The organism is Hyphomicrobiaceae bacterium (assembly GCA_041397645.1).
Classification (GTDB): Bacteria; Pseudomonadota; Alphaproteobacteria; order Rhizobiales; family Hyphomicrobiaceae; genus Hyphomicrobium_B.
On sequence record JAWKWE010000005.1, the window covers coordinates 345,663 to 400,895 of the forward strand.

General features: G+C 59.3%; 61 protein-coding genes and 1 pseudogene (2 of these 62 running past the window's edge). 20 read left to right on the forward strand and 42 right to left on the reverse strand.

Annotated features, from left to right (window positions below; translation table 11 throughout):
• The 3 genes from rsmA to R3D51_15405 form a co-directional block, all read left to right on the forward strand.
• Positions 1-774, forward strand: the 3' portion of a protein-coding gene (gene rsmA, locus R3D51_15395; GenBank protein MEZ5900867.1) for a 16S rRNA (adenine(1518)-N(6)/adenine(1519)-N(6))-dimethyltransferase RsmA. Its footprint begins 129 nt before the window's first position; only the last 774 of its 903 coding nucleotides appear in the window; the start codon falls outside the window, past its left edge; its stop codon occupies positions 772-774.
• Positions 775-971: 197 nt separating this feature from the next.
• Positions 972-1,691, forward strand: coding sequence for a hypothetical protein (locus R3D51_15400; GenBank protein MEZ5900868.1), 720 nt, complete (start codon positions 972-974; stop codon positions 1,689-1,691).
• Positions 1,639-2,223 (forward strand): hypothetical protein, encoded by a 585-nt coding sequence (locus R3D51_15405; protein ID MEZ5900869.1) that lies wholly within the window; start codon positions 1,639-1,641, stop codon positions 2,221-2,223. The genes R3D51_15400 and R3D51_15405 overlap by 53 nt, the downstream gene beginning before the upstream one ends.
• A gap of 116 nt (positions 2,224-2,339) precedes the next feature.
• Here R3D51_15405 and R3D51_15410 read toward each other — a convergent pair whose 3' ends face one another.
• Positions 2,340-4,718, reverse strand: coding sequence for a TonB-dependent receptor (locus R3D51_15410; GenBank protein MEZ5900870.1), 2,379 nt, complete (start codon positions 4,716-4,718; stop codon positions 2,340-2,342).
• A gap of 271 nt (positions 4,719-4,989) precedes the next feature.
• Here R3D51_15410 and R3D51_15415 point away from each other — a divergent pair, with 271 nt between their 5' ends.
• A complete protein-coding gene (locus R3D51_15415; protein ID MEZ5900871.1) occupies positions 4,990-6,264 on the forward strand; it encodes a molybdopterin molybdotransferase MoeA in 1,275 nt (424 codons plus the stop codon).
• Here the strand turns inward: R3D51_15415 and R3D51_15420 are convergent.
• The 6 genes from R3D51_15420 to R3D51_15445 form a co-directional block, all read right to left on the reverse strand.
• A complete protein-coding gene (locus tag R3D51_15420; GenBank protein MEZ5900872.1) occupies positions 6,238-6,621 on the reverse strand; it encodes a hypothetical protein in 384 nt (127 codons plus the stop codon). The genes R3D51_15415 and R3D51_15420 overlap by 27 nt on opposite strands.
• A 169-nt stretch (positions 6,622-6,790) precedes the next feature.
• Positions 6,791-7,087, reverse strand: coding sequence for a hypothetical protein (locus R3D51_15425; protein MEZ5900873.1), 297 nt, complete (start codon positions 7,085-7,087; stop codon positions 6,791-6,793).
• Positions 7,087-7,338, reverse strand: coding sequence for a MoaD/ThiS family protein (locus R3D51_15430; GenBank protein ID MEZ5900874.1), 252 nt, complete (start codon positions 7,336-7,338; stop codon positions 7,087-7,089). Before R3D51_15430 ends, R3D51_15425 begins: the two co-directional genes overlap by 1 nt.
• A gap of 51 nt (positions 7,339-7,389) precedes the next feature.
• Positions 7,390-8,721: an FAD-dependent oxidoreductase gene (locus tag R3D51_15435; protein MEZ5900875.1), complete on the reverse strand. Its 1,332-nt coding sequence runs from the start codon at positions 8,719-8,721 to the stop codon at positions 7,390-7,392.
• Positions 8,722-8,878: 157 nt separating this feature from the next.
• The gene (locus tag R3D51_15440; protein MEZ5900876.1) at positions 8,879-10,726 is read right to left on the reverse strand and encodes an aldehyde ferredoxin oxidoreductase family protein; all 1,848 of its coding nucleotides are present in this window, start codon (positions 10,724-10,726) and stop codon (positions 8,879-8,881) included.
• A 128-nt stretch (positions 10,727-10,854) separates the two neighbouring features.
• Complete coding sequence (locus R3D51_15445) at positions 10,855-11,358, reverse strand: 4Fe-4S dicluster domain-containing protein (GenBank protein MEZ5900877.1); 504 nt, start codon at positions 11,356-11,358, stop codon at positions 10,855-10,857.
• A 258-nt stretch (positions 11,359-11,616) separates the two neighbouring features.
• Here R3D51_15445 and R3D51_15450 point away from each other — a divergent pair, with 258 nt between their 5' ends.
• On the forward strand, positions 11,617-12,336 hold the full coding sequence (locus tag R3D51_15450; GenBank protein ID MEZ5900878.1) for an ABC transporter permease: 720 nt from the start codon (positions 11,617-11,619) through the stop codon (positions 12,334-12,336).
• A gap of 50 nt (positions 12,337-12,386) precedes the next feature.
• Positions 12,387-13,103, forward strand: a complete 717-nt coding sequence (locus tag R3D51_15455) for an ATP-binding cassette domain-containing protein (GenBank protein ID MEZ5900879.1) — start codon at positions 12,387-12,389, stop codon at positions 13,101-13,103.
• A gap of 15 nt (positions 13,104-13,118) precedes the next feature.
• Here the strand turns inward: R3D51_15455 and R3D51_15460 are convergent, their stop codons facing one another.
• Positions 13,119-13,508, reverse strand: coding sequence for a winged helix-turn-helix domain-containing protein (locus tag R3D51_15460; GenBank protein MEZ5900880.1), 390 nt, complete (start codon positions 13,506-13,508; stop codon positions 13,119-13,121).
• Positions 13,509-13,680: 172 nt separating this feature from the next.
• Here R3D51_15460 and R3D51_15465 point away from each other — a divergent pair, with 172 nt between their 5' ends.
• A complete protein-coding gene (locus tag R3D51_15465) occupies positions 13,681-14,532 on the forward strand; it encodes a substrate-binding domain-containing protein (GenBank protein ID MEZ5900881.1) in 852 nt (283 codons plus the stop codon).
• Between the two features lie 11 nt (positions 14,533-14,543).
• Here R3D51_15465 and gmk read toward each other — a convergent pair whose 3' ends face one another.
• From gmk to R3D51_15530, 13 genes are all read right to left on the reverse strand, one after another.
• Entirely contained in the window at positions 14,544-15,200 is a 657-nt protein-coding gene (gene gmk, locus R3D51_15470) for a guanylate kinase (GenBank protein ID MEZ5900882.1), read from the reverse strand.
• A gap of 28 nt (positions 15,201-15,228) precedes the next feature.
• Positions 15,229-16,167, reverse strand: a complete 939-nt coding sequence (locus tag R3D51_15475; GenBank protein ID MEZ5900883.1) for a YicC/YloC family endoribonuclease — start codon at positions 16,165-16,167, stop codon at positions 15,229-15,231.
• A 49-nt stretch (positions 16,168-16,216) separates the two neighbouring features.
• The gene (mltG, locus tag R3D51_15480) at positions 16,217-17,521 is read right to left on the reverse strand and encodes an endolytic transglycosylase MltG (protein ID MEZ5900884.1); all 1,305 of its coding nucleotides are present in this window, start codon (positions 17,519-17,521) and stop codon (positions 16,217-16,219) included.
• A gap of 154 nt (positions 17,522-17,675) precedes the next feature.
• Positions 17,676-18,935, reverse strand: a complete 1,260-nt coding sequence (gene fabF, locus R3D51_15485; protein ID MEZ5900885.1) for a beta-ketoacyl-ACP synthase II — start codon at positions 18,933-18,935, stop codon at positions 17,676-17,678.
• 142 nt (positions 18,936-19,077) lie between these two features.
• On the reverse strand, positions 19,078-19,320 hold the full coding sequence (locus R3D51_15490; GenBank protein MEZ5900886.1) for an acyl carrier protein: 243 nt from the start codon (positions 19,318-19,320) through the stop codon (positions 19,078-19,080).
• A gap of 381 nt (positions 19,321-19,701) precedes the next feature.
• Entirely contained in the window at positions 19,702-20,448 is a 747-nt protein-coding gene (gene fabG, locus R3D51_15495) for a 3-oxoacyl-[acyl-carrier-protein] reductase (GenBank protein MEZ5900887.1), read from the reverse strand.
• Positions 20,449-20,699: 251 nt separating this feature from the next.
• Positions 20,700-21,647, reverse strand: coding sequence for an ACP S-malonyltransferase (fabD, locus tag R3D51_15500; protein MEZ5900888.1), 948 nt, complete (start codon positions 21,645-21,647; stop codon positions 20,700-20,702).
• Between the two features lie 179 nt (positions 21,648-21,826).
• Positions 21,827-22,795 (reverse strand): DUF808 domain-containing protein, encoded by a 969-nt coding sequence (locus R3D51_15505; protein ID MEZ5900889.1) that lies wholly within the window; start codon positions 22,793-22,795, stop codon positions 21,827-21,829.
• Between the two features lie 207 nt (positions 22,796-23,002).
• Positions 23,003-23,329 (reverse strand): hypothetical protein, encoded by a 327-nt coding sequence (locus R3D51_15510; GenBank protein MEZ5900890.1) that lies wholly within the window; start codon positions 23,327-23,329, stop codon positions 23,003-23,005.
• 225 nt (positions 23,330-23,554) lie between these two features.
• Positions 23,555-24,010, reverse strand: a complete 456-nt coding sequence (locus R3D51_15515) for a hypothetical protein (protein MEZ5900891.1) — start codon at positions 24,008-24,010, stop codon at positions 23,555-23,557.
• A gap of 211 nt (positions 24,011-24,221) precedes the next feature.
• Complete coding sequence (locus tag R3D51_15520; protein ID MEZ5900892.1) at positions 24,222-24,632, reverse strand: rhodanese-like domain-containing protein; 411 nt, start codon at positions 24,630-24,632, stop codon at positions 24,222-24,224.
• Entirely contained in the window at positions 24,625-25,353 is a 729-nt protein-coding gene (locus tag R3D51_15525; GenBank protein ID MEZ5900893.1) for a hypothetical protein, read from the reverse strand. The genes R3D51_15520 and R3D51_15525 overlap by 8 nt, the downstream gene beginning before the upstream one ends.
• A gap of 156 nt (positions 25,354-25,509) precedes the next feature.
• Complete coding sequence (locus tag R3D51_15530; GenBank protein ID MEZ5900894.1) at positions 25,510-26,112, reverse strand: hypothetical protein; 603 nt, start codon at positions 26,110-26,112, stop codon at positions 25,510-25,512.
• A 16-nt stretch (positions 26,113-26,128) separates the two neighbouring features.
• On the opposite strand from R3D51_15530, the gene R3D51_15535 reads away from it, so the two are divergent.
• Together R3D51_15535 and mazG are read left to right on the forward strand one after the other, a co-directional pair.
• Positions 26,129-26,710 (forward strand): DUF2306 domain-containing protein, encoded by a 582-nt coding sequence (locus R3D51_15535; protein MEZ5900895.1) that lies wholly within the window; start codon positions 26,129-26,131, stop codon positions 26,708-26,710.
• Positions 26,711-26,753: 43 nt separating this feature from the next.
• The gene (mazG, locus tag R3D51_15540; GenBank protein MEZ5900896.1) at positions 26,754-27,641 is read left to right on the forward strand and encodes a nucleoside triphosphate pyrophosphohydrolase; all 888 of its coding nucleotides are present in this window, start codon (positions 26,754-26,756) and stop codon (positions 27,639-27,641) included.
• Here mazG and R3D51_15545 read toward each other — a convergent pair.
• The 10 genes from R3D51_15545 to dusB form a co-directional block, all read right to left on the reverse strand.
• Positions 27,638-28,801: a PcfJ domain-containing protein gene (locus R3D51_15545; protein ID MEZ5900897.1), complete on the reverse strand. Its 1,164-nt coding sequence runs from the start codon at positions 28,799-28,801 to the stop codon at positions 27,638-27,640. The two genes, mazG and R3D51_15545, sit on opposite strands and share 4 nt — an antisense overlap.
• A 282-nt stretch (positions 28,802-29,083) precedes the next feature.
• Positions 29,084-30,319: an FAD-dependent oxidoreductase gene (locus R3D51_15550; protein MEZ5900898.1), complete on the reverse strand. Its 1,236-nt coding sequence runs from the start codon at positions 30,317-30,319 to the stop codon at positions 29,084-29,086.
• A gap of 24 nt (positions 30,320-30,343) precedes the next feature.
• Entirely contained in the window at positions 30,344-31,684 is a 1,341-nt protein-coding gene (gene hflX, locus R3D51_15555) for a GTPase HflX (GenBank protein ID MEZ5900899.1), read from the reverse strand.
• A 50-nt stretch (positions 31,685-31,734) separates the two neighbouring features.
• Positions 31,735-31,983, reverse strand: a complete 249-nt coding sequence (hfq, locus tag R3D51_15560) for an RNA chaperone Hfq (GenBank protein MEZ5900900.1) — start codon at positions 31,981-31,983, stop codon at positions 31,735-31,737.
• A gap of 149 nt (positions 31,984-32,132) precedes the next feature.
• A complete protein-coding gene (locus R3D51_15565) occupies positions 32,133-32,996 on the reverse strand; it encodes a D-amino-acid transaminase (GenBank protein ID MEZ5900901.1) in 864 nt (287 codons plus the stop codon).
• A 48-nt stretch (positions 32,997-33,044) separates the two neighbouring features.
• Positions 33,045-34,436 (reverse strand): sigma-54 dependent transcriptional regulator, encoded by a 1,392-nt coding sequence (locus tag R3D51_15570; GenBank protein MEZ5900902.1) that lies wholly within the window; start codon positions 34,434-34,436, stop codon positions 33,045-33,047.
• A 57-nt stretch (positions 34,437-34,493) separates the two neighbouring features.
• On the reverse strand, positions 34,494-36,836 hold the full coding sequence (locus R3D51_15575) for a PAS domain-containing sensor histidine kinase (GenBank protein MEZ5900903.1): 2,343 nt from the start codon (positions 36,834-36,836) through the stop codon (positions 34,494-34,496).
• Between the two features lie 292 nt (positions 36,837-37,128).
• Positions 37,129-38,574, reverse strand: coding sequence for a nitrogen regulation protein NR(I) (gene ntrC, locus R3D51_15580; GenBank protein MEZ5900904.1), 1,446 nt, complete (start codon positions 38,572-38,574; stop codon positions 37,129-37,131).
• 13 nt (positions 38,575-38,587) lie between these two features.
• Positions 38,588-39,763: an ATP-binding protein gene (locus tag R3D51_15585; GenBank protein MEZ5900905.1), complete on the reverse strand. Its 1,176-nt coding sequence runs from the start codon at positions 39,761-39,763 to the stop codon at positions 38,588-38,590.
• The gene (dusB, locus tag R3D51_15590; GenBank protein MEZ5900906.1) at positions 39,760-40,770 is read right to left on the reverse strand and encodes a tRNA dihydrouridine synthase DusB; all 1,011 of its coding nucleotides are present in this window, start codon (positions 40,768-40,770) and stop codon (positions 39,760-39,762) included. Before dusB ends, R3D51_15585 begins: the two co-directional genes overlap by 4 nt.
• Before the next feature lie 232 nt (positions 40,771-41,002).
• Here dusB and R3D51_15595 point away from each other — a divergent pair, with 232 nt between their 5' ends.
• The 4 genes from R3D51_15595 (at position 41,003) to R3D51_15610 (ending at position 44,299) form a co-directional block, all read left to right on the forward strand.
• Positions 41,003-42,238, forward strand: coding sequence for a bifunctional 2-C-methyl-D-erythritol 4-phosphate cytidylyltransferase/2-C-methyl-D-erythritol 2,4-cyclodiphosphate synthase (locus R3D51_15595; GenBank protein ID MEZ5900907.1), 1,236 nt, complete (start codon positions 41,003-41,005; stop codon positions 42,236-42,238).
• Between the two features lie 140 nt (positions 42,239-42,378).
• Complete coding sequence (locus R3D51_15600; GenBank protein ID MEZ5900908.1) at positions 42,379-42,864, forward strand: MarR family winged helix-turn-helix transcriptional regulator; 486 nt, start codon at positions 42,379-42,381, stop codon at positions 42,862-42,864.
• A gap of 119 nt (positions 42,865-42,983) precedes the next feature.
• Complete coding sequence (locus tag R3D51_15605; protein MEZ5900909.1) at positions 42,984-43,475, forward strand: CinA family protein; 492 nt, start codon at positions 42,984-42,986, stop codon at positions 43,473-43,475.
• Positions 43,472-44,299 (forward strand): pentapeptide repeat-containing protein, encoded by an 828-nt coding sequence (locus R3D51_15610; GenBank protein ID MEZ5900910.1) that lies wholly within the window; start codon positions 43,472-43,474, stop codon positions 44,297-44,299. The genes R3D51_15605 and R3D51_15610 overlap by 4 nt, the downstream gene beginning before the upstream one ends.
• A gap of 29 nt (positions 44,300-44,328) precedes the next feature.
• Here the strand turns inward: R3D51_15610 and R3D51_15615 are convergent, their stop codons facing one another.
• The 7 genes from R3D51_15615 to eno form a co-directional block, all read right to left on the reverse strand.
• Entirely contained in the window at positions 44,329-44,811 is a 483-nt protein-coding gene (locus R3D51_15615; protein ID MEZ5900911.1) for a type II toxin-antitoxin system RatA family toxin, read from the reverse strand.
• Positions 44,812-44,858: 47 nt separating this feature from the next.
• Positions 44,859-45,113 (reverse strand): GlsB/YeaQ/YmgE family stress response membrane protein, encoded by a 255-nt coding sequence (locus tag R3D51_15620; GenBank protein ID MEZ5900912.1) that lies wholly within the window; start codon positions 45,111-45,113, stop codon positions 44,859-44,861.
• Between the two features lie 115 nt (positions 45,114-45,228).
• Positions 45,229-45,561, reverse strand: coding sequence for a hypothetical protein (locus R3D51_15625; protein ID MEZ5900913.1), 333 nt, complete (start codon positions 45,559-45,561; stop codon positions 45,229-45,231).
• Positions 45,562-45,763: 202 nt separating this feature from the next.
• Positions 45,764-46,138 (reverse strand): hypothetical protein, encoded by a 375-nt coding sequence (locus R3D51_15630; GenBank protein ID MEZ5900914.1) that lies wholly within the window; start codon positions 46,136-46,138, stop codon positions 45,764-45,766.
• Positions 46,139-46,397: 259 nt separating this feature from the next.
• Complete coding sequence (locus tag R3D51_15635; protein ID MEZ5900915.1) at positions 46,398-46,745, reverse strand: DUF5076 domain-containing protein; 348 nt, start codon at positions 46,743-46,745, stop codon at positions 46,398-46,400.
• 98 nt (positions 46,746-46,843) lie between these two features.
• Positions 46,844-47,113, reverse strand: coding sequence for a septum formation initiator family protein (locus R3D51_15640; protein MEZ5900916.1), 270 nt, complete (start codon positions 47,111-47,113; stop codon positions 46,844-46,846).
• Between the two features lie 282 nt (positions 47,114-47,395).
• Positions 47,396-48,679 (reverse strand): phosphopyruvate hydratase, encoded by a 1,284-nt coding sequence (eno, locus tag R3D51_15645; GenBank protein ID MEZ5900917.1) that lies wholly within the window; start codon positions 48,677-48,679, stop codon positions 47,396-47,398.
• A 152-nt stretch (positions 48,680-48,831) separates the two neighbouring features.
• Here eno and R3D51_15650 point away from each other — a divergent pair, with 152 nt between their 5' ends.
• The 7 genes from R3D51_15650 to queF all read left to right on the forward strand — a co-directional run bounded on the left by R3D51_15650 (position 48,832) and on the right by queF (position 52,353).
• Entirely contained in the window at positions 48,832-49,191 is a 360-nt protein-coding gene (locus tag R3D51_15650; protein ID MEZ5900918.1) for a GFA family protein, read from the forward strand.
• 16 nt (positions 49,192-49,207) lie between these two features.
• A complete protein-coding gene (queC, locus tag R3D51_15655; protein ID MEZ5900919.1) occupies positions 49,208-49,924 on the forward strand; it encodes a 7-cyano-7-deazaguanine synthase QueC in 717 nt (238 codons plus the stop codon).
• On the forward strand, positions 49,891-50,157 hold the full coding sequence (locus tag R3D51_15660) for a hypothetical protein (GenBank protein MEZ5900920.1): 267 nt from the start codon (positions 49,891-49,893) through the stop codon (positions 50,155-50,157). Before queC ends, R3D51_15660 begins: the two co-directional genes overlap by 34 nt.
• A 221-nt stretch (positions 50,158-50,378) precedes the next feature.
• A complete protein-coding gene (locus tag R3D51_15665) occupies positions 50,379-50,570 on the forward strand; it encodes a hypothetical protein (protein MEZ5900921.1) in 192 nt (63 codons plus the stop codon).
• Positions 50,571-50,715: 145 nt separating this feature from the next.
• Positions 50,716-51,345, forward strand: a complete 630-nt coding sequence (gene queE, locus R3D51_15670; GenBank protein ID MEZ5900922.1) for a 7-carboxy-7-deazaguanine synthase — start codon at positions 50,716-50,718, stop codon at positions 51,343-51,345.
• Between the two features lie 138 nt (positions 51,346-51,483).
• A complete protein-coding gene (locus R3D51_15675) occupies positions 51,484-51,870 on the forward strand; it encodes a 6-carboxytetrahydropterin synthase (protein MEZ5900923.1) in 387 nt (128 codons plus the stop codon).
• A 21-nt stretch (positions 51,871-51,891) separates the two neighbouring features.
• The gene (gene queF / locus R3D51_15680) at positions 51,892-52,353 is read left to right on the forward strand and encodes a preQ(1) synthase (protein ID MEZ5900924.1); all 462 of its coding nucleotides are present in this window, start codon (positions 51,892-51,894) and stop codon (positions 52,351-52,353) included.
• Positions 52,354-52,369: 16 nt separating this feature from the next.
• On the opposite strand, the gene R3D51_15685 is transcribed toward queF, so the two are convergent.
• From R3D51_15685 to metG, 4 genes and pseudogenes are all read right to left on the reverse strand, one after another.
• Positions 52,370-53,314, reverse strand: a complete 945-nt coding sequence (locus R3D51_15685; GenBank protein MEZ5900925.1) for a pirin family protein — start codon at positions 53,312-53,314, stop codon at positions 52,370-52,372.
• A gap of 97 nt (positions 53,315-53,411) precedes the next feature.
• Positions 53,412-54,209 (reverse strand): MBL fold metallo-hydrolase, encoded by a 798-nt coding sequence (locus tag R3D51_15690; protein ID MEZ5900926.1) that lies wholly within the window; start codon positions 54,207-54,209, stop codon positions 53,412-53,414.
• Complete coding sequence (locus tag R3D51_15695) at positions 54,206-55,009, reverse strand: TatD family hydrolase (protein MEZ5900927.1); 804 nt, start codon at positions 55,007-55,009, stop codon at positions 54,206-54,208. The genes R3D51_15690 and R3D51_15695 overlap by 4 nt, the downstream gene beginning before the upstream one ends.
• A gap of 65 nt (positions 55,010-55,074) precedes the next feature.
• Positions 55,075-55,233: pseudogene (metG, locus tag R3D51_15700) on the reverse strand (methionine--tRNA ligase); it runs 1,452 nt beyond the window's last position.

Sequence of the window (55,233 nt, forward strand, 5' to 3'; positions counted from 1 at the left end):
GACCTCAATATCACTCGTAAAATCGCCCGGGCGCTGGGAAGTCTCGAAGGACGCACCGTCGTCGAGGTGGGGCCTGGACCTGGCGGTTTGACCCGTGCGCTGTTTATGGAAGGAGCCGCGCGGGTCTTCGCCGTTGAACGCGATGAAAGGTGCAAAGGCGCGCTTGAAGAAATCGCAGCTCGTTATCCCGGTCGCCTTGATGTTCACTTTGGAGATGCGCTTGATGCCGACTGGAAGGCGCTGATAGCAGCTGCGGATGGGCCGGTTTCGATTGCGGCGAACCTGCCTTATGGCGTCGCCACACAGTTGCTGGTCGGTTGGCTCGAAACCGCGCCATGGCCGCCGTGGTACGATCGTATGGTGCTGATGTTCCAGCGCGAAGTGGCCGAGCGCATCGTGGCGGCCGAAGGTTCCAAAGCCTACGGGCGCCTCTCCGTGCTGGCGCAGTGGAGAACGCGCGCGCGCATCATCTTGCACCTACCTGCAGAGGCCTTTACACCGCCGCCGAAGGTTGCATCGGCGGTGGTCGAGTTTCTACCAATCCCTGCTCCACAACCCGATTGCAGGGTGGAAACGTTGGGCCGCGTAACAGCGGCCGCGTTCGGGCAACGACGCAAAATGTTGCGCCAATCGCTAAAGTCGCTTGTGGCGATGCCAGAGCTCCTTCTGCAAGAAGCCGGCATCGCACCCACTGAACGCGCGGAACGCTTGAAGGTGGAAGACTTTGCGCGTCTGGCGACTATCCTTGAGCGCGACAAGACGCGATCGTCCTAAGCGGAAGATCCCACGGGTTTGAACGCGACCGCTAAGCCAGGTGCGCGTTATGTAAAATCACGCATATCGCAATTTGCGGCTCCCCTTTGATTTAGGCTTGAATGCGTTGCTCCTTATGTCAATTGAAACGCACCGCCTGTTCGCGTTATATGCGTTATATGCGCTCAACAATAACGGCACGCCGGCTTTTGGTCGGTATGGACGACACCGATAATCTTGAAAGCCGCGGCACCGGCTTCCGCGCGCGTGAGTTCGGCCGTCAGTTGATGGAAGAGAACTTGGCCCAAGTGCGAGGTATCAGCCGCCATCAGCTCTACGTTCACCCAGACATTCCCTATACCTCCCACAACAGCGCGCTCTGTCTCGACATCGACTGGCACGGCGGGGAGCTTGATGTTCTGATCGACATGGCGCGGGGCTTTCTTGAAGTCTACGCAGCCGAGGGATCGGACGCCGCCTTTTCTGTTGTGGCCTTTGATGACGTCCTGGAAGAAGTGATCGCATTTGGATTGCGCGCAAAAGAGGAAGTGCTCACCAAGGCGCAAGCACAAGAGCTGGCACAACGCAGCAATATTCACCTGGAGGGCGTGACTGGTGACCACGGCGGGATCATCGGTGCGCTCGCCTGCGCAGGTCTTCGCAAGAGCGGCCATGACGGGCGCTTCGTATGGGTGAGGGGCGTGCGAGATCTCGACGGTGTCACGACCGTCGGGCACTTGATGGCCAATACGGGCATCGACCTGCTGCAAGCAAAGACCAACGAACCAATCAACGAAACGGATCGGATCGACGTTGCGCCCTGGCCCAGGCCCGTGCTGCTCGATCACAAAGCCGTTCTTCTCATCGAAAGGGTGGAGGGAAACAATGCTCAGTGCGAATGGAAAATTGTCCCCCGCGAAGGGACTAGGCACTATTGAATTCGTCGGCCCGCTGACGCTGGGCCGATTGGCGTTTCTGATCAGTTTGGGCGTGCTGACATACGTGCTGCACAAGACTTTCCACTATCCGCTCAAGATGCCGGGACATCACGGTCTAGAGGCCATGGCTTTGCTGGTTCTGGGGCGGTTGTCTTGTACAAACCCCTTCTCCGCGACGATCGTTTGCCTTTCAGCACTTACGAGCGCGAGCTTTGCAACGGGCATGGGACACGACGCGAGCTCCGCGCTTCTCGGATTAGCGCCGGGATTGCTGGTCGATGCAGGCGTTCTGCTGTTTAAGAACTGGCGTGCGCAATTCTTCGTTCTTCCATTACTTGCCGCGCTGGGACATGCGACCAAGCCGCTGATCCGCTCTGGGATTTTCGAAACCACAGGTATTAATTTCGGCTCGCTTCGCCACGGCCTCGCCTACCCGCTGACAACGCACTTTTGTTACGGGCTGGCAGGCGGCTTGTTGGCCGCGCTGCTTTGGCGGATTACCGTGCGGCGTTGGAATCGCGAAAACGTATGACGCAACCGAACCCCGCTAGTGCCGATCTCAAACAAGAGGCGCGAGGAACACCTTCCTCGCGCCTGTTTTTTTACAAATCTGCTTTTAGAACACCATGGGTGCGAGCCGCCCAGCGCCTAGAACTTCGCTCTTAATCCCGCAAAGAACGTGCGGCCGGGCTGCTCAAAGCCGAGTGTTTCCGCGTAGTCCTCATCGAACAGATTGTCGATGCGCCCGAACAACTGAGCGTTAGTGCCGTAGATGTCTTGTGAAGCACCGATGTTGACCACGTTGTAGCTGTCTAGTTCGAGTGCCGTAACGGGGCCGGAGCCGGTAGAAAGCGCGTAGCTGCCGGCGATGTAGATGTAGTCGGCCGAAAGCGTCAGTCCGGTATCAAATCGGTAGCTTGCTGAAGCTGAGATCTTGTGAGCGGGTCTGTTTTGCAGCTTGGACGTGTTATCAATCCCGGGATCTTCATTGGTTGCCTCAAGATAGCTATAGCTGGCCCACAGATCGAGATTTTGAATTCCGCGATAACGCGCCGTCGCTTCCACGCCCTGGAACGTAAGCTGTCCGATGTTGGTGAAGATCTGATTTTCGCGTTCGATGAAGTTTGTAGCATCGATACGGAACAAGGCGACGCTAAAGAACGCTTTGAGTTCAGGCAGTGTCTGCTCGACAGCGACTTCGTAGTTTTGCGTTACCTCCGTCTTCAGGTCCGGATTGCCGCCGGTAATGTCATACAGGTCGCGCAACGTGGGGAAGCGGATCTTGCGCGCAACCGATCCGCGCAAGGCGGTTGTATCGGTGACCTGCAACCGCAGGCCCGCGATATATGTGTAGCCGTCATTTGTCTCGCTCTCACGATGTTGCGAGGCGTACCCGGAACCGAGGACGGCGGTAAGGCCAGGAGCAAGCGTCATCTCCTGCTCGGCCGCAGCTGAGAACACCTGAATGTCGTGATCGGTGTCGAAGTCGTAGCGTTTCTTGCCGGGGCAGTTGCCACCACCACCACCACCACCACCACCACCACCTCCTCCTCCTCCTCCTCCTCCGCCACCACCACCTCCGCTGGAGGGAATGCAGAAGCCGGTCGAGGCCCAGGACTCGTTGCGGCCATCGAGCGCAATCGTCAGCTGATTGCCTTCGTAACCATAGAGGGCTTGAAGACCACCGCCGCCAATAGACGTCGTAGCGTCCTCGTGGCTGGAGTTGGTCTTCGTCTGCGTGGTGAAAGTGGCGTCGTCGTAGCTGTCGGTTACTTCATTCAACCGATTGTAGTAGGCCGTGGGACGGATCGAGAAAAGCTTGCTCAACCGGAACCAGCTTGAGGTCTGGATCGAAAAATTCTCGTAGTCGTGGACGCGCTCAAAGCGTGTGCGCGGAACATATGCGGACTCTGGCAACGCATTTTTGTCGCCGCTGGCAATCGTGGCCGGAGGCTTTCCGTATTCACCTGTCCTGTAATCGAGGCTGACGCCGATCTTGGCATACTGCGATGGCGTCCAGGTCATGTTGCTGTAAAACGCGCGATCCTGCCGGTCGCTATTGACGCGCTCGTCGGTCGGCTGCTGCTTTGTCGGCGTGAAATCGTGCGACAGGTCGTAGTGATCCTGGTCCAGACCCGATGCCGACATGAAAGTCTGGAACGCACCTGATCCGTAGCTTGCGGTTGCGCGTTCTTGAGTGCCGCGTTCTGGACTCCATTCGGCTTGAACGCTGCCGTGCAGGCCTTCGGCGGCACTTTTCGTGATGATGTCGATGACGGCCGCGTTTCCTCCAGGGCCGTAGAGCACGGAGCTGGCGCCGCGTGTGACCTTGATCTTGGCGATGTTCTCAACGGGAATTGTGCGCGGGTCGAACTGACCATCTGCCGTCGAGTTCAGCGGTACGCCGTCCATCAGCAGCATGATGTTACGCGTGCGCATGCCGCGAATGTCTATGCGGGGCACGCCATCTGCCGCGTTGCGAACAAACAGCCCCGGAACAAGGTCGATGGCTTCGTCCAGGGTCCGCGCGCCGGACAGTTCGATGTCTTTGGCTGTGACGACACTGACGGAGGCGACCTTCTCGACGATGCGCTGATCGCTGCGACCGGAAAGATCGCCGTCTCCTTGTCCAGTTCCCTGACTTTGACCGGCAGCTGAACCTGCACCTTGGCCAGTTGTATCGGCGGCCACTCCGCCGCCCTCGTCTCCGCCCTGCGATCCACCGCCGCCGCCCGAAGCCTTTTTCTTTTTCGGAGCAGGCCCTGATGTTTGGGCAGCAACGGTCGCTTTCTTTGCTTTGGGTTTAGAGGCCGGATTGGCGGCCAGATCCTTCGTGGTGACGACCACGGAGGGCAACTCGTAGGCGGGCTCTCCTGTGTCACCAACATCGGCCGCGTCAGATGAGCCGGTCGCGGTTTGGGCCCAAGCGCCAGACAGTGAAGCTATGGAAAAGGCGACGATCAATGCGCAATGTGCGCAATAGCTCCCACGCAGCCGCGCTGGGCGGCGGGCCATCAAACCACGCATTACTAAACCCCCATACTCTTACGCAGCGTCTTCCAGCTGCAGCGAAATAAGGGGCCGCGGTCACTTCTTTATGCTTTGACCCGTTAGCGCACCCGCTATGTCGCTGCGTCCATAACGGCACAACAAGGGTGCTCAGCTCAAGTTGCTCTTTCACTCTCGTGACATGTTCAGCAATATTCGATGTAATAGCGCCACACAGACGTTCTGCGATTAACCATATCGGCCCTCACCGTTATGGCGATGACATCGCTGGGATTTTCGAGGGAGCCTCATGGCCCAACTGACGGACGATTGTTTTGCTTTTGGCGGGCCGTTGTTGTCGGTCGACGACGTTGGGCGGTTGATCCGCGAGCGTGTCATGCCGGTCCCTCAGACTGAGGCAATAGCCGTCAGCGCCGCGCGAGGCCGTGTTCTCGCACAAGACACCACCGCTTCGGTCGCCTTGCCTCCCTTCGATAATTCCGCCGTCGATGGCTATGCCGTGCGCCATCAGGACCTTCAGACCAACGCCGAGACGCGGTTGAAGGTGACGTCTCGTTTGCTTGCAGGCCACGGCGCCACCGATCCCATCGAGCCAGGTACGGCGACGCGCATCTTTACCGGCGCACCTATGCCGACGGGCGCGGACACTGTTTTCATGCAGGAGGATTGCAAAGTCGATGGCGATTATGTGCTGCTGCCCGCCGGATTGAAGCCGGGGGCCAATCGTCGCCTCAAAGGTGAGGACGTGCGCGAAGGTGCCGTGGTTCTGCGTGCTGGCGTGCGTCTTGCGCCCCAACATCTCGCGATGGCCTCCGCCGTGGGCACGACAATGCTTAAGGTGCGGCGACGCATAAGGGTTGCGTTATTTTCGACCGGCGATGAGATCGTTGAAGCCGGTAGTCCGCTTCCGCCTGCGGCGGTCTACGATGCCAATCGCACGTTGCTGCGCGGCCAAGCTGAAGCTCTGGGGGCAGATGTCAGCGATCTCGGGATCCTAGCCGACGAACCCGAGGCGCTTGCGCGTGCGCTCGGCGAAGCCGCTGCTTCCCATGATCTCGTTTTGACGTCTGGTGGTGTTTCGACGGGCGAAGCCGACTATGTGCGCACAGCCGTGGAGGCGATGGGCGCGCTGACCTTTTGGCGCACGGCCATCAAGCCCGGTCGTCCCGTCGCCATGGGGGTCTTGCGTGCGCCCAATGGTGAAGCGTGCGCCTTCTGCGGATTGCCCGGCAATCCAGTAGCCGCTTTCGTCACCTTCGTTCGTATTGTGCGCCCGTTACTGCTCCAGCTTTCTGGCGCGCACTTTGAAGACTTTATTGCGCTGCCGGTTAGGTCCGCCTTCTTTTACAAGAAGAAAGAAGGACGCCGTGAGTACGTCCGCGTCTCGTTGAGCCGTGCAGAAGACGGCATCATTGAAGCCACGAAATACGCGCAGGACGGCGCGGGCGTCATTAGCTCACTAACCTCGACAGATGGATTGGTGGAGTTGCCCGAAGACAGCAAAGGCGTAAAGCCCGGTGACAGCATCAACTTCATCTCATACGCCGCTCTGATTGGCGGGTAATCTTTCCGCTAGTTCCAAATCCGCACCTAATAGTCCCACTCTCGCGCAGGCGGGAAACTTCGCGATTGCGGCCTGGTCGAAATAATTGCGAGTTGGATTATGTAATTCGCGTTTGCCGGACACACCTTCGAGCGAGGCGGCTTCAAACGGCAGGCTCATGATTTCGTCGATCAGGCCTTCTTGGAGGCAACGTGTCAGCGTCCAATACCGATAGGGTTGCTCGAACTGTTTTGCTTGATTGAAACTTTTGATAAGCCCTGCTTCGTCATCGATAAGCATCGGAAAGGCTGCGTGCATTGACGTCGAAGACACGCCTGCCGGATTCGCAAAATGCCTATTTAGATCCATCGCAGTCACCCACCGTTGTTCGCATGTCGGAGTGGACTGCTACGCTTGGACGCTGACCGCTCCCTTACGGGTCAGAGATAGGTTGTGTATGGAGGTCCGGCATCGATTTTGCCGTGTGGAAATGCTCGCGATGACAGTTTCCGGGCTCGCCAATCCGTTGCGTCATGCGCGATGGGAATTAGCCGCCTCCGCGTTGGAAGCAGATGTCGAAACGATGCAAGAACTGCGCTTCCGATTCGGGGCTGGTGGCATCGAATACAAGTGTGACGATCGCTTGTGGCAAGGCCAGCAACCCGCCAAAAGTCTTGCTGGGTGCAGGAGCGTATCTGATTTCTACCGATCCAGGTTGGAGCGCGAAGAGCGGATTGCCATCAGCGCTGTTCGTGTGCGGTCCGAGTTTCGCAATCGAAGCGGCAAACTCTTCACGCGACAGCGACATCGTGCGTTGGTTGGCGAAAGGCATTCGCGCAGTCATCAGCCGCCTGCAACTGGAGGCCAGACGGCGACCGCGTCGCCCGGACTTAACTTCACGGAGCCGCGCACGGCGGGGGCTTGGAAATGACCGTTGAGCAGAACGAGGTGGCAGGCTTGCGGAGGCACGTTGTAGCGGTCGAGCAACTCGCGAATTGTGGTGCCTTCCGCGACGTCGATCTGGGCAACGTTCTTCTCGGCGTTATCGGGTAGATAAGCGCCGAGCGAAGCGTACAGTTTCAGCGAAACCTGCATGTCGCGCGCACCCCACGTCCTTTCTGCTCCACGGTCTGTGTCCGCACGACATTACCGAGCAATAGCATCGACCAACTCAGGGCTATGTACCGGAGCCTTGGTGACCGGACCACCCGGAATCTGGCGCGGCCAACCTTGAGCGATCGCGACGTAGGCCTCGCGGAAACGCTCAGGCTCTTCCATCAGTCGCTGCTTCCATTTCCCAAGCTTAAACTCCGACTGAATGAGTCCACGCAGAACGCCGATGTTATCAGTTGTATCCACGCACTGTGCGCCCACAAGCTTATCGCCAAGGAAGTTGAGCTTCAGGTACTTGAAGTTCTTCTCGTCGGTTACGCTTGCAGTTTCACCGCCCGGTGCACCCTGCCACAGACCGAAAGACGACGAAATAAGCCCCATAGTGTCGAGGACGTTCATGTTGAGCGATCCGCGATGGGCGGTTTTCTGCCCGGCCATGTTTTGTCCTGCCAAGCGTCCATGTTCGACCGCGACAGGCTGAATAGCCAGCATATCCGGCTTGCCTGTAGACAGATCGATGCCTTCGCAGCAATCGCCAGCGGCATAGATGTCGGGAACAGTGGTTTGCAGATACTCGTTGACGACGATGCCATGGTTCACCTTGGCGCCCGTTCCAACGAGAAGGCCCGTGTTGGAACGCACGCCTGCTGCGAGCACGACGAGACCGGCGGGAATGAATTCACCGTTCGATAAGCCAACCGAAAGCTTGGACCCGCCCACGCCGCTTGCTGGCCAGATGCGCTCGACTTTGGTGTTCGTCAGCACGCGCACTCCAAGATTAGTGCACCAGCGTCCCAGCATGCCGCCAGCCGTCTCGTCCATCATGCGCGCCACCATCCGCGGCGCAATCTCAACTACGGTCAACTGGCACCCGGTTTGATGCAGAGCTTCCAGAACGATACATCCGATGAAGCCGGCGCCGACGAGAACGACCGGCTGGCCCGGTCCGACGATCTTGGCGATCTCGCGGGCATCCGAAAGCGTCCAGCAGGTGTGCACGCCCGGCAGGTCGTGTCCCTCGATACGCGGGATGATCGGTGATGCGCCCGTCGCGAGCAGAAGCCGATCGTACTTGATGGGCTCGGTGGCCGTCGTCCATAGGGTCTTTTCGGTGGGATCGATGCCTGAAATGCGCGCGTTGCGGTACTTGATACCGAGGCGATCGTAGTGACCATTCTGTTGGCGCAGATGAGTCCCCTTCTCCTCGATGTCGCCGTGCAGAAGGTAAGGAATCGCCATGCGCGAATAGGGTACTTCACCCTCCCCGCCGATAAGCGTGATCTCAGCGGACTTGTCGAGGCTGCGAATGGTCTCTGCAGCGGTAACGCCCGCGGGCCCCGATCCAACGATCACGTGATGCATCATGCTCCTCCGTATTTTTTCGTTGCGCCGGGACCGGTTTCGCGTCCCTGACGAAAAAGGCCCGTCTGAATTGTGGTTCAGACGGGCCTCGCGTTCAACTGGTCAAGCCTGGGCAGGCAAGTCCGACGACACGCGGGCGCGCGCCGGCGCCTGCGATCTCTCAGAGTGAAAGACGTGACAGCGTCTCGTTCGTCGGCACGCCTTCCTTCGTCCAGCCGCGCAGCTCGTAGTATTCGGGCAGCATCTTATCGAGGCCGTTGACGAGGCCCTTGGCGGGTCCCGTCTCTGCAGCTTCTTTTAGCAGTCGCGGCGGAAGCGTGTCATCCTTCGCCGTAAGCCCAGCGCGGTTGTTGAAGATGCGCTCCATGTTCCAAATGCGTTCACCGGTTTCCAGAAGACGCTCTGGCGACCATTCGCCTTCGCAGGCCGCGTCGACCTGCGGGGCAATGTCGTTCAGCGTCCACCCGAAGGTCGTGAATACGCAAAGGCCCGAGCTATCGACGGCGGCCGTGGCATCCTGGAAGGCTTTGACGAGCGCAGCCTTGCCGTCGGTGACCAGCGGATCGGTTTTAACCGGAATGCCGAGAATTTCCGACGAGACCGTGTAGGAGCGCAGGTGGCAGGCGCCACGGTTGGAAGTTGCATAGGTCAGACCCATGCCCTGAATGCCGCGCGAGTCATAGGCCGGGAACTCTTGTCCCTTGACCGACATCGACAGATCCGGACGTCCGTACTTGGAGCACAGGCGCAGAGACCCTAAACCCAACTCCTTGCCAAATCCCTCGCCTTTGCCGGTCAACTCAACGCACTGGACCAAAGCTTCAGCCGATCCGAACTTCAAATCGATACCGCCGGTGGTCTCTTTCGTGATGAGACCGAGATCGTAAAGTTCCATCGCTGCCGACACGGTCGCGCCGAACGAGATCGGATCCATGCCCTGTTCATTGCAGATGAAATTCACAAAGGTCAGCGCTTCAAGATCGTTAACTCCGGTATTGCAGCCCAGCGCCCATGCCGCTTCGTACTCAAGACCGCCAGAAGCATGCCAGTACTCAGGACGGTTCTTGATGGTGAAGTGACCCTCGTCGATTTTGGAAATACGCCCGCAGGCGATCGTGCAGCCAAAACACGCCTGGTTGGTCAGCAGGTTTTTCTTACCGTCCGTTTTGCGCGGCGTGACCATCGCTTCAGCCGAGATGTCGTGTGCGCCCTCGAACTGAACTTGGCGGTGGTTGCGGGTCGGCATGGCGCCGGCCTCGTTGATGACGTTCATCAGCACCTGGGTGCCGTAGGCTGGAAGGCCCTGGCCGGTCACCGCATTGGCTTGAAGTACCTTCTTGCCGTCGGAGGTGGCTTTGAGGAACGCTTTGCCGTCCTTCACCTTGACACCGCCGGTGCCCCGTACCGCGATCGCCTTCACATTCTTGGAGCCCATCACGGCGCCGACGCCTGAGCGGCCCGCAGCGCGATGCAGATCATTGACGACCGCTGAATAGAGGCAGCCCTTCTCACCTGCGAGCCCAATGCAGGCGATGTGCATCATGGGGTCTTGATGTTCTTTTTTGATCCACTCGTCCGTGTTCCAGACGCTGGTGCCCCAGATGGCGGAGGCGTCGCGGATTTCGCACACGTCGTCCATCACGCTGATGTAGACGGGCTTTGGCGACTTGCCTTCGAGGATGATCATATCCCATCCCGCGAACTTGAGTTCCGCGCCGAAGTAGCCGCCGGAGTTCGAACAAGCAATGGCGTTTGTCAAAGGGCCTTTGGTGATGACCGAATAGCGCCCTCCGGTAGAAGCCGCCGTGCCCGTCAGCGGACCGGTTGCAAATATAAGCTTGTTGGCAGGGCTCATGGGATCGACGCGCGGGTCGATCTCTTCCAACAGGTACTTCGTGGCCAGACCGCGCTGGCCAAGATACTTCTGTGCCCACTCCATATTGAGGGGTTCGGTCTTTACCGTGCCGGCCGTCAGATCAATCCTGAGAATTTTACGTGCCCAACCCATCGGTATCTCCTTTGGTCACTTTGGCGCTTGCTGTTGGGGCCTGTTGTGGCCGCCCTAACCGCTAGCGATGTTTGATACGAGATCGGCGACGCGATGCGCTAAGCGCCGCCTACCCGTGAGGCTTGTCATCAGTGCTTGGCGACCGGCGCGTTGGTCTGCGTGCGGTCGGCGGATGCGCCAGCCTTGGCCGCCCACACCTTCATCTTGTCGAAGCCGGTCTGCTCGACGTCTTGATACGTGATGGCGCCGGTCGGACATGCGTCGGCGCAGGCCGGACTGCCTTCGCACAGATCGCACTTCATAACCTTGCCGGTCGATGCGTTATAATTGATGGTGCCGAACGGGCAGGCAATCGTGCAAACCTTGCAACCGACACACAGATTGTCGTGGACAATCTTAACGCCCGAATCCGCGTCGGTAGTGATGGCGTTAACGGGGCAGGCTTGTTGACACCAAGCCTCTGCGCACTGGGTGCAAGTATAGGGGACCATCTGGCCCAATTCGTGAAAATCGAAGACGCGGATGCGCGACTTGGAAACGTTGAATTCACCTTCATTATCGAGGGAACACGCCATTTCGCACTGCTTGCAGCCGGTGCATTTTCCTGGGTCGATGACGAGCGCTTTGAGCATCGTGCTATTCCCTCCGAGATGTTATTGCGGTGTGCGTTTGCACCATTCTTTTGTCGTAAGAGAGTAGTCAGCAAAGGCCTATGACGCAAACATGTTCCTTGGTGCAATGCCGTCTTAGAATCAGCTCCCCTAAATCGAGCTAGCAAAGCATCCGTTATTCTTGTTAAAGCATATCGCCTGCTTGGAGCCGGTCTAGTTGGAGGCTGATTTTGACGCCCATTTTTAGCCAGCACGGACGGGCGTTGAGGTAGTTGAACGATGAGCGATGCCACCTCCGCCCTTTCAGCCGCTGCTCACCTTATCGTCAGCGCGGACGCAGACTTAATCGAGATTATCTTGCTCTCCCTTGAGGTGAGCTTATCCGCTGTCGCCATTGCAGCGGTCATTGGTCTGCCCTTGGGAGCCCTACTTGCTGTCTCCCGTTTTCCTGGACGACGCGCTCTCATTCTAATCATCAATACGCTGATGGGTTTGCCGCCTGTCGTGGCTGGACTGCTGGTTTACCTTGCCCTGTCGCGCCAGGGGCCGCTCGGAGTGCTAGAACTCCTCTACACGCCCACAGCGATGATCATCGCCCAGGCGGTGCTGGTGACCCCGATCGTGACATCTCTTACCCGCCAGACCATCAAGGACCTGCTCATCCAATACGATGATTTTCTGCGCGCTTATGGATTGTCAGGCTGGGAGCGCGCCGGGACGTTGCTTTATGAGGGACGTATGCGCCTCGCAACGGCGATGCTGGCAGGCTTCGGACGCGCGATCGCCGAGGTTGGCGCAGTCATCATTGTGGGAGGCAACATTAATCACGTCACCAGAACCATGACGACTACAATTGCGCTTGAGACATCGCGCGGCAATCTTTCGTTGGCCTTAGCGCTGGGGATCATTCTGCTGGCGCTCGCGCTGGCTATCAACGCGCTTGTGTTGACCCTTAGACCGCACGGTGTGCCGCAACTCGTGCGACGGGTCCACCCATGACGGTCCACCGGCCATCTCGGCATGAGGCCCAAACGACTGGGCACACGCACGTGTTGCCGCTTAGCGCGAACGAGATCGTTCTTTCGCGGGATGGACGAACACTGCTCGACAATGTGAGTTTCTCGCTAAACGGGACGAGTGGCGTTACCGTCCTGCTGGGACCTAACGGAGCTGGAAAAAGCCTCCTTGTGCGCACGCTGTGCGGTTTGCTGAAGCCTGATCACGGTGACGTGCGCTGGGCCGATCAACAGCCGAGCCGTCTTGGCGCCAAGCGCATTGGAATCGTATTTCAGAGTCCCGTCCTGCTGAGCCGATCCGTACGCGAAAACATCTTCTATGCGCTGCGTGCGACCGGAGTTTCCGCCGATCAATGGCCGGATCGCACCAATGAGGCCCTGAAACGAGCTGGACTGGAGTTCCTTTCCGAACAGGATGCGGGTTCTCTATCTGGCGGAGAAAAGCAGCGACTTGCCTTGGCACGGGCATTGGCATGCGATCCGGAAGTTCTGGTTCTCGATGAACCGTGCGCAAACCTCGACCCCGCATCCACAGCGGCAATCGAAAATACGCTGCGCCATGTGCGCGATACAGGGACACCAATCTTGTTCATCACGCACGACATCAATCAGGCGCGGAGGGTCGCCGATCAGATCGTGTTTATGAGCAAGGGACGGATCGTGGAGCGCAGAGATGATGCGGCGGGCTTTTTTCATGAGCCGCAAACACGAGAGGCTCGCGCTTATCTGCGCGGCGAGTTGCTCGTTTGAACTCGCCAGGCGCAACTACTCCTGCAGGGGATCATCATCCGCATCCGTTTTCTGCTGGCCGGAGGGATCGCGCAGCAGCACGGCGTCGAGAAACTCAAGGTGCGGTTGTGCCGTCTTCTTCGCCATGCCGATCATGGCGTTGCAGTGAGTAAGCAACAGACGTCCGAAATCGGTCAAGTGCGCGCCGCCCCCTGACTTGCCGCCTGTCTGGGACACAACAACGGGCTCTTTGAATGCATGGTTGAGTTGATCAATCAGCGCCCACGCTTGCCTGTAGGACATCTTCATGGAACGTCCGGCTGCCGAGATCGACCCCAACTCATCTATCTTCTGCAACAGCTGGAGCTTGCCGGGGCCAAGTCGCCCGTGCGTTCCCAGGTCGATACGGACTATAAGGTTCGTCATTCCGTCGACTCCCTCGTGCTCGTAACGTGCATTTTGCGCGCTCCCGCGAAAAGCACAACGCCCACCTCCCTGCGGTCATGCGAAAGGCGTGTTTTGTCAACCAGCTAGCAAGTCAGCGGGCGAGGCGCTAGGTTTGGATCGACATAGCGCCCACATTGAAAGGCTGGCTCTCATGATGCGGATCCGAGTGGAATTTCAGGCATTCACGGCTTTGACGCTGTTTGTCGGACTTTCGATGCTGTTTGCATTGGCGGCATCTGGGCCGGTGCAGGCGGAGACGTCTTTCATCACGGTGCAATCAACGACGTCGACGGAAAATTCCGGTCTGTTTGCCTATCTCCTCCCGCTCTTCACCAAAAAGACCGGCATCGAGGTTCGCGTTGTTGCGGTTGGGACGGGCCAAGCAATCAAGAACGCACGCAACGGAGACGCGGATGTTTTGCTGGTTCACGCGCGTGCAGACGAAGAAAAGTTCGTCGCCGACGGCGAAGGCGTGAAGCGCTACCCCCTCATGTATAATGACTTTGTGCTTGTCGGTCCGCAGGCCGACCCTGCAGCGGCCGCCGGAAGCGACGTTGCGAAAGCGTTCAAAGCCGTTGCCGATAAGAAAGCTCCGTTCATCTCACGCGGCGACGACTCCGGCACGCACAAGGCTGAGCTTGCCATCTGGAAGTCGATCGGCGTCGATGTGAAGCAAGCGTCCGGCTCGTGGTATCGAGAAGCCGGACAAGGCATGGGCGCAACGCTCAACATGGCCTCGGCCATGAATGGATATGTATTGAGCGACCGGGCAACCTGGTCGGCCTTCAACAACCGTGGCGAGTTGACGATCCTCTGCCAAGGCGACAAGCGGCTACACAATCCCTACGGAGTCATATTGGTCAATCCCGCAAAGCATCCGCATGTAAAAGCCAAGGAGGGACAGGCGTTCGTCGACTGGCTTATATCGGCCGAAGGCCAGGCCGCTATTGCAAATTTCAAGATTAACGGCGAGCAGCAATTCTTTCCTGCGACCAGCGATTAGAGACGCGCCGCTTACAGGCTCTTTTGCATGTCGCGCACGAACGACGAAAGTCCGAGCAGGCGGCCGCGCTTGAGACGCTCAGCTGCGAGAATGGCATGGACGGCGCGCACGCTCTCTTCAACATCTACGTTGACGATCACATAGTCATACTCAGGCCAATGCGAAATCTCGGCGGAGGCCTCTGCCATCCTTCGCGCAACAACCTCGTCAGGATCCTGCGCTCGCGTGCGCAGTCGTTGTTCGAGCACGCGGCCAGACGGCGGCATTACGAAAACGCGCACAACATCGCCCGGCATCTTTTCGCTCAACTGCTGCGCGCCTTGCCAATCGATATCGAACAGCACGTCTTTTCCAGCCTCGATGGCTGCCGCTACGGGAGCCGACGGTGTGCCGTAGTAATTGTCGAACACGCGTGCCCATTCGAGCAAAGAACCAGAATCCCGCATAGCCTCGAAGCGGGCATGGTCGAGAAAAATATAGTCCTGGCCGTCAATCTCCCCAGGTCGGGGCCGGCGGGTCGTGACCGAAACCGACATCGCAATGTGGGGATCCTCCGCCAATAGCCGACGGGCGAGCGTCGTCTTTCCCGCCCCGGAGGGTGAAGACAGGATATACAGCAGGCCCCGGCGGGCGATGGCGGGACGTGCGTCGGGCTTCGTGTCAGTCATGGTCCTAAACCGGTGGGGTGGATTTCAGTTATTCGACGTTCTGAACCTGCTCGCGCAATTGGTCGATGACGCTTTTAAGCGAAAGCCCCAACCGGGTGACATCGACGGCGTTGGCCTTGGAGCACAGCGTATTGGCTTCGCGATTGAACTCCTGAGCAAGGAAGTCGAGTTTCCGGCCAACCGCACCCTGCTCTGACATGATCTCCCGGGCGGCGGCCACGTGGGCGTTGAGCCGGGCCAACTCTTCCTCGACATCGGCGCGCGTTGCGGCCAGCACTGCCTCTTGATGCAACCGCTCGCTATCGAAATTGCTCGAGCTATCGACCAGTCGCGAGATCACCTCTCTGAGGCGAGCCCGAATGGCCTCAGGGGTCCGAGATGGAGAGGCGCGAACATCTGCGGCCAGCGTTTCGATTTGGCTCACCTGCTCGCTTAGGACGTTCTGGATGCGTGCGCCCTCTGAGCGTCGCGCTTCCAACAGCTTGCTCGCGGCTTCTTCGAAACTTGAAACTAGTGCGCGTTCGCGCACGGCGCGTTGTTGAACATCGTCCAAACCGCCTTCAACGGTTTCCAGAACGCCCTTCATAGCTAAAAGCTCAGCAGGACTTGGTCGAGCGCCGCCGGTCAGTTCCGCAACCCGCTCCGCCGCCTTGAGGATATCGTTGAGTAGCCCCTCGTTGAGACGAACTGATCCGTTGGCGCAACGTCGCTCAACGGTGAGGTTGACCGACACGTTGCCGCGAACAAGCCTTTTCGCGATGGCTTCACGCACGGGGGCATCCAGGTTGTCGTAACCTGGCGGCAAGCGCATGCGGACGTCGAGGCCGCGGCCGTTGACGCTGCGGATTTCCCAGGTCCACGCCAGTCCCTCCGCCGCGCCGTCCGCGCGCCCATATCCTGTCATGCTAGAAAGTGCCATCAGTCCTTCGCTCTCTATTGCGCTCGCCGCAAGCGAAGAACTTCTCATCCCCGGGCGCTCACGCGGGGCGCAAAATAGCCCTTATGCTCTTCAGCGCCTACTGTTTCTTGGGCTTCCGGACCGGAAGGGGAATGTCGGCGCTGGCACTGGCCGCCTTCTGACGGCTGTCAGTCTTACTTGTCTTTGCGTCGCCGGTCGTATCCTCGGGAACGGGCGTAACGTCCGGATTTGGCGATTGCGAAGCAGAATTTGCCGAGCGAGTCTTAGCGGTCTGACGTTCGACCTCACGCCATTTTTGCACTGCACTATTGTGCTCTTTCAGCGTCTCGGAGAACACGTGCCCGCCGGTGCCGTCAGCTACAAAATACAGATCGTTCGTCGCTTCTGGATTGAGCGCAGCCATGATCGCGTCTCGCCCCGGGTTACAGATCGGACCTGGCGGCAATCCGTTCATTTGATATGTGTTGTAGGGCGTCTTCGTGTCGATGTCGGGTTTGGTGATTGCACGGCCAAGAGATCCTTGCCCGCCGACGATGCCATAGATGATGGTGGGATCCGACTGGAGCCTCATGCCCTTCTTGAGGCGGTTATGGAAGACAGCGGCTACCTTTGAACGTTCGTCCGCGCGCCCCGTCTCCTTTTCGACGATCGAGGCAAAAACCACGGCCTCCTCGACAGTGCGAAGCGGAAGTTCGCTTTGGCGCTTCGTCCAAGCAGTCTCAAGGAACTCGCTCATGTGGGCTTGCATACGATCAAGCAATTCCTGGCGGCCCATACCCTTCGAGATCAGGTAGGTGTCGGGCATCAAGGAGCCCTCGGGCGGAACCTTTGTTATCTCGCCACTCAGATTGCTCTCGGCCCGCAATCGCTCCACGATTTGCTGACTGGTAAGCCCCTCGGGGATCGCGACCTTGTATTGGATGGACTTACCCTGAGCCAGGGTGTCCAGAACCTCGCGCATTGAAGCGTGCGCTTCAACTTGGTACTCGCCAGCCTTGAGATCGAGGTTGCGTTTGCCGCCAAACAGCGTCTGGAAAAGATGTCCAGCGACGAAGGTCCAGCGATTGGCAATGACGCCCTGCTCTTCCAGGGTTTCGGCGATCTGGATACGGCCCTTGCCTTTGGCGACCACAATCGTGCGGGCTTCCCCCAGCGGACCTGGGCGTTCAAACTGATTGTAGAGAACGACACCCATGCCTCCGAGCGTCAACATCGCTACGAGAGCTAGCGTGAAGAGCCCGCTCGCCACCCGCACCATGCCGCCGATGAACCGCGATGGCTCATTCTCCTGCAGTCCGCGTGGACGCGCAGGCGCACGCGCGGGTTCTAGACGCTCATTTGGGCTACGTGCGCCAGCGGTTCGCGTTCGGGTAACGTCCGATCGCTTCTTGCGGTTCTGCATGGTGCCTCGAAACTACCCCTGAAACGTCCCTTGGCGCGCGCCCCGTGCGGTGTCGCATTCTTTTTCAGGCGCCGAAAAACGGTTCCGCCACGCAAAGTGGCGGCCCGCCTGTAAGTAATGACGCTTGCCGCAAAATGTGGCGAAAGCTTGGGCTTCAGGCCACGCGGCGGAGGACGATCGACGCATTCGTTCCGCCAAAGCCAAACGAGTTGGAGAGCGCCGTGTTGATTTCGCGCGGCTTGGCTGTGTTGGGCACAAGATCGATCGCGGTGTCGACAGACGGATTATCGAGATTAAGCGTCGGCGGTGCAATGTTGTCTCGGATGGCGAGCACCGAGAAGACAGCTTCGACCGCGCCAGCCGCTCCGAGCAGATGGCCAATGGCCGATTTGGTGGACGACATAGCGAGTTTGCCCGCACTGTTGCCGAAAAGGCGCTCCACCGCGCCAAGTTCGATCTCGTCGCCCATGGGCGTCGAGGTGCCATGAGCGTTCACATAGTCGATCTCGCTCGGCGTGATGCCAGCCCGCTTCAAAGCAGAGCGCATGCAGCGGAAGGCGCCGTCGCCCGACTCCGAGGGGGCGGTGATATGATAGGCGTCGCCCGACATGCCGTAACCGATGACCTCGGCATACATCTTTGCACCACGGGCCTTTGCGCGCTCGTAGGGCTCCAGCACGACCACGCCAGCTCCTTCGCCCATGACGAAGCCGTCGCGGTCTTTGTCGTAGGGTCGGGAGGCCTTAGTCGGGTTGTCGTTGAAGCCCGTGGACAGCGCGCGGCAAGCTGCGAAACCTGCAAGCGCGATGCGGCAGATCGGGCTTTCGGTGCCACCCGCCACCATGACCTCCGCTTCGCCGTTTGAGATCAGGCGCGCGGCATCGCCTATGGCATGGGTGCCCGTGGAGCACGCCGTGACCACGGCATGGTTCGGTCCCTTGAGCTGATGCTTGATGGAGACGTATCCGCTCGCGAGGTTGATCAGCCGGCCCGGAATGAAGAACGGGGAGACGCGGCGCGGTCCCTTCTCCTTCAGCAGCAGCGAGGTGTCAGCAATGCCCGAAAGTCCGCCAATGCCCGAGCCGATCAGGACGCCAGCTTCTTCCTGCGCCTCGGCAGTGTCGAACGTCAGCCCGGAATCGGCAATGGCCTGATCGGCGGCCGCGACGGCGTAGATGATGAAGTCATCGACCTTGCGCTGTTCCTTGGGCTCCATCCAATCGTCGGGATTGAACAGGCCCTCGCCCGATCCACGCGGGATGAAATTAGCGATCTGGCAGGAGATGTCGGAGACATCAAACTCTTCGACACGGCGTGCGCCGTTCTTGCCGGCCAGCAATGCCTTCCAGCCCGCCTCGACACCACTGCCGACGGGGCTAACCAATCCAAGTCCGGTAATGACGACGCGGCGCATTCGTGAAGTCTCTCGCCGAGGTAGATGGTTCTTGAAAAAGTATCAGGCTCAAGGATGAGCCGGGGGCCGGTTGTCCGGCCCCCGAAGTTATTTCGGCTTGCCCTGCCCCACACGGAGCACGACTTGCAAATTGCGGATCGATTTAGGCGGCCGAGGCGTTCTTTTCGAGGAACTTGACCGCATCGCCGACCGTAAGAATGTGCTCGGCGGCATCGTCGGGAATTTCGCAGCCAAACTCTTCCTCGAAGGCCATCACGAGCTCAACGGTATCCAAGCTATCCGCGCCCAGATCGTCGATAAAGCTGGCGTTCTCCGTGACCTTCTCGGCCTCGACGCCCAGATGCTCAACGACAATCTTTTTCACGCGCTCTGCGACATCGCTCATCTTCTTTTCTCTCGTATCCCTGTTGAAGTGAGAATTCGAACGCACAACCCGGATTTAGTGGACCGGGTAACCTCGTCCGTACGGCCTTTTCAGCGTCCGCTGCTGTTCACTTGAGCCACCAGTTCCAGTCCGAAGCTGGATGTGACGGCACCATGTAGACAATCGGCAGCGCAAATCAAGCCTCTAACCCAAGTTGCCCACGGAAGCCCCCATGTTTGAAAAAATGGCCATCGCTGGACCTGGGGCGCGCTAAATCCTTGTTTCCTGTGGATTGTCGGCACCCCACAGGCGCAAGTGGGCCATTTACCATGTTTTTCCCAGGGCATCTTTTTGGTGCGACATAGAGATCCCTCTGGATTTCGGGCGGCTTCAGGCAGGGAATCACACCATCGCCATGCCGCCGTTGATGTGGAGCGTCTGGCCGGTGACATAGCCGCCTTCATTGGAGGCGAGATACAGGCAACCGGCTGCGATATCCATCGGCGCGCCAAAGCGTTGAGTTGGAATCATCGCAGCAATGTCACTCTTCTGCTTGTCGTTGAGGACGTCGGTCATCGCAGTCGTGATGAAACCAGGAGCAACGCAATTGGCGGTGATTCCACGCGACGCGACCTCTCGCGCGAGTGATTTCGTCATGCCGATCATACCGGCTTTCGAAGCTGCGTAGTTTCCTTGGCCAGGATTGCCGAACACGCCGGAAACTGAAGCGATATTGATGATACGACCATAGCCCGACTTTGAACGCATCATATGGCGCGAGGCTGCGCGGCACAGCATGAATGTCGATGTCAAGTTGACCGCGATCACGTCATCCCACTGATCGTCTTTCATGACCATGAAGAGGTTGTCTTTGGTGAGACCAGCGTTGTTGACCAGGATATCGAGGCGTCCACCCAGCGCCTTCACGGCTTCGTCGATCAGTTTGCCAACGGCGGCCCGATCAGCCAAATCGCACGGCACGATCTGGACGCGATCTCCCAGCTCCTTTGCCAGCGCCTCAAGTGCCTCGACCTTGCGGCCCGAGATGGCGACGGTTGCCCCTGCCTTGTGGAATACGCGCGCGATCTCAGCGCCAATGCCACCCGTCGCGCCCGTTACGAGAGCCGTTTTGCCAGTCAGATCGAACATATCGGAAGGTTCCTGAGAATGATGGTCCGGTTGAATTTGGCTGCTTTGTGCGCGAGCGAACCGCCAGCGTCAAGCAACGCCAAGCCAGGTTGCCAGGGCCGGTACCGACCAAGGTCCAAGCCTGGGGAGGCAACGGGGCCAGAAAAAATCAGCGTTGAAGCAATGGAAGGCCCTGCCGGCCAAGAAGAAATTGGCGCGGCAGGGCGAAAAGTCTCGCCGGACCCCTACGGTCGCTCCGGGGAGGGATTGCCTCAGGAAACAATCGCGCCGTAGGCCGCATCGATATCGGCAGGCTGCCCGATACTCATGGAATTGGCGCTGGGTGAGGTGCGCTTGACGAGGCCAGCGAGCACTTTGCCAGTGCCGATCTCAAAGAAATCCGTGACACCATTTGCCGTCATGTAGGCCACGCATTCACGCCAACGCACCGTGCCGGTCACCTGTTCGACAAGGCGCTTGCGGATTTCGTCGGGATCGGAAATCGGGCTTGCCAGAACATTCGCGACAACGGGGACGACGGGCGCGTCGATCGTCACATTGCTCAGGGCCTCGGCCATGGCGTCGGCGGCGGGCTGCATCAGCGCGCAATGAAAGGGTGCGGACACAGGCAAAGGTACAGCGCGCCGCACACCTAGGCCCTTGCCCACTTCTCCAACGCGATCGATGGCGCTCTTGTGCCCCGACAGTACGACCTGTGTTGGCTCGTTGTCGTTCGCAACTTGGCAGACGTCGCCCTGAGCAGCTGCTTCAGCCACTTTGATTGCAACATCCATCCCAACGCCCAGCAGAGCCGCCATAGCACCCTGCCCCACCGGCACCGCTCTCTGCATGGCCTGCCCACGGAGCTTCAATAAGCGTGCAGTGTCCGCCAACGAGAATGCACCGGCAGCAGCAAGCGCGGAATACTCTCCCAGCGAGTGACCGGCGACAAACTTCACGTGGTCCTTGAGCGAAAAGCCCTTCTCGCTTTCCAACACGCGCATGACGGCCATGGACACTGCCATCAATGCGGGCTGTGCATTCTCGGTCAGCGTCAGCGTATCTTTCGGGCCGTCCCACATGATGGCCGAGAGCTTCTGGCCCAACGCCTCATCGACTTCATCGAAAACAGCCTGCGCGGCGGGAAATGCCTCTGCCAGGGCCTTACCCATCCCGACGTCCTGGCTACCCTGACCGGGGAAAACAAAAGCTTTTGCCATACTTAGAGCGCGCCTCCGTCTTGGCACCGGAACAAATGATGTTGGTGCGGTGTATTTTGGCGCTTTAGGCACGCATCGGACGGCCGCTGTCAAGCTGGTGCGATGTCGGTGGAGAAGCCCGCGAGGCAATGCGCGCAGATCTTCGCACGGGTTCTCGATGCGCAACGATTGCGCCGACTTCAGGCTTCACCACGAATAGCGCGCCAAACCGGCAGTGCAATCAAAGTGATGATCGCCGCAGCAATACCCCCAGCAATCAATCCTACCACCGCCGATACGAAGGCGCCTCCGAGCCAACCCAGCGCTTCGCCTAATATGCCGGGCACCGAGCCGCCCAACGTTTCGGAAATCGCGTGCAACAGATGCTCGCCGGCGCTGAACCCAAAGGTATTGAAACCGTGGATTAGGATGCCTCCACCGACCCACAGCATTGCAATAGTGCCGACGAACGACAGACCTTTCAGAAATGGCGGCATCGCCCGCACGAGCCACCGACCGAAGCGGCTTGTAATGGGGCCGCCGTTGAGGGCCAGCCATACGCCCAGGTCATCGGCCTTTACGATAAGTGCGACGGCGCCATAGACGCCCACCGTTACAAGAATGCCGACGAACGCCAGCACAAGCGCTTGAATGATGAGGCTCGGCGCTGTGATGTTGGCGAGAGAAATGGCCATGATCTCGGCGGAAAGCACGAGATCGGTGCGAATGGCGCCAGCTACCTTTCGGTCTTCCAGAGCTTTCGCATTCGCAGCCGGGATCTCCACTACCCCGTGCGCCGCCACCGAGGCATGTGGGGCGAGCATCGAGTGGATTTTCTCGTAGCCTTCAAAGCACAGATAGAGGCCGCCTGCCATCAGGATCGGCGTCAGAGCCCAAGGTGCTACGACGCTGAGCAGAAGCGCGACCGGCATCAAGTAGATGAGCTTGTTCTTGAGCGATCCAAGGGCAATGCGGCCAACGATTGGGAGTTCGCGCTCGGCGGCTAATCCGGTCACATACCTTGGTGTCACGGCGGCGTCGTCGACTAAGACACCAGCAGTTTTGGCGCCAACCCGCGCGGCCTGGCCCGAAGCATCGTCAAGCGTCGCCGCTGCGAGTTTCGCCAGTGCCACAACGTCGTCGAGAAGGGCCAGAAGGCCAGTGCTCATGGTGGGCTCCAGACAAGCATTTTTGTAGTGCCGCGAATAGGACGGGGCGGCCTTACCTGAGGCATAAAGCTGTTTGCCGGCTCAGAGAAGTGGAAGTGTGCGCATCGCCGCCGTCCGAAAGTGACGCGACTTGCACGAATAACGCAAGAAAAAGGCCCGCCACGGAGCGCGGGCGGGCCTTCGGGGATCCATATTTGAAGCCGAGATTTATGCGGCTTCTTCTTCTTCTTCCGTTTCCTCGCCCTCTTCTTCGGCTTCCTCGTACTCGCCGTCGTCCTCTTCGCCGTCTTCGTCGACTTCCTCGACCATTTCCAAGACGCCATCGATCAGCTCGAAGAGAACTTCCTCGTCAGTATCCTGCACTTCGGTCAGGGCCTGGACCAGGGCATCCGCAATCGGAGCTACCTTCAGCAGAGCACGTTCGTCATCGCCAACTTCCATATCTTCCATAAGGGCGAGCCCTTCGGTGCGCGCGGCTTCTTCGCTATCCTCGACGCTCCAGATAGTCTCTTCCGTGTATGACGCAAATTTCATGAGCGCGGCCTCCTATGCCATGCGGTCAGCATCAACATTTCGCTGCGTGGCTTAGGCGAGAGCCATTACCACGCATTGGTTGGGGGGAATTCTGAAACACGCAGGTACATTGAAAGAGGTAGTAGGCGCTGATTCCCTGGGCGGTACCATGACAGTAATGTGCATACCCCCAGGTTGCCGCAGCATCTGTCTAGTGCAAGTCACGCAAAACCAGCGAGTCGCGCATCATTGAGGATTGCCGTACTCGTCGATAATGACCGAGAAAGTGCGGGTCGCCGGCTCTCCGTTCCCCAGCCGGCCCGAGATTGTAAAGGTGTCCTCGCCGGTTTGTCCCGGGGTCGGCTTGTATATGATCTCCGTGCCCTTGATGGGTGTACCGACACAATTGCCTGACAAGGAATACTGGATGACGGTATCGGCGCCCTCAACAGTCTCGACACTGCCCTTGGCTGGTGGGGCGATCACGTCGATGCGTGGATAGCCTTTGAAGACGCAGTCCGGCGTGAATCCCGCCATCACGAACACCCGCTTGGCTTCACCGGGCTTCACGCGAGTTCCGCGTCCGTCACCCGCCCGGCTTGGATCGCTCCACAGCGCTAGCAGCGCAATCGTTGCCGCAATCAGCGCAGCAACGAGCTGAACATCGCATATTCGCCAGCGCAACCGGGAAGATGCAGCCATCCAGGGCACGGAATTTGTCTGGGGAACAACGGGCTCGGGTTGCCGAGCGGGCTGGCGGATCATTGGCGGCGCCTTTCCCTTGCAGCCCGCGCACCTGAGGCGCCAGCTTTCAGACCAAGGCTACGGTTTGATTCGCGTGTCTGGATAGGTCTCAGCCATGCGCTGCACCATCCACCCCTAACCTAAGGGGCTTCGGCTTTGGCTATAGGGCTTAAGCCTTTGGACCGGGCCCGACTTCGCCGCCTTCCTTGCGCCAAGCCGAGAAGCCACCCGTGATGTGCCCAACCTTTGGCAGGCCCATATCTTGCACCGTTTTGGTCGACAGGGCCGAGCGCCAGCCACTCATGCAATAGAAGACGAAACGCTTTCCCGAGGCGAACACCGGCTTGTGGTAAGGGCTTTCAGGATCGACCCAAAACTCCAGCATTCCGCGTGGGCAATGAAACGCACCGGGGATCATCCCTTCACGTTCCAACTCACGAGGATCGCGCAGATCGACGAACACGACGTCGTCGCGCCCTAGCAGTGCCTTCGCCTCATCGACGCTCAGATTTTCGATTTGCGTGTTAGCATCGGCCACCATCTGCTTGATGCCGTGCTTCAACTTGAGCCCTTCAGACATTACTCTGCTCCATGCGGCGAATTCCTTCCGCAATCAATACAGCATAGATCGACAAAACAAACCCCGACAACATGTTGACGCTGACGAGCGACGCCGCGATCTGCGCGACAGCCGGATCGAAGACCCATGTCAGCATCCGCTCCACGATGTCGTCGAACGTCTGTTTGAGCAGGAACAGAAATTCGCTGGCCTGCTCCATAGTTGGGTGGGCGGGCATTTCGAAGGTCGCCTGCCGCGCCAATTCACTGAAGCCTGGGGCAGCAAGGAAGGATTGGCCCACCGAAAAAACGATGCCCAGCGGCGCAGCAAGGCGAAAGTAGCCCCAGCGCAGCGGACGGGCCTTAAGCGTGGACGTCAGCCAGCGCACGATTTGTACGCCCAGGAACAATGTGAAAGCGAAGATCCCGGCGACCTGCATCAAACGCTCGGGATCAGTTCCGAGAAATGTCAGCAATCCCACGACACCTGCAAGCAGCGCTTTGGCGAAGGCCTCACCGCTCGCGACGATCCAGGCCAGCACTGCGGCGCGTCTTGGTGCGCGGTCGAAATAGAATGGGATCTCATTTTGCAGGCGTGCGTACTCTAACCTCATTCCGAGAATGAACGCGATGGCCGCCGTTCCAGCTGCAAAGCCCAGCGGATAGGTAAACCCCGCCCACGCAATGGCGACGATGGCCGCCAGCTCCAGCACCATCATGAGGGCGTTAAAGAGAATGTACATCGGCCCCCGGCCCGCCTTTCCACTTCATGTCGTCGAGACATGAACATGCTAGCAGATGTGGCTTACACGCGAAATGCTCGGGCGAGCGCTCGGTTGAGTTGAGGGGGATGCCCGCAAGCTAAATCAAAACCGGGAGTTCGATTGCCGGCAACTGCTTCAGCTTGTGGCCTTTTCGCTTGTGCAAACGGCGTCGCCATCGCGCAAAAGTTCAGCTTGGAACGGAAACGAGCGACGCATGAACATCATCTCCTTTCCAGTGTCGCCGATGATCCCCAGATGCGGCTTCTTGCTTTCCTTCTCGGTCCAAACTGTCGCTTGGACGACATAGCTGGCCGCCTTCGGATCGAGCGTGAGATGGCCCTCGAACTGGCGGTAGGTTGCGTCGCCCTTTCCAGCCTGAACCGTCATGGCCATGCCGCCGCAGCCGCCGTCGTCCTTTACCAGAACACCGCACCACCCTGAGGCGCACGGGCTGAGGTCGATCGTCATCGTGCAGGGCTTGCCGCCGCATTTCTCGCGCACCGCGGCATATCCGAAATAGCGCCCGGTCCACCGTCCGGCGATCTGAGTGGGTTTGACGTCGTCGTCGGATGAAATTTGCGCCGCGTGTTCCGCATCGTTTGCCGCGAAGGCGCCATAGGCCAGTGGCAGGCTCAGCCCCATGAATAGAACCAATATCGCAAATCTCGATCTCCAGACGCCGCCTCGTTTAAGGAACTGGGCTGCGGCTTCGGTCGTACGCAGTGCAATCGGTTGCATACTGTGGCTCCTCATTATGCCTGTCTCGGTCGTTGCCCTTCTGTCGGGCTTGGGTGTCGTCAATCTGCCGTATGAAATGCTTCTGCTGGCGGAACGTGTGCCGGTTCTCTTCCCACTGCATATGGTGGCCTCTGCCTGTGCTCTTGCCCTGCTCGGCCCCACCATTCTGTTTCGCAATAGGCCGCATCTTCATCGCGTGCTGGGGCGGACTGTTGGCGTCTTTGTGGTCGTTGGAGGGCTGACGGCCATTCCTGTGGCCATTGTCAGTTCTTCGGGCTTGATGGCGCGGGCTGGGTTCTTCGTACAAGGACTGGTTTGGTTAACTCTGCTCATCGGCGGTTGGATGGCGATCCGCAATAAGCGCCGCGCTGAGCATGCACGGCTGATGCTCGCGATGACGGCTGTGACGACGGGCGCGGTCTGGTTCCGCCTTATCATCGGCACGGCGCTTTATCTCAAACTGCCTTTCGAGCCGACCTACGCGCTCGCGGCGTGGGTGGGCTGGATCGTGCCACTTTGTCTGGTGCTTTATGTACCGCGGCACACTGCACAATCCCTGTTTTCGGGGCGTCCCCGGCCGGTCTCGCCTGTCGCGTGATGATGGTCTAGGGTGCGTCCGATCAAACGGGAACCCAATTCTTATGACCAAGACCATCGAGCCATCGCGCGATATCGCACGCCTTATCGAGATCATGGCGGCGTTGCGCACGCCGGTTACCGGATGCCCCTGGGACCTGGCGCAGAACTTCGAGACGATTGCGCCCTATACGCTCGAAGAAGCCTACGAGGTGGCGGACGCGATTGAGCGTCGCGATCTCGACGATCTCAAGGATGAGCTGGGTGACCTCCTTTTGCAGGTCGTCTATCACGCCCGCATGGGAGAAGAAGCTGGTGCGTTCTCATTTGGTGACGTCGTCGAGGGCGTGACCGCGAAGATGATACGGCGTCATCCTCATGTCTTCGGAGACGAAACGGCACGGTCGCCCGGCGCGGTTGACGGTATCTGGGCCAAGATCAAGGCTGAAGAAAAAGCGCTGAAGTTGGAAGCCGGGAAAGCTCAGACAGAACACCGCTCCATTCTGGCGGATATTCCGGCCGCCCTTCCTGGCCTGACACGCGCGATAAAGTTGCAGGACAAAGCCGCGCGCGTGGGTTTCGATTGGCCAGGTCTGACGCCTGTGTTCGACAAGGTGCGCGAGGAACTCGCCGAGCTGGAAGAAGTTGCGTTGCCGGATGCGAGCGCCCCTGTCGCGAATACTGCGCGGCCGGCGCATCCGTTGGAGGCCATCAAAGAAGAGTTCGGCGACCTGCTTTTTGTGATGGCGAACGTCGCGCGTCACCTCAAGATCGATCCTGAAGCGGCGTTACGTGGCGCAAATCAGAAATTCGTCCGTCGCTTCAACCACATCGAGACACGTCTGGCAGATGAGGGCCGCGCGCCCGCGCAATCCACTCTGGAAGAGATGGATGCGCTTTGGGACGAGGCGAAAGCCCTTGAGAAGGGCCAGGGTAATCCAACTGAGCGTTAGCCACACAGACGCAACAATGCGTCGTGCAGTGGATCGAGACCCTCAGCAGGAGGGCGAAGAGGCAATAGAGCACCCATGCCTTTCGCACGCCAATAGGGCTTCCACAAATGTGCCCATGTCCGTGCGTCAGGTGAGTCCATTGCCTTTGTCGTCACAGGATGTGGCTCGCTCCAGCCGCCGAGCCAGACTTGTACCGCCTGCCAAACGCGATGAGGAACGTCCGCGTTTGCCACGGCGCGCAATTGTGCAGAGCGTGGACGGCCGTTAGGCATGATGCAAACTTCCAGCGTTGCCATGCGCGATCCGATTTCGTCGCGTAAGCTCCACAAGAACGAGCTCCCCTTCGCCATCCCGGGTGCGTACGTCGCAACACAATGCTTCATGATCGAGCCCTCCTCCTCCAGTTCCTGTGGCGTGCGCAGACGCACGAAGGTAATTCCGCAGACTTCGTTTGCATCGTTGGCCAACGCAAGCCTGCTCGCGCGCGCTTGCGTGTAAAGCACCATTTGAAGTTCACAAAGCCAGCGGCTTGCCAACCTGCACGCCTCGATGGCGCCGAACCGAGGCGTCCATCCCGCTGGCACATAAAGGCCAGCCCCTTCATGCGGCATGTCTGCGTGCCAAGAGAGCAAGGCCAGAACGGCGACGGCAGCACGCTGCTCGCTGGTTTGGAAAGCCGTGAAGTTGCGCGCTGTCCAAAGTGCGAAGTCCGCGTCGCATACGCGATAGGCCAGCGAGACATGCTGCAACCAAGTGGCCGCGACGCGGTTTTCGCGCGGCAGGTGATTGCAGACCTTAAGCCCGAAGTCTGCGTCGGACGGCAATGGTGGAATTGGTCCACAAAATGCCTCAGGCGGCAGCCGGCGCAACCAGAATGGCACACCAAGCTCGCGGGCGGCATGTTGCAGTACGCGCCCTGAACGGATGATTGCACACGCACGCGCGCACGCCGCCTCATTGTAGGCGCCGCACGTGATGGCATGTGCCAGTCCCGGAAAGGACCAGAGCAAATCCTCAAAATACGAATGCATCGCAATGAGGCGATCCAGGCGCGCACGATTGGCGGACGGAAACCGACCAACCATCGCACTCACCTGGGCGAGCTTACGCGCACGCACAGGCGCGCGTTCGGCCCGCGCAGCAGACGCGCGAGACGTCATAAGAAACACTTCGCTTTCTAAAAGCAGACGCAGTTGGGCTGTTGGCAGCCCGACCATGCAAATTCTTGATTGGTGGTTACGCCCTGAGGCGCAGCACAACGCGAGGCAATCCGGCACCCGCAAGCGCGGGGTGCGGGCCATCAGGCAAGGACGAAGCGTGTGCTCAGCATGGGGAACTCCCCGAAAAACAATTAAGACAATGCGCAAAAGGCGCGAAGGAGGCGTTGGATACACCCAGCGCCGCCAAATTGGAAGCGGCAATTTCGTGGCAGCACTTATCGGTTAACTGACGGTTCCGCCGTTGGCGTTTCTGATCTCCGTCGAAACGTGCTCCGGGCGCACGCCTAGTCCAATCATTCTACCAGGCAACTGCTTCAACACAGGCGTTGCCAGGATCGCGCGCAGGACAAGCGGTGGCTGAATTGTCGTTCGCTCGCTTAATGCTCTCTGGATAATTGTGTTCTGAATCTGAAGCTGCATTGCCTGCGTCACGCGCGTTGGAAAGCTCCGCCGCTCTTGCACTTGCGCCAAATCATCGAAGATCAACGAATGCGTTTGCAGAGGCTTTGCCAAAATGTTGGCGGCTGCCACGGCGTCTTGAACGGCAAGGTTCACTCCGACGCCGCCAATGGGGCTCATGGCATGAGCGGCATCACCGATGCAGAGCAAGCCGGGTCGGGCCCATCGTTCGAGCCGATCAACCTTTACGGTCAATAGCGATACCTGATCCCAACTTGTGATCGCCTGCAATCGCGCGGCATCGAAGGGAAGCAGCGGAGCCACACGCGAGCGAAAGTCGTCAATGCCCGCGTGGCGGATGAGATCATTGCCACCCTTCGCAATCACGAAGGCGCACTGCCAATAGTCTCCGCGATTGAGCATGATGAGAATGCGGCCAGCTTCGAAGCGCCCCTGCGTTTCTATCGTATCGGTTGGATTGCGTGGGAGGCGGAACCATAAAACGTCCATGGGCGCGCCGCGATCGATGGGCTTAAAGCCCGCTCTTTCCCGTAGTCGCGATCCCCGCCCGTCCGCCGCAACGACGAGATCGGACGACAATGTAACAATCTCGCCGTTGGGGCCTTTGGCGATCAGCCCGACCACGCGCCCGTCGTCAAAAACGAGGTCCATCGCCTCGGTTTGCATCAGCAGTCTAAAGTTGGGGTAGGTTTGGCCCTTGTTGGCGAGGAAGTTCAGGAAATCCCATTGCGGCATCATCGCGATGTAGGGCGTTTTGACGGGAAGCGCGGAAAAGTCCGCAAGCTTGATGCGCTGGGCGCCGAATTGAGCGAACACCGCTGGGACCGCTTGATGAGGCAGTTTCAGGAACTCATCCAGCCATCCTAGTTCGTCCATCACGGTCATGGTGGAAGGGTGGATGGTATCGCCTCTGAAGTCGCGCAGGAAATCGGCGTGCTTTTCCAGCACCGCGACACGGACACCTGCGCGCGCAAGAAGTACGCCGAGAACCAGGCCAGCAGGCCCTCCCCCCCCGATCACACATTCCATCCGTTCCATCGAAAGCCTCGTTGGCGTCAAGCGTCAGACTATAACACCAGCCTTGCGCAGCCGGGCGATGATCCGGTCTTTTTTCTCAGATGGAAGTCGGACGCGCAGCGCTAGATCACCCTCGGGTGTTGATTGCCGGTCAAGCACATCGCTGGTCTCGTAAAGCCAAGCGATGAGGGCTCCTTCGTGCCCGGGAACCGTGAACTCCAAAAATTCATCGGCATGCCCCAACCGTGCGTCGATCGCGGCCAACAGGGCATCGAGTCCGGCTCCCGTTTGGGCGGACACGAGCACGGGCTTCAGGTCGTGGCGGATTGCTTCACGGCGCAGCTCTCCAAAGCGCTCCGCAGGTAACATGTCGATCTTGTTCCAGACCTCAAGAATGTTGCCGTCGGCTGAGACGGTGTCGATGCCGAGTTCGCCGAGCACCCTTTCTACGTCTCGCGCCTGAGCGTCGGTCTCCTCATGGGCGATGTCGCGCACGTGCAGCACAAGGTCGGCCTCGACCACCTCTTCCAAGGTTGCGCGGAAGGCCGCGACCAGCATGGTCGGCAGGTCCGAAATGAATCCGACCGTGTCGGACAGGATAATCCTGCGCCCACTGGGCAGCCGGACTTCACGCATGGTGGGGTCTAGGGTGGCGAACACTTGATCCATTGCCAGCACGCCCGCGCCCGTCACCTTATTGAACAGCGTCGACTTGCCTGCGTTGGTGTACCCGACGATGGCGACGATCGGATAAGGTACTTTACGCCGGCCCTTGCGGTGGAGTTCACGTGTCTTGACCACCTCTGCAAGCTCACGGCGAATGGCATCGATGCGATCTTGAAGCATACGACGGTCAAGCTCGATCTGAGCCTCACCGGGACCACCAAGAAATCCGCCACCGCCGCGCTGGCGCTCCAAGTGGGTCCAGGCCCGCACGAGCCGGCCTTTTTGATAGGTGAGATGCGCCAGCTCGACTTGCAGTACGCCCTCGCGGGTGCGTGCGCGTTCGCCGAAGATTTCTAGGATCAGACCGGTTCGGTCTATGACCTTGGCATTCCAAGCCTTCTCAAGATTGCGCTGCTGTACGGGCGAAATAGCGTGATCGACGATGACGAGTCCGATCTGCTGTTCGGCAATGACGCCCGTTAGCTCCTCAACCTTGCCTGAGCCAAAAAGCGTTGCCGGCCGTGGTGTGGTGACCGGGACAAGCATGCACGAGACAATGGAAAGCTCGATCGCCTCTGCGAGACCGCGCGCTTCAGCAAGACGGTTCTCGGGCGAATGGTGCCCTGCTCTATCGCGCAGGCTCTTGAATACAGGCACGAGCACGAGCGCGCGCGAAGGCGGCGCGCGTGTCTCTTCAGGCGCACGGCGGCGGGCCTTCAACGTCCGGCCCTTCTCTTCGCCGTCGTCTTCAGACGTGCTCGATGCGGACGTCACCCACCAAGACCTTCACCGTCCTGGTCATTCAGATTCACTGGACCACCCGGCATGATCGTGGAAATCGCGTGCTTATAGACGAGCTGAGAATGCCCATCGCGGCGTAACAGGACACAAAAATTATCGAACCAGCTGACGATGCCTTGCAGCTTTACTCCGTTGACGAGAAAGATGGTCAGCGGGGTCTTGTTCTTGCGGACATAGTTGAGGAACGTATCCTGAAGGTTTTGAGCGCGTTCGGCCATTTGTTATTATCCGCCGTTATTGTTGGTGTTGTTAGCGCGGTCGCCCGGGTTGCACCTTGCCGCTCTTAGCCCTGGCGCCAGCGGTAAGATAATCAATTGCAGGACGATTAAAAGAGCTGCACATCGACACAGTGCCTGAACTTTGGTCGTTAGGGGGGTGCGATTTCAGCAACATGATGAAATGCGTGGCGTAATTGTCGCGCAACGTTGCCGGGTTTTCCCAATCCGATTGACCGACCGTCTATTCGCACCACCGGCATAACCGTATTGGTCGCAGAAGTTATGAATGCTTCGGTTGCCTCATAGGCCTCGTTCAACGCGAACGGCCGCTGTTCGAACTCCAAGCCCAGGTGTCGTGCGGTATCCATCGCGGAGGCACGGGTAATGCCGGGCAAGATCCGGTTATCGAGGCCGCGTGTCACAATCTTGCCTGAGCCCGTCACGATCCAGGCGTTGCTTGAGGCGCCCTCCGTCACCAGACCGTTCTCGTCTGTGAACCAGACTTCCTTGGCACCCTGACGCTTGGCTTCGTTCTTTGCCAACACGGCAGGCAACAGCATGACCGTTTTGATGTCGGAGCGTGCCCAGCGAGGATCGCGCATGGAAATCACGCTGATGCCCTGCTCGGCCTGTGCCTCCGTCAGCGCCCTTACCTGTCGCCGTGCGAGCACGATGACACTTTGAGGGACGTCGGCATTGGGCAGTGCAAAGTCTCGCGGACCAGCTCCCCGCGTCACCTGGATGTACACGATGCCGTCCCGCACCCGATTGCGGCGTACCGTTTCGCCGATGATTTGGCGTAGGGCTGCGTGAGACATCGGCATCCTCATGCCGATTTCGCGCAAGGAGCGCTCCAGCCGCTCAAGGTGACGGCGCGCGTCAACAAGCTGACCGCACGATACCTCCACCACCTCATAGACGGCGTCGGCGAATTGAAATCCGCGATCCTCCGCATGCACTGCGGCCTCGGCATAGGGTCGATAGCGGCCGTTGACGTAGACGACGCGGCTCATGCGGACTTCCGATCAATTGCTCAGATCATGGCAAGGGCAGCCGTGGCTTTACGCGGCGTTGCCGCCGCGCTGATCGGATGACACACCCAGCGCGCGCAGCTTGCGATGGAGTGCTGACCGTTCCATGCCGACGAACTCGGCTGTGCGCGAGATGTTGCCGCCGAAGCGGTTGATCTGGGCGATCAGATATTCACGCTCGAAAATTTCGCGCGCTTCCCGCAGGGGCAAGCTCATCAAGTGTTCCGCACCGCCATTAACGGGCAGCGGCACGTTCGACCCGATTTCCTCAGGCAGCATGTCGGCGGTGATGACCGCTCCGGGTTCTCCCCCAGCCAGGATCATGAGACGCTCGATGTTATTACGCAGCTCGCGCACGTTGCCCGGCCAGTCGTGGGCCTGAAGCACTGCAACCGCATCCTCTCCGATTTGGCGAGGCGCAAGACCTGAAGCTTGAGCCACCTGGCCGACGAAGTAATGAATAAGTTCGGGAATGTCCTCGCGGCGCTCCGCAAGGCTCGGCACGCGAAGCGGCACAACATTGAGCCGGTGGAAGAGGTCCTCGCGGAAACGTCCCTCGTCTATCTCTCGTTCGATATCGCGGCTGGTGGAAGAGACGATGCGCGTGTCGACGGCGACCTTCTGCGCGCCGCCCAGACGGGTGAACTTCTGCTCGACCAGAACGCGCAGCACCTTGCCTTGCGTCTCCATCGGCATGTCGGCGACTTCGTCGATATAGAGCGTACCGGTGTGTGCCTCCTCCAGGGCGCCAACCTTGCGCGGCCCACCGGTGCGATCCTCGGTGCCAAACAGTTCCTCTTCGACCCGATCGGGCGCCATGGCTGCGGCATTCAACACCACGAAGGGCCCGTCGGCGCGGTGCGACTTTTGATGGATCACGCGCGCTGCGAGTTCCTTGCCGGTACCCGAAGACCCACGGATCAATATGCGGGAGTTGGTGGGCGCAACGCGTTCGATCTGGTTCTTGAGCTGGTTGATGGCCGGGGACTTGCCGATCATGTCTGCGGAAACGACCGAGCGTTCCTTCAGCTCCTTGACCTCGCGTTTCAACTGGCTTGCTTCGAGCGCGCGCAGGGTGACGAGCACCAGGCGATCAGACTTGAAGGGCTTTTCGATATAATCGTAGGCGCCGCGCTTGATGGCGGTGACGGCGGTCTCGATGTTGCCGTGGCCGGAGATGATGACGACCGGCAAATCGGGATAGGCGCGCTTCATAACGCTCAGCACTTCCAATCCGTCGAGACGGCTGCCCTGCAACCAGATGTCGAGAATGACAAGGTGCGGCCGACGGTCCTCGATGGCCTTGAGCGCTTCGTCGCTGTCGCGCGCCAGCCGTGTACGATGGCCTTCATCTTCGAGAATGCCTGCGATCAGATCGCGGATGTCTGCCTCATCATCAACGATGAGAATGTCTGCTGCCATATTTTGCCTCCCATGAGGTCTCGGTTGTTCTTGCTGTCGTCAGCACTTGTTCGTGTTCTAGGCGGTTTGAGCGGCGCTTAATTCGGCGAGCGCTGCTCCACCTGATCCGTTACGGGCTTCCGAGGGGGGAGCGCCCTTCACCGGCAGCACCACGCGCAGCATTGCGCCGCGCGTGCGCGTCTCGTTCAAGGGCGCATCCTCTAAGGATAGCGTTCCCCCGTGTTGTTCAATGATCTTCTGGACGATGGCGAGGCCCAGGCCCGTCCCCTTCGCGCGCGTCGTAACGTAGGGTTCCAGAAGCCGCGACCGGTTCTGCTTGGGCAAACCGATGCCGTTGTCGATCACTTCGATGGAAATCCGCTCGCCTTCTTGCGCCATACGCACTTCGATCTCGCCGCGATAGTCATCAGGCCGTCCCTGTTGTGGGCCATAGCCCTCGATCGCCTCGGTTGCGTTCTTAACAAGGTTCGTCATCGCTTGTGAAATGAGCCGGGTGTCGAAGCGCGTATTGACGGGAGTGTCGGGCAAGGACAACTTGAAATCGATGTCCTTATTGCTTTCCCGGAACAAGATGACGGGTTCTTGCACTGCATGCCTCAAGTCACCGTCCGTCATTTGCGGCGCCGGCATCCGCGCAAACGAGGCGAACTCGTCAACCATGCTCTTGATCTGACCGGTTTGGCGCTCGATCGTTTGCGTCAACTGTTCAAACAGTTCGCGATTGTCGTTCACCTGCTTGCCGAACTTGTTGCGCAGCCGCTCAGCCGATAACTGTATTGGGGTAAGCGGGTTCTTGATCTCGTGCGCGATGCGGCGTGCAACGTCGGCCCAAGCGCTAGTGCGCTGGGCTTGCACTAGCTCTGTGATATCGTCGAACGTTACGACCGAGCCCACGTCTCCTTCACCGGCACGTTCGCGCGTGATCTTGACTGCTAATGTACGCTCGTCGTCGCCCACTTCGCGCTTCACCTCGAGCTGCCCCTTCGATTTCAGCCCACTCTCGTCGCGTTCGGACAGCACAGCGGCGAACTCAGGAAGTATTTCCGACAGCGGTTTGCCGATGACATCAGTTCCCGTCAAATTGAGCAGATGCTCCGCAGATCGGCTCAACAGGGTGATGTTGCCTGCGCTGTCGAGACCGATCACCCCGGCCGAGACGCCCGACAGCACGGCTTCGATAAAGTTTCGCCGCTCCGATAACTGGGTATTGGCTGACACAAGTTCGTGCTGTTGAGCTTTAAGCTCGCGCGTCATGTGGTTGAAGGTTTCCGACAGCCTGCGCAGATCGCCCTCGCCACGTTTCTCCGGCAGGGCGATGTCAAGGTTGCCACGTGTCACTTCCTGTGCGCCTGCAATCAATCGGCGGATAGGCGCCACGAAGCGCCCAGCAAACCACATGCCGGCCCAGATTGCCGCAAGGAGCGCGGTCGTGGATATGGTGAAGTAAATCAGCCCGTGCGCAATCTTCAGGCCGCTGCGCGACTTGCGGAGACGGTTGTATTCGTCAGCGTTCTGCTCCGTGCGCTGGAGATGCGAAATCACCTTGGGCGAGATTGAGCGCACGACATAAAGGTAGCGCCCTGGAAGTTTGTCGAGTTTTGCTATTGCCGCGACTCGATAATCGGATTCAGGCATCAACAGCGGAACTTGTCCCGCTTCCGCCTGTTGTATGTCGCTCAACGGCGGAACGATGTAGGGGAGTTTCGGGTCTTCGATTGCCATCACCACCGGCACGCCTTCAGCGTCGATGATGTAGGCTGCGGGCAGATCGCGCAGACCGGCCTGTCCGATCAGAAACTTCTGGAATGCGTCCGGATCGTCCTTGAGGTCGTCGGCGGCGCCGTCGACGTCGCGTTTCATGTTCACGACGTCAGTGCGGATGATCTTGCCATGCTCTTCGACGTAGGCTTTGGCCACGTCGCGAGAGTTCTCCACGATGGCGCGAGTGCGGGTCGAAAACCAACCGTCCAGCGAGCGCGAGAAGGTGGTGGTCGCTGCGACCGCAAGCAGAAGCGCGGGCAAAGCAGCTACGATCGAGAACAAGCCCACGATGCGGGTTTGCAATCGCGCGCCGGGAATACGCTTGCGCCAAGCATGTGAGAGCCCGATGGCCTGACGCGCAATCACCGCGAGCATCGCAAGAATGAGCACAACGTTGGTCGCAAGCGCTGCCCACACGACCTCGTTGCGTGGCGCGATCGTGGTTAGTCCGGTAAGGATCAAATAGCTGAGGAGGGCTGAGATCATCGACAAGATGACGATGACAAGTCCAACCAGCGAGGTCTTCTCAGACGGATTGAGGGGACCCCACTCTTCCTCGATGATCGCGCGGGAGGCCGGCGACGTGTTCGGGCCGAGACCGCTGTGCGGCGGGACGCGCGAACTATTGCCTTCGCCCATGAACCCTATCAAACCCCTTAAACTTCAACGCGTCGCGGACCCTGGAGGCACCCTGCTCGCCCACGCCAACTACAGCCATCAAGCACCGCGGCAACAGTGAGGCTCATAGCCAAGCACCCAAACTGTGACATTTTCGCGACAACTGTGGCGTATCCCTGGAAGCTTTAATCGTCAAGCCCACGAAGGGTGCAAACAGTAGCTCCAACCCGGCCACACACGCTGATGTGATCGCAAAATGCATGGGCGCGGCATCGCGACAGGCCCATGCGACACCGGTTCGCAGAACGCAGCTTCAGCCTTCCACGGTGCGCAAGACGCGGATGTTGAGATCGCGAATGCGTGCTCTCAACGTATTGCGGTTGAGGCCGAGCAACTCGGCTGCACGGATCTGATTGCCGCGCGTAGCGGCCAGCGCAGCCGACAGCAATGGCTTTTCAACGTCGCGAATAATCCGGTCGTAAAGACCCGGCGGCGGAAGTTCGTTTCCAAAGGACGAGAAGTAACGCGTCAGATAGCGCTCGACTGCTTCGGTCAGATCACCGCTATCGCTCGAAGCGGAGGAGTTGGGCGGCGGGGAGGAGCCAGCAAGCTCCTGCTCCACGATCTGCGCCGTGAGCGTTTCCTGAGGATGGAGAGCAACCAGCCGGCGCACGACGTTCTCCAGTTCGCGCACGTTGCCGGGCCAGGGATGAGCCTTCAACCGCTCGATGGCGCCCGACTCGATGGTTTTCTGGCCGAGGCCCTCGCGACCGGCAAGACGAAGGAAATGTCGTACAAGGTCGCCGACGTCCTCCGTTCGCTCCCGCAGCGGGGGCAGCCGCATCGGCACAACGTTGAGCCTGTAGAACAGATCCTCGCGGAAAAGCCCCTGCTGGATCTGAGTTTTGAGATCACGGTGTGTGGCAGCAATGATGCGAACATTGGTCTTGATAGGCGTGCGCCCACCGACCGTGGTGTATTCGCCCTGTTGCAGGACACGCAGCAGACGGGTCTGCGCTTCCAGTGGCATGTCGCCAATCTCGTCGAGGAACAGCGTGCCGCCTTCAGCCTGCTCGAACCGGCCCGGCGTTCGCGACTGGGCTCCGGTGAATGCTCCCTTTTCGTGGCCGAACAGCTCGCTCTCAATAAGTTCACGCGGGATTGCAGCCATATTGATGGGCACAAACGGACCTTGGCGGCGCTTGCCGAAGTCGTGCAGCACACGCGCGACGAGTTCTTTGCCAGTACCGCTTTCACCCGTGATCATTACAGTGAGATCGGTCTGGGTAAGTCGCGCCAGGATGCGATAAATCTCCTGCATAGCAGGTGAGCGGCCGATGAGCGGAAGATCCTCACCGTCGACTTCACCGCCTGAAGTCGGCCGCTTGCGACCCGGCTCCGACAAAGCGCGACCGACGACGGCCACGACTTCGCTCAGGTCGAAAGGTTTGGGGAGATACTCGTAGGCACCCTTCTCAGCCGCGGTAAGCGCCGTCATAAGCGTATTTTGCGCACTCATGACGATGATGGGCAGATCTGGACGCAACTTCTTCATGCGGGGGATGAGATCGAAAGCGTTCTCATCCGGCATGATGACGTCCGTTATCACGACGTCGCCCTCACCCTGACTGACCCAGCGCCATAGGGTTGCTGCATTCCCAGTCGCGCGCGGAGCATAACCTGCCCGCGCTAGCGCCTGGTTCAACACCGTCCGGATGGCCGTGTCGTCGTCTGCGATCAGCACCGTGCCGCGTGCCATGCCTTAAGATCCTCTAGGCTGGTTGGTTCGAACTGGGTTGTGTACGCACGCGATCCTGCATCGGTAGCAGGACGCGGAAGACAGTCCGCTTGGGCTCGCTATCGCACTCGATGACGCCGCCATGATCAGAAATGATCTTGGCAACAAGCGCGAGCCCCAGGCCGGTGCCCGAAACCTTCGTGGTCACAAAGGGATCGAACAGGTGCGCCTTTATGTGTTCAGGAATGCCGCCGCCGTTGTCCTCGATCTGGATCATCAACGGTAAACTTACGCGCGTGTCGGAGCCCGGCACGACGAGTCGCACGCCGGGGCGGAAGGCAGTCGTCAGGACGATGCGGCCCTGCTCGCGCTTGTCTCCGATGGCTTCCGCTGCGTTCTTGACAAGGTTGAGGAACGCCTGGACGAGCTTGTCGCGATTGCCCAGCACAAAAGGAAGCGAAGGATCGTAGTCTTCCACGTGGCGTATGCCGCGGCCAAAACCAGATTCGGAGATCTTGCGGACGTGATGAAGCACGTCATGGATGTTGACGGCCTCCTTGGCCAGGGGCCGTTCGTCTCCGAACACCTCCATGCGGTCCACGAGATTCCGGATTCGGTCGGTTTCGGTGCAGATCAGCTGCGTTAAGGTACGATCGTCGTCCGACAAACTTGGTTCGAGCAGCTGCGCAGCTCCGCGGATGCCCGACAACGGGTTCTTGATCTCGTGGGCCAGGACGCCTGCCATGCCCGAGACTGAGCGTGCGGCTGCGCGATGCGTCAGTTGCCGCTCGATCATCTGCGCCATGTTGCGCTGTTGGATCATGATGAAGATGCGGGAAGGATCATCCGACATCGGGCCGCCGTAGACATCGATCAGCTTGGGCTGAGAGAAACGCGGGGTCGCAACCTCGATACCGTATTCATTTACGGTCGAGCCTGTTTGATGAACCTGCTCAACAAGGCTCAAGAGTGGACATCCGAATGCAACGACATCGCTGATGCGTGCGCGCTTCAACACGGCCTCCCCCATGGAGAAGAACGCTTCGGCCGCGGCGTTGGCAAACGCGATGTTGTTATTGGCGTCAATCACCATAATCGGATGGGGTAAAGCCGCCAGCAATGCTTCGCTATCGACGTCGCGCATAGACAAGGCGCCCGGAACCGACTTGCCACTCGTCGTTCTGCGGGAAGACGCTGAACTGCCGCTCATGCTGCAAGCCTCTCGGGTTCGACATAAAATTGCTCAAGCTCATCGAGGACCACACGCGGATCCTCCTGCGTGCAAAGTCGCCGACGCCACGCCTTCACTGTCAATTCTGGGCGCCCAGAAGAAATCAGATACCAGCCGATGTGCTTGCGCGCGTTTTTAAGACCAAGCTCGCGGCCGTAATGTTCAAGCATGTCGGCGAAATGTGTCCGGGCAATCTGGCATTGCTCTTCAAGACCGGGAGTCCCAGGATCGTTGCCGCTCTCAAAGGCTTTTGAAATTTGACCGGGCAGCCACGGCGCACCGTAAGCGCCACGTCCAACCATCACGCCTCGCGCGCCTGATTGCGCGCGTGCGGTCATCGCATCCTCGACGCTCAGGATGTCACCATTGACCAGAACGGGCAGATCCACCGCGTCGACGACCTCACGCACTGCAGCCCAATCGGCGCGTCCTGTAAAGAATTGGCATCGGGTGCGCCCGTGCACAGTAATGAGCTGTACGCCTTCGCTCTGCGCGCGTTTTGCAAGCTCACGCGCATTGCGCGACTTGTCATCCCATCCCAGCCGCATCTTCAGCGTGACCGGAACCGACACAGCAGAAACCACCGCACGGATCAAAGATTGCGCATGATCGAGATTACGCATGAGTGCGGACCCAGACAGTTTGCCTGTCACCTCGCGCGCTGGGCAGCCCATGTTGATGTCGATGGCGTCGGCGCCCTTCTGCTCCGCCACAGCTGCACCCTCGGCCATCCACTTGGCTTCGCGGCCTGCAAGCTGAATGACGAAGGGAGTCAGCTCACGACCTTCCGCACGGCGCAGAATATGTTTGGCGTTACGCGCCAGCTCTTCGCTCGCAATCATTTCTGAAACAACGAGTGGCGCGCCAAGCCGATGTGCAAGACGTCGGAAAGGCAGATCGCTCACGCCCGACATCGGTGCCAGCGCCACCGGACACGCGGCATTCGCCAATTCAGCGAAAGCGGTTTTTCGAACGCCCTTAGTCATGCTTTAAGTTTGCGAAGCCTCTTTGATCTGCGTCTTCGGAAGGGTGGCACCAAGTATCCCCGTCAGCGCGCTTGCCTTCAATTTGTGCAGTCAATCAAGTTGCCTTGTCCTTGGGCACAATAGGCAGCCGTAAGGGCTTTCGCAAGTGCAAACAACGCCCTTTTCCCAATTGCCGTATTCTCGCATCGGGGCTAACGCTCGCGCGGACCTGCTGCAGCCGGAGTATTAACCTTTGAAAATTGCTGCCCTCATCGTCGCCGCCGGTCGCGGATCGCGCGCGACAAGGCAGGACTTGCTTCCCAAACAATATGTGGCAATCCGCGGCACTCCGATCCTGGGATCCTCATTGGCTGTGTTTCCGGACTTCGTTGATATTGTTCAGGTGGTTATCCATCCAGACGACACGAGCAGCTATGATGCGGTTGTGGCCTGGGCGAGCAGCAATCTCGACCCTGAGAACCGGCGCAAGATCCGTCCGCCGGTCGAAGGTGGCGCCACGCGCCAGCAGTCTGTTCTATGTGGATTGGAAGCCCTGGCGAGGTTGGGAGCCGCTGCTCCTTCCCATGTGCTAATCCACGATGCCGCACGACCGTTCGTGTCGGCGGAGGAGTTGCGGCGAATTTGCACCGCGCTTGCCAGCCGTCCTGGAGCCATTCTGGCACTGCCCGTGACAGATACGTTGAAGCGTTCGGACGCCCGGGGCACCATCTCTGCCACCGTTCAGCGTGAAGGCCTCTGGCGCGCCCAGACGCCACAAGGTTTTGCCTTCTCCTCCATTTTGGCGGCACATCGGGAGGCCGCACGCGCAGGCGCAACGGACCTCACCGACGATGCCGCGGTAGCCGAGCGGGCCGGACTTGACGTTCAGCTTGTGATGGGCAGCGCCGCCAACATCAAGATCACCACAGCGGAGGACATCGAGATGGCAGAAGCCAACGGCGCTGCACCAGCCAGCAACATGCCGAATTTCGAGATCCGCACTGGCACGGGCTTCGACGTTCACAGGTTCACCGAAGGTGACCATGTCTGGCTGGGCGGCGTGGCCATCCCCCACACCCAGAAGCTTGAAGGCCACTCGGATGCCGACGTTGTGCTGCACGCTTTGACGGATGCGGTTCTGGGCGCCTTGGGCGAAGCCGACATCGGTCAGCACTTTCCGCCCTCCGATCCGCAGTGGAAGGGCGCCCCGTCTCGCATCTTTCTTGAACACGCTGCCAAGATCGCGCGGGAAGGTGGCTGGTCGATCAGCAACGTCGACATTACGGTTCTCGCCGAGGCCCCGAAGATCGGCCCGCATCGGGCAGCTATGAAAGCCGTGATAGCGGAGCTACTGCATCTTAGCCCGGACAGGATTGGAATTAAGGCTACCACGATGGAGGGGATGGGCTTCGTTGGCCGGCGCGAGGGGCTCGCCGCCCAGGCCATCGCCACCCTTCAGCGCCTGGAGGTGCCTTGCTTGGGGAATTGAGGGTTTTTCTCTCTCGTTTTTTGTTCTGTTGCGCGCTCAACGTTGCCATTTAACAACGGGTCCGTCGTTGACCCCTCTGGCAGAATCGCTGCATCACATAGGTCAGTGGTTGTATTGCCACGACCAACGTGGGAGCCGACATGAATATTATGCCTCAGAACCTCGACGCTAGGCCTGCCGATACCGCGATCAGCGCTATCGCTGAAGCTACATCGGAAACGTGTCTTGCTACCCGCGTGCGTCAACTCTCGCGTATCATCACCCGAGTCTACGACGATGCCCTGCGCCCACTCGGCATCACCGCGAGCCAGTATACCTTGCTCGCGCAGTTGGCCTCCCGTGATGGCATTACGGCTGTCGAGATCGGGCACGAGCTCGATATCGAAAAGTCGACACTGTCGCGCAACCTGAAGCGTCTTCTGGCGCTTGGCCATATCATCATGGATCCGCCCGCCGGACGGCGTGGTCGCGGCCTCCACCTGACGCCCAAAGGTCAGGCCGTACTGAAGGATGCCTTCCCGATTTGGCAGGATGCGCAGAAAAAGACCGTCGGTGCCATGGGCACCGGCAGTCGAGAAGTCCTCGACGGTCTGTTGACCCAGGCCGAGAGGCTAGCAGCCGCCTGATCAGCCAGGCGATCTGCAAATTCCGCCTCTCTCTAGAATGTCCTCGCATGATAACATACCGGGGAGCGCTTCGCCCAAAGCGCTCCCCGAATTGCATTCGTCATGTGACAGGACACAAGATGTTCACTCCGCCCCTGCTGAAGCGCGCTGAGGCATTGCTTGAGATCTGCCGGTCCCGTGGGATACGGCTCGTTTCGGCAGAAAGCTGCACAGGAGGGCTCGTTTCCGGGCTCCTGACCGAAATTCCGGGCTCTTCCGATGTCGTGGACCGGGGCTTCGTCACCTATTCCAACGAAGCCAAGAGCGAGTGCTTGGGCGTTCCCGTCGCGCTTGTTTCAAAGCTCGGAGCCGTGAGCCGCCAAGTAGCGGCTGCTATGGCACAGGGTGCGCTTCTACGCTCGCGGGCGGATATTGCGGTTGCGATTACTGGTGTCGCTGGCCCCGGCGGCGGCACCGACGAAAAGCCAGTCGGGCTTGTTTTCATTGCCGCGCGAGATCGCAATGGCGGCGTGGCGGCGCGAGAATTTCGCTTCGGGCCTCTAAGCCGTAACGAGATCCGGCTGGCCAGCGTGAACGCCGCTTTGGACCTCGTTGAGGAGGTGATGAGATGAAATCGCTCAGAGAGCGAGTTTTCGCCGCCAATCGCGGGTTTCTGGTGGTGGCGGCCGTTGCGCTGGTCGCGATCGGCTCCGGTGGATTTGCACTTGGGGCCGACTATACGGCGCGACAACTGACGAAGCAGCTTTTTGGCGCGCAGGCCGGAGCGACGCCGGACCTGTCAGGCAAGGACCTCAACGGCCTCGACCTATCCGGTATCGACTTCAAAGGTACGCGTTTGGCCAAAGCCAATCTGTTCGGCGCGGATCTTTCTGGAGCCAACCTTTCACACTCGGACCTGAAAGGTGCTGTTCTCGACCGATCGTCGATCATCGGCGCGAAATTTGATGCAGCCGATATGGAAGGATCTTCCATTCTGCGGCCAAACACGTTTTCGGGTTTGACGCCAGTGCCGAATGAAGCGCCAAGCTTCAAGGGAGCAAACCTGCGCAACGCTCGCATCTTCGCCCGCCTTTCGAGCGCGAACCTTTCAGGCGCGGACCTGACCGATGCCTATTGTGCACCGTTCGGCAAAACCGGGTTCATCGAGGTGATCTGGCGTACCGAACTCGCCGGTGCGGATCTTTCGAACGCAATCCTCAAGCGCACGGATTTGACACATGCCTTGATGAATTTCGCCAACTTGCGCAACGCGGATCTCTCCGACAGCATTCTCGTCAATGCCGACTTATCAGGCGCCAATCTTCAAGGAGCTAACCTCTCTGGAGCAGACCTGACAGGTGCCGATCTGGAGGGAACCATCCTCACGGGCGCGCGTGGGCTCGATAGCGTCAAAGGGCTACAAAGCGTGCGGAACGGGAACAAGGCGGTCTATTAAACCCTCAGGGCACGGCGCTTGGAGCAAAGCTACGCTGGACGCACAGGCGGCGTTATCGCGGCTGGGGTGCCGTAGACTTTGCCTGCGCGCGTCTCAAATGCCTCGGCGAATTTGCGGAAGGCCTGATCGAAAACGGCGCCCACCACCATACCCAGCATCGTAGAGCGGAATTGATAGGTGATGTAGAAGTCAATTTCCGAACCCTGAGCCAGATCGACGAACCTCCATCTATTCTCCAGATGCGAAAACGGCCCATCGAGGTAGGCGACATCGATGTGGAGGTCATCGGGCACGAGGGTGACGCGGGTCGTAAAGCTCTCTCGGATGGCTTTGTAGCCCACGCTCATGCGGGCAACCAGTTCGGTGCCCCCATTCGGCGTCTGCGTACGTGAGATCAGACGCAGGCCAGTGCACATCGGCAAGAATTCAGGATACCTCTCCACATCGGCGACGAGGTCGAACATCTGGCGGGCAGAGAACGGCACATTGCGCTTGGTCGAAAACGTCGGCACCCGCTAGCGCTCCTCGTTGTGGCGGGCGCGGCTCGACGGAGAGCGGCTCAAGAGATCATCCTGGCGACGAGCACAACGACTATGGCGCCGATGGTCGACGTCACGATCTGCGATACCAGGGGATTGGAAATGCCGAGGTTCACGCCCAACAAGCGCAACAGGTAGCCGCCAACGAATGCGCCGATCACGCCGGAGAGCAAGTATTGGATCAGTCCGCCGCCACCAACGACGATGGAAGCCAGAAATCCAGCGACGATGCCGACCAACGCGAAGACGATCAGTGCGCGCGTATTGTCATCCATGATGGGCTGCCTCTGTTTGCAAGCTTACGTCCGCACCAAAATACTCAGACGCGACACGCCGCGTCCATAGCACGAGGTCAACACACCTGCGGAATGCTTACCGAAACGCCTGTCGTCAGACGTGGCAGCGCGCGCCCAGATACTGATTGAGCAGATTGTTATAGGAATCGACATCCGAACGCTGCGAGGCGTTGAGCTTGCCGCCGTTGCTTGCGCGCTCGACAAGTGCAGGCACGCCCTTGGAATCGAGCCGGTTCAACTCGCTACGAATGGATCCGCAGGACTCGCCCATAGGCAAAGGCTTGGCACCGGGATCGCCGCCCGACGCGCCTCCGCAGCCGGCAAGAGCTGCCGCTGATACACACGCAAGGCCGAGACCGATAAGTTGCCGCATTATGCCGTCGTCCATCGAGAGGTTCGCGCCTGAATCGTACCGCCGTAAAGTCATGACAACGTCATGACAGATTTATTCCAGGCCTTGTGTTGAACACACGAGAAATAGCTTCGCAAGCCCCCGTGGCCAAGGTGTGGCAACACCGCATCAGAGCAAGATCAGACCCTTTCAGCGTCATGGAATGGCTGTTCTGCAGTGGCCTCATGCCTGCACACGCCCCGCGCCGCGTGCAGGCATTTTCCGTGTCGCATCTGGATTATTGCGGAGCCTGAGGCGATTGAACCGGCTGGACAGCCGGTACCTGCACCGTGGACGCCACCTGCGGCATTTTCGGCCCGCATCGGGTCTGGAATTCCGCATTTACGCGATTGAGCTCGGCCTGTTGGACCAGAGCCTCACGTTTGACCTTGACGCTCGTCGCCTTGCCGGCGGCGGCCTGCTCAAGTTTCTCGATACTTCCCTGCTTGCGCAGCGTATCGATCTGGTTGGTGAGCGCCACGCAGGTTGGATCAACCGCTGCGACGGGCTCAGCAGGCTTGGTGATAGAAGCTGTCTGCAGGCCGCCATCTGACGAACAACCAGCCGCCAAGAGGCCAAAACCTGCTGCTACTGCCATAGAACGCAGTTTCATCTGCACGTCCCCCGAGTGAATATGAAATCGTACGAACGCACACGCTTTGATCACTCGGCTTAGGCGAAAGCCTTACGGGAGGGCAAGACGCGCCTCCGCCTCGTCCACGTGGAAGTGGAAGCCTTGATTCGGGTTGCTGTGGAAACATCCAAATAGATGCGTGCCGGTCACATCCGAAGGAACAGGATCTTGGGCTAAATCAACATGGGTCGCTAATATTTCAATTGTGAGAATAACCAGAAAAAATCGCTATTTCGCCTCAGTGCTTGGTGCGCAGTATGCGACCTTCCGCCGTGCGGGCGCGGGACTGGCTGCCCTGAACAAGTCCCGAGGCTGTGTAGGTCTGGCGAATGATGGATTCCGCTTCGGCCTCGCTCATATGGCCCTGAAGCGCGGTGGCCTTGGCAACGTGCTCGGTGATCTCCGACAGCAAGCGTCCCCAGTCGGAAACGCGCTCACCGAAGGCATCCGCATTGAGCGACACCAAAAGAGCGCCATCGGCAATCCAGGCCCGCACCAATTCGACCGACTGCTCGGCCTCCTCGATCCCTTCCGGGAGATCGAGCTCAATGGGCGGTTCCTTGGACGGTCTGTTGCTTTCACTCATCGCTCGTTCCTCAAACTCGTCAGCCGCAAACATCTAACTTAACCGCCAGGACGAGGCCATCAAGTAGGAACGACCGTCTGTTAAGCAAGAGATGATGATCAAGGTTGCTGGGGCACAATTACGTCGTCGGGGCGTACGTAGCCCAGTACATCTCGCGCAATCTCTTCGACCATATCTGGATCAGGCTTTTGAGGCGAAAGGAGTGCTACGTCGCGCTCGAGCTTGGAGCGGACAGTCTCAAGGCTCTTGATCTCGAAATCCAGCAGCGCCGAGCGCTCAAGCAGCTGATTGCGTGCATCGAGCCCATGACGACCGTGAAGCGCATGAAATCCGAAGTAGGCGCTCGAAACTAGGCAAGCAAGCAACACCAGCGCTTGCCGAACACGGGGGCGAGGCCTGACTTGGACTTCATGCGAATTGGAACGCAGCACGGGTTCACGGGTCTCCGAGTTTTTCAGGGGAGCACTGGAGCACGAGAAGACCCTACGCCTGCGAGGGTAAAGACCACGTAAAACAGCGTTCGATTTTAGAAAAAAGGTGATTTGGCCGCCGTGGCATCTGCGCTGGGTTAGCGCCAGCGCAAAAACGAGGAGAGCGAGAAGTTATCTTGCTCCTCGACCTATGTGATTTTCCTTTGGTATGGAACGGAACTAGGCGCCCGCCTTCAGGATGGAGCGGCCGGCGTAGCGGGCCACGTCGCCTAATTCGCCCTCGATACGGATCAGCTGATTGTACTTGGCAAGCCGGTCGGACCGCGACAGCGAACCGGTTTTGATTTGTCCGCAATTGGTCGCCACAGCCAGATCCGCGATCGTGGAATCTTCCGTCTCGCCCGAGCGATGCGACATGACAGCGGTGTAACCGGCGCGCTGGGCCATCAAAACGGCGTCAAGCGTTTCCGTCAGAGAACCGATCTGGTTGACCTTCACCAAGATAGAGTTGGCGGTTGCGTTGGCAATTCCCTCGCTCAACCGCTCGGTATTGGTGACGAACAGATCGTCGCCGACGAGCTGGCAGCGCTTGCCGACGGCGTCCGTGAGCATTTTCCAACCCGGCCAATCGTCCTCTGCCATGCCATCCTCGACGGAGATGATGGGGAAGCGCGAGATGAGCCCTTCGAGGTATTTCACGTTGTCTTCGCTCGACAGAGTTTTGCCCTCGCCCTCCAGATGATATTTGCCGTCCTTGTAGTACTCGGTGGAAGCGCAATCGAGCGCCAGCATCACGTCTTCGCCAGGCTTGTAGCCGGACTTCTCGATTGCCTTCATGATAAAGGTCAGCGCTTCATCTGCACTTTTCAAACCTGGTGCGAAACCGCCCTCGTCGCCAACCGACGTGCTATGACCGGCGTCTTTGAGGTTTTTCTTCAAGGTGTGAAAGATCTCTGCGCCCATACGGATGGCGTCCGCCACCGTCTCGGCGGAAACCGGCATGATCATGAATTCCTGGATGTCGATCGGGTTGTCGGCGTGGGCGCCACCGTTGATGATGTTCATCATGGGAACCGGCAAGATGTGCGCCGTCGCGCCACCGACATAGCGATAAAGCGGAAGCCCCGAGCTTTCGGCTGCTGCCTTCGCGGCCGCCAGCGAGACACCCAGGATAGCATTGGCACCCAGGCGGCTCTTGTTCTTGGTGCCGTCGAGTTTGATCATGGCGGCGTCGAGACCACGCTGATCCTCGGCGTCCATCCCCGCAAGCGCATCAAAGATCTCGCCGTTGACGGCATCGACGGCCTTCTGGACGCCTTTGCCTTGATAACGTGACTTGTCACCGTCACGCAGTTCGTTGGCCTCATGCGCGCCCGTCGAGGCGCCCGAAGGCACGGCAGCGCGGCCAAAGGCGCCATCTTCGAGCACAACGTCGACCTCAACCGTTGGATTGCCCCGGCTGTCGAGAATTTCACGTCCGATGATATCGACGATTGCCGTCATGTTTGGTCCTTTGGATAGGTAGGAGTTGATTAGCGCGAAGTGGCGGCTAGAAGGGAGTGCGCGCGTTGTAACCCCGTTTTCCGACAGTGAAAAGTCTGTACGGATGGGGCCAGCCTACCCTGCCGGGCGGCGCGTCGGCGTTGGAGGCACAAATGACTGATGCCAAGACCTATTCAGGTGGCTGCCACTGCGGAAATGTGCGCTACGAAGTAAAAACAGATCTAAGTGCGACGGTCGTCTGCAACTGCTCGATCTGCCAGAAGACGGGCTGGATGCTGACATTCGTGCCCGCCGCCGACTTCAAGCTGCTGGCGGGTGACGACGCGCTGACCGATTATCAGTTCAACCAGAAGCGCATTCACCATGTCTTCTGCAAGACCTGCGGCGTTCGATCGTTTGCACGCGGCACCGCGCCCGGCGGAGCCGAGATGGTGGCGATCAACGTCCGTTGCCTCGACGGCGTCGACCCTGCCATCTGCACACCCCGGCATGTCGATGGCAAGAGTTTGTAATCTGTGAGCGTGACCCGTGAGTGAGACAGCCGCCCTTGTACTGTTTTCTGGAGGTCAAGACTCCACCGTGTGTCTTGCCTGGGCGCTGACGCGTTATGCGCGCGTCGAAACGATCGGCTTCGACTACGGGCAGCGCCACCGGGTCGAGTTGGATGTGCGCCAGATAATTCTGGAGCGATTGCGGCACGAGTTTCCCGAGTGGACGTCGCGATTGGGACCCGACCGTGTGCTGAAACTACCTGCGCTTGGCGAGATCAGCGAAACCGCACTGACCCGCGATAAAGAGATCGAAATCGGCGAAACCGGATTACCGTCGACGTTCGTGCCCGGGCGCAACCTGCTTTTCTTCACCTACGCGGCGGCCCTCGGCTGGAGGCGCGGAATTTCGGTTCTCGTCGGCGGCATGTGCGAAACCGACTATTCCGGTTATCCCGACTGCCGCAATGAAACGCTACAGACATTGGCCCGCGCCATCTCGCTTGGCATCGACAGGCCGGTTACAATCCAAACGCCACTTATGTACGTGGACAAGGCTGGTACCTGGGCCATGACGGAAGCGCTCGGCGGTGCGCCGCTCGTTGAACTGGTGACCGAAGAGACCCATACTTGTTATGTCGGCATTCGCAGCCGCAGGCATCCGTGGGGATACGGATGCGGACATTGCCCGGCGTGCGGTTTGCGCGCCAAAGGATGGCAGGAATGGCAAGAAGCCCGGAAGCATTCAACGACCTGATGAAGGCGCTCGATGCGGCTTTGGCGGGAGATTGGGAGCGTGTGCACCCCATTGTGCAGGCGCATGAAGGAGACCCGCTCGCCAATTGGCTCCATGCACTCCATCACAAGCTCGAAGGGGAAGCCTCGAACGCGCGCTACTGGTACGCAAACAGCCCCATGGACTATGAGCGCTTTCCCGATCCTAAGGCCGAGCTACGTGCTATCCATCATGCGCTCGTGCACGAGGATTAACCCCTGATTTGAGCGCGCGGGCTCATCCCCGGACGACCATCGCCGACCGGGCTTATCGCTTCGAACCAAAATAATCTTTGCATTCTATGTGGTTATGGCCTGTTCCGCCGGGAACTGAGGCCCAGTCAGGTGCGCGCTATCACATCCTCACACCCGAGCGATGAACCCAAACCACACGACGAAGCGACAAACCCGGCAACCCCAACCCAAGGTCAACCCAGATGGCACGCAACTCCAACAGCACAGCAGTTCGCTCGGTGAACTTCGTGGTTGGCTTCGCGCTTCTGGTCATGCTGTTTCCAGTCGCCAACAAGCCCATGGAAAAGCCCGCAGGTGTCCGCACGGCCATCGAGATGGTCTCCAAGAAGCTCACGCTGCGTACGGTTCCTGTCCTCGCATTCGACGCACCCTGAGCCTCCTGGTCTCGCCAATGAGTCCGCCACAGAAGCAGCCGCAATCCCGCGAGAACCGCCGACGTCCTGTTTCTTCAATGTTCGATGACTTCACGCGCCGGCCGTCCTATAGGGGACCAGAGAATTCAATGTGCCGCGTGGTTCGATGTATCAGGTCAAGGAAATCTTCTACACATTGCAGGGCGAAGGCGCCAACGCGGGCACACCGGCGGTGTTCTGCCGTTTTGCGGGCTGCAATCTTTGGAGTGGCCGAGAAGTTGACCGGGAAAGCGCCGTTTGCCGCTTCTGCGATACCGATTTTGTGGGCACCGATGGATCGGGCGGCGGCAAATTCGCCGACGCCCACGACCTCGCCAAGGCTTGCCGCGCCGCTATGACCGGGCAGTCCGGCCCCAGCCTTGTCGTACTTACGGGCGGCGAGCCGATGCTCCAGGTCGACACAGAATTGGTCAACGCACTCCATGACGAAGGCTTTGCGATTGCCATCGAGACCAACGGCACCCTCCCGGTCCCAGACGACATCGACTGGATCTGCGTATCGCCCAAGGCCGGCGCGCCTCTGAAGCAGACGCGCGGCGATGAGTTGAAGCTCGTCTACCCCCAGAGCGATCTCTTGCCCGAGGCGGTAAAGGGGCTCGATTTTGATCACTTCTTTCTGCAGCCGATGGACGGGCCCGCTCAGGCGGAGAACACAAAAGCCGCGGTCGCCTATTGCATGGCCAATCCACCCTGGCGGCTTTCAGTTCAAACCCACAAGGTCCTTGGGATCCGCTAGAGAAACCCGCTAAAATGCATATGTTGTAGGGGCTGTGCCTGCAGTTAACTCTGCGCCAGCGTGCTGGGCGGCCCTTTTATACGATCTGCGACGCCGCGGGGCTGGTTTGAGGCGGCGAAATCGCCTATTTGACCCACCATGCGTATCTATCGAGACTTCCAGTTCGAGGCGGCCCACTTCCTCCCCTCGGCACCGCAAGGCCATCCGAATTCCCGCATTCACGGGCATTCGTTCCGTGCGCGCATCCTGATCGAAGGCGAGCCCAGCGCCGATACCGGCTTGATCTTCCATTTTGACGACCTGTCCTCCGCGATTGCAGAGGCGCAGGACGCGCTTGACCATCGCCTGCTGAACGAGGTCGAGGGCCTTGAGAAGCCCACTCTCGAATTAATCGCCATTTGGCTGTGGAACCGGCTGTCGAACAAAGTGCCGGGATTGGCGCAGATCGAGGTTCATCGCGACAGTTGCCACGAAGGTTGCATCTATACCGGCCCATCGCGGCAGTCGCGATTGGCAGCGGAATAGGTTTGGAGAGTCTGAGGAGCCATGGGCCGCAAAGGACAGGGCGTCACACTTCTTGGCAAGCAGACCCCGCTTCCGGAACACCCGGACGCCGCCACGCTGGAGCGCGTCGCCAATCCGCACGCCGACACGTTCTACGTCGCGCGCTTCACGCAGCCCGAGTTCACATCGCTATGTCCTGTGACGGGACAGCCGGACTTCGCGCACCTCGTTATTGACTACGTACCTGGCGACTGGCTGGTGGAAAGCAAGAGTCTCAAGCTCTACCTCGCCTCCTTTCGCAACCACGGAGCATTCCACGAGGATTGCACCGTTGCCATAGGCAAGCGCATCGCAAAGCTTCTGGATCCGCATTACTTGCGCATCGGCGGATATTGGTATCCGCGCGGCGGTATGCCCATCGACGTATTCTGGCAGACCGGCAAGCTCCCCGACGGCGTCTGGTTGCCCGACCAGGGTGTTGCGCCCTATCGCGGCCGCGGCTGATCGCAACACGATCTGATCATTCAGCGGGATGTTGAGGCGGACCGTCGCCTGGAAGCGGGATGAATTCGTCGGCATCCCCAGGCACGATGTCGAATTTGCCGGAACGCCACTCTGCTTTGGCCTGTTCGATACGTTCCTTTGAACTCGAAACAAAGTTCCACCAGATGTGTCGTGGGCCGTCCATGGGTTCGCCGCCAAACAGCATCAACCGGGCATTGCTCTCTGCCAGGATTGAAATTCTGTCACCGGGGCGAAAGACGAGAAGCTGCCCGGACCCGAAGCCCTGTCCCGCCACATCGATGCGTCCAGAGGCGATGTAGGCCGCGCGTTCTTCGTGCGTATCGTCGAGCGGAAGCACACTGCCCGGCGCAACGACGGCCTCCGCATAAAAGCAATCGTGCGGGAAATCGACCGGCGAATTGGCGCCATAGATATCGCCAAGTATCACGCGCACGCGCTTTCCTTCTCCAGTGATGCGCGGCAACTCTTGCGAGCTGAAGTGTGAAAATAGCGGTGCGGTTTCTTCATGCTCTTTCGGCAGTGCCATCCAGGACTGGATGCCGAACATTCGCTGCCCCTTCGTCCGGGCATCCGCTGGCGTGCGTTCTGAGTGTACGATGCCGCAACCCGCTGTCATCAGGTTGACCGCACCGGGCTCGATGGCCCGTGCGGTGCCTAGACTATCGCGATGGAAAATCTGTCCTTCAAAAAGATAAGTCACGGTCGACAAGCCGATATGGGGATGCGGGCGCACATCGAGCCCCTCTCCGTCGAGAAAAGTCGCCGGCCCCATCTGATCGAAGAAAATGAAGGGCCCGACCATCTGGCGCTGAGCAGACGGCAACGCCCGCCGCACCTCAAAGCCCCCGAGATCGCGAGCGCGCGGAATGATAAGCTGCTCGATCACATCGCAGCTGCGGGCATCGCCAGGAACAGGATCGTTATCCTTCAGCCAGCTCATCGACGCCTCCGCGTTCAGCGTACTACTCTGCTAGAAGTGGGGTCGTTATGCGCAATGTCAACGAAGGAAAGAACACCCAACGTCTCGAAACGGGCCTTCATGTAAATGACAGGACCATGCCGTCGTAGGCGGGTTCAATGCCTTCCGGCAAATCACGCTTCAGCGTCTCGTAATCGAGATCGCTGGTCATATGAGTGAGGATGGTGCGCTTCGGCTTTAGCTTCTGGGCCCATGCCACAGCCTGCTTGACACTAAAATGACTCGGGTGGGGTGTCTGGCGCAGAGCATCGACGATCCACACATCGAGACCTTGCAGCAATTGCACGGACGCTTCTGGCAACTCTGAAATATCGGGCGAATACGCGAGGTTTGAGATGCGATAGCCCAGGCTTGTAATGTCGCCGTGAATCTGCGGGATGGGCAGCGCGGTGAGGGCGCCGCCTGGGCCCTCTATGACAACAGGACTTTGCCCGTCGATTTCGTGCCCATTGAGAATAGGCGTGTAACTTGAGCCATCCGGCGTCTTGAAGCAGTACGTGAAGCGCTTGCGCAGACTCTCGCCCGTCGCAGCATCGAAATACACGTCGACGCGCTTTTTCATGGCGTAGGCCACCATGCGCAAATCGTCGATACCGTGGGTGTGGTCGGCGTGGTCGTGCGTATAGAGCACGCCATCCAGCGCAGTCAGGCGCACCGAGAGTATTTGAGCGCGGAAATCGGGCGAGGTGTCGATGAGGACAGCGGTCTGACCATTCCGTCCCTTGCGCTCGACAAGCGCGGAACAGCGCAAGCGGCGGTTCTTCGGATTTTCAGGGTCACACTGACCCCACGTCATGCCTATCCGCGGCACGCCACCGGAAGAACCACAGCCTAGAATGGTGAAACGGTAGCTCATGCATAGGCCTGCGTTGGCGCGGCTGAACGCGGAACCTTTGTGAACAGGCCGAAGAAATTTTCGGTCGTCACCTTGGCAATTTCATCCTCGCTCACGCCTTTGACATCGGCGAGCGCCTTCGCAGTGTGAACGATGAGTGCTGGTTCGTTAACCTTGCCCCGATAGGGCTCCGGCGCCAAGAACGGCGCGTCTGTCTCAAGCAGCAGCCGGTCCATGGGAATGTCGCGAGCGATTTCGCGCAAGGCATCCGACTTCTTGAAGCTGATGACGCCCGAGAAGGAGACGTACAGGCCGAGATCGACCGCTCCCATCGCCAGCTCGCGGCCGCCGGTGAAGCAATGAAGGATGGCCGGGAACGGCCCCTTTGCATGTTCGTCCTTCAGGATCGCGAGCGTGTCGGCGTCCGCATCGCGCGTATGGATCTCAAGAGGCAATCCGGTCTCGCGCGCGGCGGCGATGTGATTACGGAAACCTTCGGCCTGCGCCGCAGGAGTTGAGTGCTTGTAGAAATAATCGAGACCAGCCTCGCCAATCGAAACGATCTTGGGATGTCGTGACAGTCGAACGATCTCGGCGACGGGAATGTCAAGCTCCTCATGCGCATTGTGCGGATGGGTTCCCACCGAGCCATACACATTGTCGAAACGTTCGATGACTGCTTTGACGTCATCGAACTTCCGAATTCGTGTCGAGATATTCACCAGAATGCCAACGCCAGCAGCTTTGGCACGTTCGACGACACCGTCCAGATCTTTCGCAAACTCGTGACGGTCGATATGGCAATGACGATCGACAAGCATCAGGTCTTCTTGCCCTCAGCTTTGGCCTGAGCTTCGCGTTTTGCCTTCTCGCGTTCGGCAGCGCGTTTGGCTTCCTTGGCCGCTTTGGCCTGGCGCTGTTGTTCAGCCGACGACCCTGCGGACTTGGCGGCTTCCTCGGCGGGATCGACGTAGCGCGGGAAGACGCCTTCTGGTTCAGAGATCGCAGTGCCCGCCACAAGACGGCCTGTCTCCCCCAGATGCAC

What these genes read in the sequence shown, in the direction of transcription:
- R3D51_15650 (MEZ5900918.1), top strand. Translation starts at nt 48,832, where the DNA reads ATGACTGATGCCAAGACCTATTCAGGTGGCTGCCACTGCGGAAATGTG.
- R3D51_15600 (MEZ5900908.1), top strand. Translation starts at nt 42,379, where the DNA reads ATGAATATTATGCCTCAGAACCTCGACGCTAGGCCTGCCGATACCGCG.
- R3D51_15445 (MEZ5900877.1), bottom strand. Translation starts at nt 11,358, where the DNA reads ATGCTCAAAGCGCTCGTCATCGACCCAGGAAAATGCACCGGCTGCAAG.
- eno (MEZ5900917.1), bottom strand. Translation starts at nt 48,679, where the DNA reads ATGACGGCAATCGTCGATATCATCGGACGTGAAATTCTCGACAGCCGG.
- R3D51_15685 (MEZ5900925.1), bottom strand. Translation starts at nt 53,314, where the DNA reads ATGAGCTGGCTGAAGGATAACGATCCTGTTCCTGGCGATGCCCGCAGC.
- R3D51_15675 (MEZ5900923.1), top strand. Translation starts at nt 51,484, where the DNA reads ATGCGTATCTATCGAGACTTCCAGTTCGAGGCGGCCCACTTCCTCCCC.
- R3D51_15435 (MEZ5900875.1), bottom strand. Translation starts at nt 8,721, where the DNA reads ATGATGCATCACGTGATCGTTGGATCGGGGCCCGCGGGCGTTACCGCT.
- R3D51_15545 (MEZ5900897.1), bottom strand. Translation starts at nt 28,801, where the DNA reads ATGACGTCTCGCGCGTCTGCTGCGCGGGCCGAACGCGCGCCTGTGCGT.
- fabF (MEZ5900885.1), bottom strand. Translation starts at nt 18,935, where the DNA reads ATGCGCCGCGTCGTCATTACCGGACTTGGATTGGTTAGCCCCGTCGGC.
- R3D51_15505 (MEZ5900889.1), bottom strand. Translation starts at nt 22,795, where the DNA reads ATGAGCACTGGCCTTCTGGCCCTTCTCGACGACGTTGTGGCACTGGCG.
- ntrC (MEZ5900904.1), bottom strand. Translation starts at nt 38,574, where the DNA reads ATGGCACGCGGCACGGTGCTGATCGCAGACGACGACACGGCCATCCGG.
- dusB (MEZ5900906.1), bottom strand. Translation starts at nt 40,770, where the DNA reads ATGACTAAGGGCGTTCGAAAAACCGCTTTCGCTGAATTGGCGAATGCC.
- queE (MEZ5900922.1), top strand. Translation starts at nt 50,716, where the DNA reads ATGTATCAGGTCAAGGAAATCTTCTACACATTGCAGGGCGAAGGCGCC.
- R3D51_15660 (MEZ5900920.1), top strand. Translation starts at nt 49,891, where the DNA reads ATGGCAAGAAGCCCGGAAGCATTCAACGACCTGATGAAGGCGCTCGAT.
- R3D51_15525 (MEZ5900893.1), bottom strand. Translation starts at nt 25,353, where the DNA reads ATGTACATTCTCTTTAACGCCCTCATGATGGTGCTGGAGCTGGCGGCC.
- R3D51_15570 (MEZ5900902.1), bottom strand. Translation starts at nt 34,436, where the DNA reads ATGGCAGCAGACATTCTCATCGTTGATGATGAGGCAGACATCCGCGAT.
- R3D51_15400 (MEZ5900868.1), top strand. Translation starts at nt 972, where the DNA reads ATGGACGACACCGATAATCTTGAAAGCCGCGGCACCGGCTTCCGCGCG.
- R3D51_15530 (MEZ5900894.1), bottom strand. Translation starts at nt 26,112, where the DNA reads ATGCAACCGATTGCACTGCGTACGACCGAAGCCGCAGCCCAGTTCCTT.
- R3D51_15405 (MEZ5900869.1), top strand. Translation starts at nt 1,639, where the DNA reads ATGCTCAGTGCGAATGGAAAATTGTCCCCCGCGAAGGGACTAGGCACT.
- gmk (MEZ5900882.1), bottom strand. Translation starts at nt 15,200, where the DNA reads ATGACTGACACGAAGCCCGACGCACGTCCCGCCATCGCCCGCCGGGGC.
- R3D51_15630 (MEZ5900914.1), bottom strand. Translation starts at nt 46,138, where the DNA reads ATGAAACTGCGTTCTATGGCAGTAGCAGCAGGTTTTGGCCTCTTGGCG.
- R3D51_15440 (MEZ5900876.1), bottom strand. Translation starts at nt 10,726, where the DNA reads ATGGGTTGGGCACGTAAAATTCTCAGGATTGATCTGACGGCCGGCACG.
- R3D51_15605 (MEZ5900909.1), top strand. Translation starts at nt 42,984, where the DNA reads ATGTTCACTCCGCCCCTGCTGAAGCGCGCTGAGGCATTGCTTGAGATC.
- R3D51_15430 (MEZ5900874.1), bottom strand. Translation starts at nt 7,338, where the DNA reads ATGCAGGTTTCGCTGAAACTGTACGCTTCGCTCGGCGCTTATCTACCC.
- R3D51_15410 (MEZ5900870.1), bottom strand. Translation starts at nt 4,718, where the DNA reads ATGCGTGGTTTGATGGCCCGCCGCCCAGCGCGGCTGCGTGGGAGCTAT.
- R3D51_15665 (MEZ5900921.1), top strand. Translation starts at nt 50,379, where the DNA reads ATGGCACGCAACTCCAACAGCACAGCAGTTCGCTCGGTGAACTTCGTG.
- R3D51_15520 (MEZ5900892.1), bottom strand. Translation starts at nt 24,632, where the DNA reads ATGTCTGAAGGGCTCAAGTTGAAGCACGGCATCAAGCAGATGGTGGCC.
- R3D51_15575 (MEZ5900903.1), bottom strand. Translation starts at nt 36,836, where the DNA reads ATGGGCGAAGGCAATAGTTCGCGCGTCCCGCCGCACAGCGGTCTCGGC.
- R3D51_15425 (MEZ5900873.1), bottom strand. Translation starts at nt 7,087, where the DNA reads ATGACTGCGCGAATGCCTTTCGCCAACCAACGCACGATGTCGCTGTCG.
- R3D51_15635 (MEZ5900915.1), bottom strand. Translation starts at nt 46,745, where the DNA reads ATGAGTGAAAGCAACAGACCGTCCAAGGAACCGCCCATTGAGCTCGAT.
- R3D51_15450 (MEZ5900878.1), top strand. Translation starts at nt 11,617, where the DNA reads ATGAGCGATGCCACCTCCGCCCTTTCAGCCGCTGCTCACCTTATCGTC.
- R3D51_15690 (MEZ5900926.1), bottom strand. Translation starts at nt 54,209, where the DNA reads ATGAGCTACCGTTTCACCATTCTAGGCTGTGGTTCTTCCGGTGGCGTG.
- fabG (MEZ5900887.1), bottom strand. Translation starts at nt 20,448, where the DNA reads ATGTTCGATCTGACTGGCAAAACGGCTCTCGTAACGGGCGCGACGGGT.
- R3D51_15515 (MEZ5900891.1), bottom strand. Translation starts at nt 24,010, where the DNA reads ATGGCTGCATCTTCCCGGTTGCGCTGGCGAATATGCGATGTTCAGCTC.
- R3D51_15585 (MEZ5900905.1), bottom strand. Translation starts at nt 39,763, where the DNA reads ATGAGCGGCAGTTCAGCGTCTTCCCGCAGAACGACGAGTGGCAAGTCG.
- R3D51_15460 (MEZ5900880.1), bottom strand. Translation starts at nt 13,508, where the DNA reads ATGACGAACCTTATAGTCCGTATCGACCTGGGAACGCACGGGCGACTT.
- R3D51_15550 (MEZ5900898.1), bottom strand. Translation starts at nt 30,319, where the DNA reads ATGGAACGGATGGAATGTGTGATCGGGGGGGGAGGGCCTGCTGGCCTG.
- R3D51_15415 (MEZ5900871.1), top strand. Translation starts at nt 4,990, where the DNA reads ATGGCCCAACTGACGGACGATTGTTTTGCTTTTGGCGGGCCGTTGTTG.
- R3D51_15610 (MEZ5900910.1), top strand. Translation starts at nt 43,472, where the DNA reads ATGAAATCGCTCAGAGAGCGAGTTTTCGCCGCCAATCGCGGGTTTCTG.
- mazG (MEZ5900896.1), top strand. Translation starts at nt 26,754, where the DNA reads ATGACCAAGACCATCGAGCCATCGCGCGATATCGCACGCCTTATCGAG.
- R3D51_15695 (MEZ5900927.1), bottom strand. Translation starts at nt 55,009, where the DNA reads ATGCTTGTCGATCGTCATTGCCATATCGACCGTCACGAGTTTGCGAAA.
- R3D51_15465 (MEZ5900881.1), top strand. Translation starts at nt 13,681, where the DNA reads ATGATGCGGATCCGAGTGGAATTTCAGGCATTCACGGCTTTGACGCTG.
- R3D51_15510 (MEZ5900890.1), bottom strand. Translation starts at nt 23,329, where the DNA reads ATGAAATTTGCGTCATACACGGAAGAGACTATCTGGAGCGTCGAGGAT.
- R3D51_15535 (MEZ5900895.1), top strand. Translation starts at nt 26,129, where the DNA reads ATGCCTGTCTCGGTCGTTGCCCTTCTGTCGGGCTTGGGTGTCGTCAAT.
- R3D51_15565 (MEZ5900901.1), bottom strand. Translation starts at nt 32,996, where the DNA reads ATGAGCCGCGTCGTCTACGTCAACGGCCGCTATCGACCCTATGCCGAG.
- fabD (MEZ5900888.1), bottom strand. Translation starts at nt 21,647, where the DNA reads ATGGCAAAAGCTTTTGTTTTCCCCGGTCAGGGTAGCCAGGACGTCGGG.
- mltG (MEZ5900884.1), bottom strand. Translation starts at nt 17,521, where the DNA reads ATGCAGAACCGCAAGAAGCGATCGGACGTTACCCGAACGCGAACCGCT.
- R3D51_15490 (MEZ5900886.1), bottom strand. Translation starts at nt 19,320, where the DNA reads ATGAGCGATGTCGCAGAGCGCGTGAAAAAGATTGTCGTTGAGCATCTG.
- hfq (MEZ5900900.1), bottom strand. Translation starts at nt 31,983, where the DNA reads ATGGCCGAACGCGCTCAAAACCTTCAGGATACGTTCCTCAACTATGTC.
- queF (MEZ5900924.1), top strand. Translation starts at nt 51,892, where the DNA reads ATGGGCCGCAAAGGACAGGGCGTCACACTTCTTGGCAAGCAGACCCCG.
- R3D51_15620 (MEZ5900912.1), bottom strand. Translation starts at nt 45,113, where the DNA reads ATGGATGACAATACGCGCGCACTGATCGTCTTCGCGTTGGTCGGCATC.
- R3D51_15475 (MEZ5900883.1), bottom strand. Translation starts at nt 16,167, where the DNA reads ATGAGAAGTTCTTCGCTTGCGGCGAGCGCAATAGAGAGCGAAGGACTG.
- R3D51_15625 (MEZ5900913.1), bottom strand. Translation starts at nt 45,561, where the DNA reads ATGACTTTACGGCGGTACGATTCAGGCGCGAACCTCTCGATGGACGAC.